The following is a 57102-nucleotide window of genomic DNA, read 5'->3' on the forward strand; positions in this document are numbered from 1 at the left end:
GCTCACGGGAGAATGCATTCAAATCAGCTTCGGTCTTGATGTCTTTCGCCAGCTCTTTGGCCAGCGCCTGCAGTTTGCTTCTTTCCATTGCGTTTGTCGTCATTTTGGCAATTCCTCATTATAGGAGCTTCATCTGCCAGAATTACTTACACACTTTTATTTACAGGCTCTCTCTGCATCCATTTAAAACGCGAATACTTAGCGCCACCTGTTAAAAAATAAGAATCTGAAAAACTAGCAAAGCCACGTCCTGCCTGGCTTGCAAGGCAGTTTCGCGCTGCTAAAATTACGCGACTATTCGACCAGAGTGAAGACTTTTATCATATCCAGCATCAATCACACGATTATGTCTGGAGTTTTTTATGTCTTTATCTTCTCAATCTTCACCACCTTTGTCTGCAGCACCAGCAGCCGCTGGTGGCAGTGTTTTTCTGAAATTGCTGCCTCTGACACTGGCCGTTTTTATCGGCTTTCTGACCATGGGTATGCAGCTGCCCGTATTGCCCTTATACCTGCATAACAGTCTGGGAATGAGTACCCTGGTCGTAGGCCTGGTCATCGGTGCATAATTTACCGTTGCCCTGCTGTCACGCGCCTGGGCTGGCAATTTTGCCGATATGCGTGGTACCAAACGGGCATTACTCACGGGCGCCGTGATTATTGCCAGCTCAGGTCTGGTGTATCTGGCATCGCTGCCTTTTGTTACTACACCAGTGGTATCGGTATGGATATTGTTGGTTGGCCGTATCTTGCTGGCCATAGGTGAGAGCCTGATTGTTACCGGAGCCCTGGGCTGGGGCATAGGCCTGGTCGGGCCGCAAAATGCAGGTAAGGTTATGGCCTGGGTAGGTATCGCCATCTACGGAGCATTTGCCTTCGGTGCACCGGCTGGTGTGGCCATCCATGCGCAATGGGGATTTGCCGGCATAGGTATTGCGACTATCTGCATGCCGGTAGTGGCGTTGCTGGTAGCTTTATACATACCTGCCATCGCACCGACAGCTACTACCCGCATGCCTTTTTACAAGGTATTGAGTACCGTCATGATACCTGGCCTGGGCTTGGCTCTGGCCAGTATAGGTTTTGGTGTGATCACGGCTTTTTCTGCCTTGTTGTTTGCAGCAAAAAACTGGGGTAATTCTTCGCTCGCATTTACCTTCTTTGGCGTAGCTTTCATTGGGGCCAGGATATTATTTGGTCATTTGCCAGACAAGGTCGGTGGAGCCCGGGTAGCACTCGTCAATGTGGTAATAGAAGCTGCAGGCCTACTGTTGATCTGGTGGGCTGATACTGCCAGCTTGGCTTATATAGGTGTTGCCCTGACGGGCTTTGGCTATTCACTGGCCTTCCCCGGTTTCGGTGTAGAAGCTGCGCGCCGTGCACCACCGCAAAGCCGCAGCGTCGCCATGGGTGCCTATGTCGCTTTTCTCGATATGTCGCTGGGCATAGTCAGTCCACTGGCAGGTTTTATCGCCGGGCATTGGGGAGTTGATGCTGTTTTTCTGGCAGCCAGCGTGGCAGTTGCTTTGTCTTTACTGGTGGCTGTGCGTTTGCTGGGAAAAGCAACTGCAAGTGTATAAGGTATTTAAATTTTGTAGGGTGCACCATTTGCACCCCACAAAATAGGTACTACATCAATTGATCAGGTTTTCATGAAGCCTGATCAATTTCCTTTTTGCTTTTGACGCTACTCAGGTAAACACAAAACATATCTGCCATGGCATGCGCATAGTCATCTATCCTGTCAGTTGGATAGTCATTTGCCGACACATGTTCACCGGCACTGCTGAGCGTAATGGAAATCAGTTCTTCAACGATGGAACGTGTTGCTGCTGTTGCCGTGGGCAGCAATTCCTCAATAAATACCTGCACGGTCTGATCCCAGTATTGCCATGCTTCCTGCGCTTCAGGATCATCGTTATACTGCGGGGCGATATCGGTCAGGGCACTGCGCATCTGGGCTTCTTCACATTCTGAACGAATGAAAGCATGGACAAGGCTACGTAAGCGCTCCAGCGGTGCCTGCTGGGTATCCTGCAATATCTCGCGCAACATGCCGCCAGTCAGCCGCCATTCATCACTTTGCAGACGGAACAGGATGGCCGCCTTGTTGGGAAAATACTGATACACAGAACCCACGCTAACGCCCGCTCTTTCGGCCACCCGCGCCGTAGTAAATTTTTGTGCGCCTTCACGCTGCAAAACCTGGAGAGCAGCTTCCAATATGGTGGCAACCAGGTCAGCAGAGCGGCTTTACTTAGGCCGCTTTCTTGAAGAAATAAAAGGGGTTTGAGGTTTACTCATGAGTATAAGAAAGGAGATCCAAATCAATACTTGAGATGATACGCGCTATATCTTTCCGCCATGAAAAAAGCTCCTGAGATCAGGAGCTTTTTCTTTACAGCGACAGGACAGAAAACGATCAGGTCGCCAGTGTCATCAAACTTGCATTACCACCGGCAGCCGTGGTATTCACACACAGTGCCCGTTCAGCCAGTAAACGCCACAAAGGTATTTCTGCATGGTCCTGAGTTTCGACAACGGAGACAATAGCGTCATCCAGATCCGCAAACAAGAGCTTGTAATGCGACAGCAAGCCACCTTCCACCAGGGCGAGCTGTGCACCACATTGTTCTGCCTCGGCAGTAATGATGAGTTTGCTGACTTCGGCTGGCAAACCGGCAGGCAGGATAGCCATGGTTTGTGCAGGCAGTACCGGCAGGTTGCCAGTGGCCAGCGTTGCCGCCAGTTGGTTGATGATGCAGTTGACTGTCGTTGCTGCGCAAAATATACGGCCACGCGGCGCAAACGACAGGGTATTGCGTTCGCCCGTCGGGCCAGGCAAGACCTGGGTCACTTTGTATGGGCTGTTGTGGGCATAATGTTCACCCAGTTCGGCAATTTTTTGATGCCCCTGTTTTTGTGCCCAGACCAGTAAGGCTTCCAGTGCTGGTGGTGACTGGCGTTCATATACGGTATGTCCGCCCAGGCCAGTGACAGGCGTGCGTTGCAGGCGTTTCAGATAAAGCGGGCCGCCAGCTTTGGGGCCGGTACCGGATTTGCCTTCGCCACCAAAGGGTTGTACACCCACTACCGCACCAACGATATTGCGGTTCACATAGATATTACCGACATGGGCGCGGGAGATGATGAAATCGATGGTTTCATCAATGCGGGTATGGATGCCCAGGGTCAGGCCAAAACCGGTGCCATTGATCTGGTCTATCAATGCTGGCAAGTCATTGCGCTTGTAACGCAAGACATGCAGTACAGGGCCAAATACTTCTTTTTTCAGGTCGTCCAGGTTAGCGATTTCTATGACTGTAGGCGCAACAAAGGTACCGGCGCGGCAGTTGGCTGCCAGATCCAGCGTATAGAAGGACCTGGCCTTGCCACGCATGCCATTGATATGGCTCATCAGATTGTTTTGCGCTTCGGCATCAATGACAGGGCCGATGTCGATAGCCAGGCGGTCTGGTTGGCCTATGCGTAATTCCTGCATGGCACCGTGCAGCATTTCTATGGTCTTGTCGGCGATATCTTCTTGCAGGCATAGCACGCGCAGGGCTGAACAGCGCTGGCCCGCACTGTCAAAAGCAGAGGACAAGACATCATTGACGACTTGCTCAGGCAATGCACTGCTATCGACGATCATGGCATTCTGGCCACCGGTTTCTGCAATCAGCGGTATATCGATGCCCTCTGCTACCGCACGTTTTGCCAGCGTGCGGTTGATGATTTGCGCAACTTCAGTCGAGCCAGTAAAAATCACACCCTTGACGCGGTGATCTGCCACCAACTGCGCACCAACGACTTCACCCGTGCCTGGCAAGAATTGCAGGGCACCACGGGGCACACCAGCTTCATGCATCAGTTGTATGGCGCGATAAGCGATCAGTGGCGTTTGTTCTGCCGGTTTGGCCAGCACGACGTTACCAGCAGCCAGCGCGGCACTGACTTCACCAATGAAGATGGCCAGCGGGAAATTCCATGGGCTGATACAGACCACCGGCCCTAAAGCCTGGGTATTTGCCTGGCTCTCTACCTGAGCGGCGTAATAGCGCAAAAAGTCTACTGCTTCGCGAACTTCTGCCAGTGCATTTGGCAGTGATTTGCCAGCTTCACGTATTGCCAACGCCATGAAATCCAGGGTTTGCGCTTCCAGTAAATCAGCGGCTTTCTTCAGAACAGCAGCGCGTTCTACCGGCGCTGTGGTTTGCCAGTCCATCGCATATTGTTCTGCCGCGTGCAGGGCAGTTTGCACATCCTGGGCATCGGCTTCGATGACTTCACCAACGACATCCAACTGGTTTGCCGGGTTATTCACAGGGCGCGCCTGAGTAGCAGATACCTGGCCATGCAGGATGGGTGCGGCTATGAGAGACTGCTGGCTGCTTTCGGCAAAGTGAGCACTGATTTTTTGCAATTCCAGTTCATTCGAAAAATCCAGGCCAGCAGAATTTTTTCTTTCCTTGCCAAACAAATCCTTGGGCAAGGCAATGGCTGCATGCGGTGCACCACCGAGCTCACGCGAGACGGCTATCGGGTCGGCCAGCATGGATTCTATCGATACGCTCTCATCAACGATCTGGTTGACGAAGGAGGAGTTCGCGCCATTTTCCAGCAGGCGGCGTACCAGGTAAGCCAGCAAGGTCTGGTGTGAGCCTACCGGGGCATAGATACGGCAAGGTTTGTCCAGCTTGTCTTTACCTACCACCTGGTCATACAGGGTCTCGCCCATGCCATGCAGGCACTGGAATTCATAATCAGTAATACCGGCTTTTTGTGCCCAGGTATAAATGGTCGATAAGGTCAGAGCATTGTGGGTGGCAAACTGTGGATAAATCACATCAGTCGCAGCCAGCAGTTTTTGCGCACAGGTCAGGTAAGACAAATCGGTATACACCTTGCGGGTATATACCGGGAAACCACTCATGCCATCGACTTGCGAGCGCTTGATTTCTGCATCCCAGTAAGCACCCTTGACCAGGCGTATCATGAACTTGCTGCCGCTACGGCGCGCCAGATCGACTAGGTAGTCAATCACAAACGGGCAGCGTTTTTGATAGCCTTGCACGACGAAACCTATGCCTTCAAAACCTTTGAGGTCGACATCAAAGGCCAGCGCTTCCATCAGGTCTAGCGACAATTCCAGCCTGTCGGTTTCTTCCGCATCAATGTTCAGGCCGATATTGTATTGCTTGGCCAGCAACAGCAATTTTTTCAGCAATGGCAGCAATTCATTCATCGTGCGTTCGCGCTGGGCACGGGAATAACGCGGGTGCAGGGCAGACAGTTTGACGGAAATGCCAGGGCCATTCTTGATGCCACGGCCATTCGAGGCCTTGCCTATCGCATGAATAGCCGTTTCATAGGCCTTGTAATAGAAGGCCGCATCCTTGGCAGTCAGCGCAGCTTCACCCAGCATGTCATAAGAATAGCGGTAGCCGCGTTTTTCATTGTCCTGGCTGTTTTTCAGGGCTTCTTCTATGGTCTGGCCAGTGACAAACTGGTTGCCCAGCATGCGCATGGCCATATCGACGCCTTTGCGTATCAAAGGCTCACCACCCTTGGCGATCAGGCGAGTCAGGGCAGACCCCAGGCTTTGCTCGCTATTCGTGCTGACCAGCTTGCCAGTTACCAGCAAGCCCCAGGTCGCGGCATTCACAAACAGTGAGGGTGATTCACCCAGGTGCTTGCGCCAGTCACCTTTACTGATCTTGTCGGCAATCAGGCGGTCGGCAGTTTGATGATCGGGGATGCGTAATAGCGCCTCGGCCAGACACATCAGGGCCACACCTTCTTCTGACGACAGTGAAAATTCATGCATCAGGGCATCAACACCAGAAGCACGGGTGCGTTGCTGGCGCACATTGCTGACCAGGCGGTGTGCCAGTTCTGCAACACTCTTTTGCTGGTCCTCATGGGCATTTACATTGTCGAGCAGCCATTGCACCGCATCTGGCTCGGATCGGCGGTATGCTTCGGTAATGGCAGTTCTGAGAGGACTGGCAGGGGGAAGTAGCTCTGCTTGCAGGGCAGAAAAAGGCTGGTTATTGGCTGGCACGGTTATCGCAATCATATAAAAATAATCAAAACAAATATGATTTCATTGTATAGATGCTCTTCGATGATTAATTCTGGAAATCAGAACATATATCGAAATTTTCTTTTTTGTGAGAAAATTATGCCGAATATTATTAATCACCACACTGACGATTTTTGACTTCTTATGCTCGACAAAATCAGTAAAAGAATTCTGGCCGAATTGCAAAACGATGGCCGTATCAGTAATGTAGAATTGGCAACAAGGGTAAACCTCTCTCCTGCTGCCTGTCTGGAACGCGTGCGCAAGCTGCAAGAGTCCGGCTACATACTGGGATACACAGCCCAGCTCAATCCACATCTGCTCGATGTGGCCCTGCTGGTGTTTATAGAAGTTGTGCTCGACCGCACGACCCCAGACGTGTTCGACGCTTTCCGGCGTGGCGTACAAGCCATCCCTGAAGTGCTGGAATGCCATATGGTAGCCGGTGGTTTTGACTACCTCGTCAAGGCACGTGTCAAAGACATGAATGCCTACCGCGACTTTTTGGGTAAATCCCTGCTGCAATTAAACGGTGTGCGTGAAACGCATACCTATGCAGTGATGGAAGAAGTTAAAAATACCAGTTGCCTGCCGATTAAATAGGCATTTGATTACTGGCGTTTTTCAGGCACTTTGGGATTTATCCAGAGCCTGGCATTCATGCCGCATTTCTCAAGGATGCGGCATGTTTTCATTTGCGCGCCTGATTCATTATCAATGCTTGCCCGACAGCGCCAGTTTGATACCAAAAGAAACAAACATCAAACCAATGAAGCGGTTCAGCCACAGCGTGACAGCCTGATTGACACGCATGCGCTGTCTGGCAAATGCAGTCGAGATAGCGAGGAAATGGCACCACAGCATGCCATTGAAATTAAAGATGCAACCCAGCACGATCAAGGCTAGTGGCTTGTTGCTGGCATCAGTAGCGATAAATTGCGGCACGAAAGCCAGAAAGAAAATCGCCACTTTCGGGTTCAGGATATTCGTCAAAAAACCTTGCATGAAAATCTTGCGGTGGCTGAGTACTGGCAGGCTGGCTTTGGCCTCGGTATCCGCGTCGGCAGATTTTGCCTTGCTAAACAGCATGGATGCACCTATATACAATAGATAAGCCGCACCAGCCAGTTTAACGATAGTGAAGGCTGTGGCAGAAGTCGCCAGCAAAGCCGACAAACCCAGTGCCGCCGCCATGATATGTACCAGCGTACCCGCACCTATGCCCAGCGCTGCCGCCGAACCCGCACGCCAGCCCTGCGTCGCGCTGCGTGTCATGATGAGGATGGAATCGGGGCCGGGGGCGATATTGAGCAAGATACCGGCAATGATGAACTGGACGAGGTCTTGTGTGCCTAACATGGATACTCCTGAGTGGGATGGGGCGGACAAGGGCTTTATTATAATCTGCGCAGAAGTGGGCCGTGTTTTACTGGTAAAACCATTGCCAGGACTGTTGCTTGTTTTCGGTGGGTGCCCCGTGCGCACCCAACTGGTGGAACTGGAATTGATCATATTTTTAAAAGACAGCAATGATGAAAAAACAACTTGATTACGACTGGGTTTGCCATGCATGTACCGCAGAAAACGGCAAATCTTTAACGCGGTGCCAGGCTTGTGGCTGTGCTGCTTTTGCCAGTGTGAGCGAGATGGAAGTGCATGCAAAAGGCCAGCGTAAAATTGATTTGCAGATATCGCGTGAACTGGCGATGACCGTGTTGTTTTGGTCTTTTATAGGCGGCATAGTGTTTTTCTTCAAATTGGCGGCATAAATTTGAAATGGGTGTTTTGAGCTCCGGCAATAAGCTTTCATCCAAAATGTTGCATAATGACGCTTTTGGTGTGCATTTTCGTTCAAATAACGAAAAATAAGCGTTTTCACCGGGGCCGGTGAAGCCTGACCGCCAATTTGTTCAATTTCTCAGCATTTCATGTCTAACTCTGCGCAAACAGCAACAACTCCCGACTTATCCACAGTGCAAACCCTGGCAGAATTATTTGCCTGGCGGGTAGCACAAACTCCTGATGCCGAAGCCTATCGGCAATTCGATGATGCACAGGGCCTGTGGATATCTTATTCATGGCAACAAACGAAAGAGCGGGTACAGGGTTTTATCAAGGCCTTATCACCGCTGGCGCTTGAGCACGGTTCCCGCATTGCCATCCTGTTGCCAAATGGCTTGTATGCAGTTTGCATGGACCAGGCCGTGCAGGCTTGTGGCTTTGTACCTGTGCCCATGCATGCACTGGATAACCCGGCCAGTATTGCCTATATCCTTAGTGATAGCGATGCTGCATTTTTAATCGCGGCAAGCGACAGGCAATGGAAAGATATTGCCAGTGCAGGTCTGGACTTGCCAGCCCTGCGCCAGGTGGTTGTGCTGGAAAAAGAGCTGGATGCTGCAGCCTTGCCAGCCAATGTCCCGGTCGTACAAATCGACGAATGGCTGGCCACCGCAGCACATCTGCAAGCCGCGGCAAAAGGCCCGGTAGCCGATGACCTGGCAGCCCTGGTCTATACCTCGGGCACAACAGGCAAACCCAAGGGCGTCATGCTGACGCACACGAATGTGGTGTCCAACGTCAAGGCAGTTGTCCACAGGGTCTCGCCAGTTATTAGCGATGTGTTTCTATCCTTCCTGCCCTTGTCGCATACCTTTGAACGTACAGCCGGTTATTACCTGCCGATTGCGGCAGGTGCCTGCGTTGCCTTCTCGCGCTCGGTCAAGCAATTGCCACAAGATTTGCTGGAAGTACGGCCGACGATCCTGATTTCCGTCCCGCGTATTTATGAGCGTGTATATGGCGTGATCCAGACCAAACTGTCGGCCTCCAAACTGCAGGCAAATTTGTTCAATCTGGCGATTTCCACTGGCTGGCGCCGCTTCAGCCGTGAGCAGGGTTTGCTCAAGGGTGATGGCATGACAGCCTTGTTCGACAGCCTGCGCTGGCTGGTGCTGGAACCTTTGATTGCCAGCAAACTCAAGAACCAGTTTGGTGGCCGCTTGCGGGTGGCGGTCAGTGGTGGTGCGGCACTGTCGCAGGCAATTTCACAATGCTTCCTGGGCCTTGGTATCCCTATCGTGCAGGGTTATGGCATGACCGAGACTGCGCCCGTAGTCGCCTTCAATGCACCCGATGATAATGACCCTGCTACCGTAGGCCGGGCTGTGGAAAAAGTAGAAGTGCGCATAGGTGAAAATGCAGAATTGCAGGTGCGTGGCCCGAATGTCATGCGCGGCTACTGGAAGCGCGAAGAAGATACTGCCAAGACCTTTATCGATGGCTGGCTGCGTACTGGTGACCAGGCTTCGATTGTTGATGGCCGTGTGCGCATTCTTGGTCGCGTCAAGGAAATCATCGTCACCTCTACTGGTGAAAAAATCGCCCCGGTTGATCTGGAACTGGCGATCATGAATGATGCCGTGTTTGAGCAAGCCTATGCATTTGGCGAAAATGCCCCCTTCATCGCCTGCGCCGTCGTGCTGAGCCGTGCTTACTGGCTGGAGTTGTCCACTTCGTTGGGCCTTAATCCTGAGGATGCTGCCAGCCTGAAATCACCACAGGCACAAAAAGCAGTGGTGCAACGTATCAAGGCGCTGACCAAAGGTTTTCCCTACTATGCACAACCACGCGCCGCGATTTTGACGCTGGAACCATGGACTGTGGAAAACACCCTGATCACACCTACCCTGAAGCTCAAGCGCAATAATTTGCTCGCGCATTTTGCTGCGGATATCGAGGCTGTGTATAAGCGTTGATTTATGCACAGGACTGATGCTGCACTTCTGCAGCATCAGTTGAAAAGAACTTAGCCAAACGGAATGAAATCTATACCATTCTGTATCTTGGCAACCACCTGTACCTGGTTCTCGGTACTCTCGCTAAAACTGGCGAGTATGTCGGCTCTTGTCATGCCCTTGCTGACCTGCCCATTCCAGTAATCAAAGCCTGCCTGGTCTGGCGTCCGGTGCAGAACATTACTGTACAGGGCCGTCAGGAAGGCATTGTCAGAGATATTCGCCCCATACAATTGCTTGAACTCGGCGGAAATGACGAAGCTTGCAGCAACCTGGTTCAGTGTTGATCCCTTGTCCATCTGCCCTATCCAGTAACCCAGGCCTGGCAGATCCGGTGTGCGGTTGAAGGCTGCCTGGTAAATGCGGTAAGCCACTCCAGCGGTGTTATTGATATCCAGCGCGACCGACATATCGGCAAACTGCAGGCGCTCTACCTGGTTCACCGTATCGGTACCCTCAGCCCCGGTTTTATCCTGCACAGTAAAATTGGCACCCGCTGCAGTGATGTTAAAGTCAGCCCGCTTGCCCGCATAAATCGCAGTATCCATGCCTGCGCCACCATTGATGATGTCATTTCCGGCCAGGCCGTTGAAACTGTCGTTACCAGCCGTTCCATTCAAAGTGTCATTGCCCGCTGTGCCAACAATACCACCGGCGATCACCTTTGCTACCGTGGTGAACGAATAGCTGCTGGTACCAATGAAATTATTACCCGCCATGTCCTTGATTGCGCCAGAAGGTATCGACAGCTTGTAAGTGCTGCCATTGCTCAGGTCATTGGTTGGGTTGATGGTAACCGTATTGCCGCTGATCGTGACATTGCTGCTTTGTGCGATGTTGTAGTTGGCTACCACACTGCCATCGGCATTCATGAGGCTGATGGTACCACTGCCAGCGGTGACAGTCTCACTGAAGGTCAGCACGATATCGCTATTGGTGGCGACGCTGGTCGCCAGCGTGGCCGGGCTGAAGCTGATGACCGAAGGCGGTGTGGTATCGCCAAAGAAACTCAGCAGGTCCAGCACGTCCTTGCCATTGTTGAAGACCAAACGCTCCATGTTCAGCAGCGTCGCATGCAATTCGCCACTCGCACCAGAGAGAGTATCGACATGCACAGAACCATCTGCCGCCAGCGTGATCTTGTATTCTGAACGCAGCGAAGTACCCAGATTGAGTGTGTCTATGCCACCCTTGCCATCGAGCGTAAACGTCGATGGATTAATGACGGTCCAGGTATTATTGCCGTCGTCGCCTACTATGGTTGCCATGATGCACTCCTCAAATTCTTGGTTCAGGCCGCAGCCTGCGTATGTACTATGCCTTGCTGGTCTATTGCCAGAAAACGCAATCCGGTTTGCTGCAGATACGCCAGCGCATCAGCTTCCTTGAGCATGCCTATCGTCGTGCAACTGCCAGCCAGTGCAGTCAAAGGGGCCAGCACGCTGATGCTACGCCAGTGACTGACCGGCATGCCCGTGCGCGGGTTCAGGATATGGCAATAACGCTGTCCGCCTGCTTCAAAATATCTTTCATAATCCCCACTGGTGGCCAGCGCCCCTGAGGTCAGCGGTATGCTGGCCGCGATCTTGTCTTGCTGGCGCGGGTCTTGTATCCCCATGACCCATGCCTGGCCATCTGGCTTGGGGCCCAGCACCCGTATATCACCACCAAGGTTCACATAGCCATGTGTGACGCCTGCGGCCTCGAGCACTGCCGCTGCCCGGTCTGCCGCATACTCTTTACCAAAGCCACCAAAATCGATTTCCATGCCTGCCTGTGGCAGTCTGAGCTTGTTACTGGTTCTTTCCACCTTTGCCCAGCCTATGCGCTGGCACAAGGCCTGTAATTCATCTGCTGCCGGCACCCGCTGGCTCTTGAAATCCCAGGCCTGGCGCAAGATGCCTGCCGTGATATCGAACAAACCGTCACTGGCCTGGTACAGGGCCTGGGCATAATCAAACAGGGCCACAGTTTCTTCATCGCAGACCACGGCATCACTACCCGCCTGGGCATTAATGCGCGAGACGATGCTGTCTGGTCTGTAACGCGAATACTTGACTTCTATCCTGCGCACTTCGGCAATCGCTTCCTGTGCTTTGGCAAACATAGTCTGTTCATCGGTATCCGCGATAACGACTTCACAGGTGCTGGCCATGGCCTTGAAAGGGATACGGTAAATCTGCATAAAACCAAATTCATTCACTAAAACTGGCGCGACAAACCAAGCTGTATGGTCTTGGCATCAAACGGCAATAGCCCCGGGCTGCCACTGCCAAACAAACGGTAAGAAGCACGTTGCTGGTATTGCTCAAATTTCACATCGACCTGCCAGTCTTCATCGATCTGCTTGGCCAACTTGATACCGACAGTGCGTGCGCCATAAGCTGAGACCCTCTGGTCCTCAGAATAATTCTGTGCGCCATCTGGCGGGTTAGGGGCAAATGGATAAATGTCAGGCTGCGCATCAACATAAAAACTGGCTGCGCTCTGGCTGTAAAAACGCACGAGCGGCGTCACGCTCCAGCCCTTGCCAAAAGGCTGGGTATATTCCAGATTGAAGGTATGCGACCTGATCTTCCAGCTATCGCCAAAATAACGGTAGCTGACACGTGCACTACCGCCCGTGCCATCGAAATGATGGTTCCAGCGGGTGAGCAGTGTATAGCTGTTGCGCTCATCCGGGCGCTTGTCAAAAGCCTTGTAAGGGTCAGACAGATAGCCCTTGGCATGCGCCATGCTGAAATTGACCTGCACAATATCATTCATGCTCATGACCTGGGTCAGGCCCAGCAGGGCATCAGTCACCTGCTTGTTTTGAGCTTTGACCCTGCCGGTGGAGGCGCTGACGGTGTCATTGGCAAAACCCAGGCCCGCAGTCCAGGTGGTATTTTTATCTTCACTGAACTGGCTGCCCTGCAGTGACATGCCACGCGAAATATAATCGGATTCGCTTGATGCACTGGCACCCAGGGTCAGGGTATGGTGCGCGAAATAGCGGGTGACTTCAGCATCCAGTGCACGGCGAAAGTCCCTGAGCTTGACCAGGCCATAGCTATGGAAGGCTGGCGAGGCACCGGAGATACTGTCAGTCACATAAGTCGCGCCGACCGACCATTCATCCGACAAGGGCGCCATGATCTTCAGCGCACTGGCCTGTACCTTGACGCGGTCTTCACCGGGCTGGCTGTCTTTGTAATCAAGTAATTTCAGGCTGATGAGACCCTTGTCCGGTGCCGATTCTGCATGCGCTGCCTGCATCATGGGCAAGGCAAGTGCAGCGGCCAGCAAAGTGCTGGCGAGATTGTCAGGGGTTATGGGCTTGACTGGTTTCATGCTTTTTTCCTGGTCTTAATCATGCTCATATTTATTCATTGATAGGGCTTACGCAAAATTGTCCCAGCAAGGCGTAGCGACGAAGACAGTACTTTAGTACGGCTAGGAGCTACAACGCAGCTGGGGCGGTTTTGCGTAAGCCCTAATTAGTTACAACCACAGCCGCCACCACCAACACCTGCACCGCCAAAGGCAGATTCCTTGCTCGAGTAAGTATGCTCGGCGAACTTGATTTCCAGCAGGTCGTGGTCAAACGTCATTTCCTTTTTCGCCAGCTTGCCTTTTTCCCAGGGTTGCACAGCCTGTACCAGTTGCATATTGCCGCAGGCGCTGCAGGACAGGACCAGGCCCAGCAAGGCCAGTTTTCCCAGTAATTTCGTGGTTATGAATTGTTTCATCATTTACTCCCCAGGCTGCTGATGATCGCCTGTTCAATTTTTGCCTTGCTGGCTTCGTTAAATCCTGCGTGCTGCGAAATGATCTTGCCATCCCTGTCTATCAATACACTGCTGGGCATGCCCTTGATTTCATACTGACGCGGCATGATGCCCTTGGGGTCATAGGCTATCTGAAAATTGCCGGGTGTGGATTTCAGGAATTCCTGTGCTTCCTCGGGATTGCTGTCGAGGTTGATCGCCACTACCTGCAAACCCTGTGCGCCGTATTTGCTTTGCATGGCATTCATCCACGGGAAGGATTGCTTGCACGGCCCGCACCAGGATGCCCAAAAATCAAGATAGACCACTTTGCCGCGATAATCAGCCAGTTGCACATTGCCCTTGCCAGCCTGGGCGCTGAATGCCGGCGCGGGTTTGCCGGTTTCCAGCGCAGTTGCAGGCATGCACCAGCTGGCCGTAGCCAGAAAGGCGGTCGTCAGGCATGTTGCCAAAGTCAGATTCGGAGATGTCATGATGATCTTGTCTGTCTTGCGTAGGGTCTAAGCAGCTCTTAGTGGACTGTAACAGTCTTACAGGCATGCTCTTTACATCCATCATAAGCCTTGTCCAGGGCAAATAATTCCCGCTTTGAGTAAAGATAGCGGGTTTTCTGTAAAGAACTGTAACCAGTAAAGCGCAGATATAGTCTGCACTCAAACAAATTGCTTGATAAACACTTAAATGATAAAGATATTGAATTCGTCCATAAAAACAACAAATCTCTAGCCGGTTTTGACCCCTTGTCTTCATAAGGCTAGCATGTCTTTATAAATAAACCACAAAGAAAGTGTATGGCAATGAACCAGCAAACAGATCAGCAATTTGACGATGGCCTGCAAATACGCAAGCAAGTCATGGGCGAGGCCTTTGTCGAAAAGGCATTCAGCAATACCGATGCCTTTACTGCACCGCTACAGGAATTTGTCACCCGCAATGCCTGGGGCACGGTCTGGTGCCGCGATGGCCTGGAATTAAAAACCCGCAGCCTGATCACACTGTCGATGCTGACCGCCCTGGGACGTGCGCACGAGATAAAGGGCCATGTACGTGGTGCTGTCAATAACGGCGCAAGCATGAAAGAAATACAAGAAGTACTATTACATGCCAGTGTGTATTGCGGCATGCCGCTGGCCATCGACGCCTACCGTTCTGCCCATGAAGTCTTGCTGGAGATGGGAAAAGTAGACGCACACCAGCCGGATCACGTATAGCCACCTGATATTCCTGAGGAAGCAGATATGACAGAAAAAAGAAAAGCCATCGCACTCACTGAGGACGGGGTGACGCGTCCGTTTGCGGTAGACGATGTACCCTGGGATGAATATTCCCACGGCCACAGTTTTGGTTCGCGTTACCGCCAGCTAGGCCAATATGGCGGCTGCCAGCATGTAGGCGTCAGCCTGGAAGAACTGTCACCCGGCAAACTTGCCTGCCCCAACCATTATCATTATCTGGAAGAAGAACAAATGATGATGCTCGACGGCAGCCTGACCCTGCGCATGGGTGAACAGACCTACATCATGAAAGCTGGTGACTACATGGTATTCCCGGCCGGGCAAAAGGTCGGTCACAGCCTGTTCAATCATACCGATGCGGTATGCCGCTACCTGGTCATAGGCGAACGCAATCCGCATGATGTGATTGTTTATCCCGACAGCAACCGCATCAGTGTAGTGCTGGCTGGCGAAGGCTATGACAAGGCAGCCACGCTGGAATACTGGGAACGCGAGAAGGATTAATCGCAGGCAGGCATGCACTTAAACGCCTTAAGCACCCTTAAGTACACTTAAGCTCCTTAATTCCTCATTTGGTGTCATGGCAGTGGCAGTCTGGCAAGAATTGCCGGATACTCCTGTCATTGCATCAGCTTGATGGAAAGGATGACGATGCGCCGCATGTGGCTTTTTTATACCCTGGCATGGATAGCGTATTCCGTACTGATTGCGCTCGCGATACAGATTGACGGCTTGTCCAAAGGCCAGTTTGATTTGCAACTGGCGATGTATTCAGAGATCAATACCTTGCCTGCAGCCCTGACCCTGGCGTTGATCTGGCCCATGACTGGCCTGATGGAGCGCAAGGGTTTGCGGCCTCTGAGTATCGTGTTTACCCATATCCTGTTGTCACTGGTATTCGGGTTTTTCTGGCACTACGCAGTCAGTGGTTTCATGCAAATGATTGTGCACGTCAAAGAAATCGAAGCAGTCCGGCCCTTGAGTGCCTATATCTGGCCCTTCCTGTACAGCCTCATGATGTATGGCGTGGTCGCAGCGATTTTTCATACCGTGCGTTCCAGCGAGGCGCGCCGCGTACAGGTGCTGGCTGCGACCCAGGCCCAGGGTTTGCTGGTGGTGGCCGAACTGGCCAGCCTGCGCAATAAACTCAATCCACATTTCCTGTTCAATACCCTGCATTCCATCATCGCGCTCATGCGCAAGGATGGCAAGGCGGCTGAGGCCGCATTGTTCCGCTTCTCTGACATGCTGCGCTATGTGCTTGATACCGAGAAAAACGGCACTACCCATGTCGCTCTCGAAGATGAACTCAATTTCGTCCGTGATTACCTGAATCTGGAAGCCCTCCGCCTTGGCCACAGGCTCAATGTCGATTGGCAGCTTGATGAAATGGCGGGTGGCTTTGGTATCCCGCCGCTGACCGTACAGCCACTGGTAGAAAACAGTATCAAGCATGCCTTCAACCCGCGCAGCCAGCCGGGTAATCTGCTCATCAAGACCAGGCTCAAGGCCTTGCATGGCGAGCTGGAAATCACCATCAGGGATGATGGCCCAGGTGCGGAGCTGGCCGATGTCCATGCCTCCAGCGGCATAGGTGTCAAAACCGTAGAGCGCCGCTTGCAGCTTGAATATGGCAAGCGCGCCAGTTTCAGCATAAATACCGCACCCGGACAAGGTTTTGAAATATGCTTGACCATTCCTATCTCCTCGATGTGACGCTTGAGCGTATCAAATCATGAGTAAAATTAAAACCGCCTTCATTGCAGAAGATGAACCCCTGGCCCGCGAAGTCTTACGCGATGCCGTCAGCGACAGGCCAGAACTCAGCCTCATCGGTGAAGCTGCCGATGGCGTCACGGCCCTTGCGCAAATTAATTTGCTGAAACCCGACGTTGTCTTCATGGACATACAAATGCCCGAAATGACGGGTCTTGAAGTCTTGCGCCGTCTCAGCCATTTGCCAGAAATCGTCTTCACGACCGCCTATGATCAGTATGCCGTGACCGCCTTTGAACTGCATGCCGTGGATTACCTGCTCAAGCCCTTTACCCGTGAGCGCTTTGATGCGGCCGTAGATCGCCTGCTGGATGCCCCGCCATCGATGCAAGCCATGGAACATGCCTTGAATCTCGCCGCAGGCCGCGAAACCAGCAGGCTTGAGCGCATACTGGTGCGCGACCGTGGCCATATCTTCCCGGTCAATGTGAATGACATCGCTTACCTGAAGGCCGATGCCAAATACACCGCCATCATTGTCGGTGACCGTACCCACCTGGTCAGGCTGGGCATCACTGAACTCGAAACCCGCCTTGATCCTGCACGCTTCATACGCATACACCGCTCGCTGCTGGTGAACCTGGATTTTGTCGAATCCATGAAAGCCGACGAGCAATCACAATTACGCCTGCATATGCGCGATGGCAGTGTCTTGCTGGCGAATCGCGAGGCTTCCAGGATGTTGCGGGATATGTCGATTTGAGTTTTGTCGCTTTTTCTCCTTCCCCTTCAAGGGGGAAGGCTGGGATGGGGATGGGTTTCTGTTGATTAACAGTATTCATATTTCCTTTATTACGTAGGAGCGGCTTCAGCCGCGAACAATTCGCCGTACCGCATATTCTCTCCTGTATCGACCATTCGCTGCTAAAGCCGCTCCTACAGGCATGGTTCCTCCTAGTCCTGCAGCAGTTCGCGAACCAGGTAAGCAATTCGCGCCATCTGAGCCTGCCTTCGTCGCATACCCCGGCAAGCCTGCCGCAGGGGCGGCAAGATACGGGTATCGCAAGTGGCGATGCAAACTACAGGAGACAAACTGTGAAACACTATTTTCCATCCATTATTTTCGCGGCACTGGCAATGGTCGCAGTGACTGGCATGGCGCAGGCAGCAGAGCTGACGGTAGAAGTGACAGGCCTGAAGAGCGCCAAAGGCAAGGTCATGGTCGCTGTGTATGACAAGTCAGAAAATTTCATGAAGCAGCCTTACAAGGTAGCGGCTGTCGATGCCCAGGCTGACAAGGTCAAACTGTTGATTGCCGGTTTACCGGCTGGCGATTATGCCCTCAGCGTATTCCAGGATGAAAACAGCAATGGCAAGCTTGACAGCAATCCCTTAGGCATGCCGGTCGAGCCTTATGGCTTCAGCAATGATGCGGCAGGCAATTACGGCCCTCCCAGCTTTGCCCAGGCGCTGGTGCAAGTGCCGGATGTCGGCAAGCTCATCAGCATCAAACTGCGCTAAAGGAGGACTTGCCATGGACAGACGTCATTTCTTGCGTGGTGCATTGGCGGCGCTGCCAGCCATCGCATTGCCAGCAGGAGCATATGCAGATGAAACCAGGGATGCCTTTCTGGCGAACCTGCCAGCCCACCAGCGCCTGGCCGCGCTCAAAAACCGGGAATCCGACCTGTCAGGCGGCGCGGCAGTCGTCGAAGGTCGCTGGCCTGCCGGGCTCAACGGCACTTTCTACCGCAATGGCCCGGCGCGCTTTGAGCTCGGTGATGAGCGCTATCGCCACTGGTTTGATGGCGACGGCATGGTACATGCGTGGCAAATGGAGAATGGCCGGGTGCGGCATCAGGCGCATTTCGTGCGTACCAAGAAATTTGTCGAAGAGTCGGCTGCCGGGCAGTTTCTGTATCCTGCCTTTGGTACCGGCTTCAGCCGCAGGCCAGTAGGTAATAATGATACGGTCAACACCGCCAATACCAATGCCGTGCCACATGCAGGCAAGCTGTATGCCTTGTGGGAAGGCGGCTCGGCCACAGAGCTCAATCCGGTCAGCCTGGCGACCGAGGGTATCAAGACCTGGCGCGATGATCTGGCTGCCATGCCATTTTCTGCCCATCCGAGGATTTCACCAGATGGTGTGCTGTGGAATTTTGGCGTCGCACCTGGTGCCAACAAACTGCTGTTATGGCGCATAGATGCCGATGGCAGCCTGGGCAAGTTCGGCATGGTCAATGTGCCGCAATTGCCCATGGTGCATGATTTCGTGTTAACGGCAAAATACATGGTCTTCCTGGTGCCACCGTTTGATTTGCGTAATTCACCGGACCAGAGCTACCTGGGCTCACATGTCTGGAATGGCCAGCGTCCCATGCGTGCGGTGGTCGTGGATCGTGCAGATTTCAGCCTGCGCCGCATTATAGAAATGCCAGCAGGCATGGTCTTTCACTCCGGTAATGGCTGGGACGAAGGTAATACCATACGCCTGGATGCCAGCATGGCAGCAGACGACAGCAGCCTCAGGGGTCTCGGTAGCATCATGCGTGGCGATGCCGGGAAGCTGCAAAATGCTGATACTGTGCTCATCACCCTCGAACTGAACATGGGCACGGCAAGCAGCGAAAAACTGATGAGCGTGACAGAATTTCCCCGTGTATCACCAGTCGATATGGGTTTGCGCAACCGCCAGCTCTTCGTGACCACCGGTGACAAATCGCCAGAATTTGGCATGACAGGCATCGCCAGCATAGATATGGAAACTGGCCGTCATGACAGATACAACTATGGCCAGGACTGGGTAGTTGAAGAACACATACCCGTACCCAAGCAGGGTGGCAAGGGTGTGTGGTTGCTCGGTGTGGCTTACGATGTGAAAAAGTCGCAGACGGCGCTGAGCGTGTTTGACGGTGCGCATTTATCGCAAGGCCCGGTGGCCAGGGCACGCCTGCCCTATGCGGCACCGCTGTGCTTTCATGGTAATTTTCTGGCGGCCTGAGTCTGCCCTTAAGCGGGGGAGGGCAGACTTGCCAGCCCCCGCCCACCTGTTTAGACTGTCATGATGAAACCTATGCCCGCCGACCCGGCCACCCCGGCCAAGCCAGTCAGCACTTCGCCTGGCAAGCAAGGTGCCGATGACCATCCCCTCGCCTTGATAGCCTTTTTCCGTCGCTGGCAGCCGGGTATTTTGCGCGACCTCGTCTATACCTTCATACTGGGTCTGGGTTTTGCCCTGTTCTTCTTTGCCCTGTATGCGTATAACCTGTCGCGTGAACGGTTTTTTGCGCAGCTATGGAATAATCTTGTCATCGCGATGTCGATTTCTTATTCCATCCATATCCTGTTTGCGCTCAGTTCTTTTTTGCTGCGGCCATGGATAGAGAATATACGTGGCTGGAAGTGGGCGGCCTATTACCTCATCGTGCCCAGCTGTGGTGTCTTTGTGGGCTATTTCCTGGCTGTGCTACTCATCAATCCGGCAGCATTGCGCCTGGATTACTTCAAGACCAGCGTTATCCTGAACTTTGGCATTGTGTCTGTGCTGGTTTCCTGCGTACTCGTGTTCGCCTATCTGGTCAGGGAGCGTGAGTTGCGGGACAAGGAAAAAATCGCGACAGAACAGCGTCGCGCGCTGGAGTCAGAGCGCCGTGCGCTCGAGGCGCAGTTACGCATGTTGCAGGCACAGATGGAGCCGCATTTTTTGTATAACACCCTGGCCAATGCGGTAGGCCTGATTCAACCTGATCCGGCGCGTGCCCGTCTCTTGCTGGAACGCCTCATCGATTACCTGCGCGCCACCTTGTCGGCCAGCCGTGACAGCGACACCCTGCTGCAAGGCGAGATTGATACGATCAGCGCTTATCTGGAATTGATGAAGTTGCGCATGGGTGAACGCTTGCGCTATCGCATAGAAATGTCAGACCAAGCTGCCAGCCTGTCCATCCCGCCCATGCTCTTGCAGCCTGTCGTCGAAAATGCCATCAGCCATGGCCTGGAACCCAAGATAGAAGGCGGCGAAATCCTGTTGAAAGCGTACGTAGAGAAAGATCATCTGCATGTCACGATCAGTGATACCGGCGTGGGTTTCCAGACAGTTGCCAGCAGCAAGCCAGGTGGCGGGGTAGGCTTGGCTAACTTGCGTGAACGCATAGCAGCACTGTATGGCAAGCAAGGCAGTCTGAGTATTACGGAAAATGCCGCAGGCGGCGTCAGTGTGAGCCTGCATCTGCCCTTGCCAGCCCCAACGCACACCTGAATTGACGCGAATACAAAACATGCCTACCGCACTCATAGCAGACGACGAAATCACCCTCGTCAATTTTTTGAAAGCAGAGCTGGCAGTGCTCTGGCCTGAGCTGAAGATTATCGCCGAGGCCTACAACGGTGCAGATGCCTTGCGCCTGATCAACGAACTCTCGCCTTCCATCGCCTTTCTGGATATCCGCATGCCAGGCATGAACGGGCTGGAACTGGCAAGCCAATTGCAAGCTGCAAAGGTGGCACCGCTGGTGGTTTTTGTGACCGCTTACCACCAGTATGCGGTAGATGCCTTCGAGCGCGAGGCTGTCGATTATCTGCTCAAGCCACCAACCAGGGAGAGGCTGGGCCGTTGTGTAGAAAAACTCAAGCGCCAGCTAGCTGCGGCAGACGCAGACGGTGCAGTACCTGCCGCAGATGTACTTGCCAGGCTGATGTCCGCCATGACATCCATGACAGTGACAAAACCGGCCGCCACACCGGGCCGCCTGGACTGGATACGCGCCGCACATGGCAATGACATCCGGTTGATTTCTATCGATGAAGTGATTTATATTGAGGCGAATGACAAATACGTATCGGTCTTCACCGCCACACATGAGTCACTGATACGCATGCCGCTCAGAGAATTGCTGGATGGCCTCGATGCCAGCCGCTTTTGGCAAATACATCGCGGCACGATAGTCGCAGTCAAACACATAGCAGGCACCACGCGTGACTTTCGAGGCCGCACCCTGCTCAAACTCAAAGAGCGGCCAGACGAACTATTGGTCAGCCGTGCTTATCTGCACTTGTTCAAGCAAATGTAGGCAGCTTCCTGATCTCAAACAGCGCTCCCAAACCTGTCCCTGAAAAACCCCGGTGTTGTCCCCAGATGCTTCATGAAACTGCGGTGCAGGGTATCCAGACTGTTATAACCTGAATGCTCGGCTACCGCTCGCCAGCGGCCAGCTGGTCGTGATGAGCAAATTCTTGGCAAACTCCAGCCGGGCAGCATCCACAAAACGGGCCGGCGTGCTGCCGGTTTCCTGCTGGAAGATACGCGAGAAATTGCGTTCACTCATGTGTACCCTGGCCGCCAGCGCCGGAGTTCGCAAGTCACCAGCAGGCTGGGCCATGATCTCATTGAGTAATTGCTGCAGGCGCGGGTTGCTCTGGCTTTGTGAGGAGACCTGGCTTTGCAGGGTATGGCTGTACTGCGATTGTCCACCGGCACGGCGCATGTACAGCACCAGCTCACGTGCGACTGCCAGGCTCAGTGCCGGGCCACCGTCAGCTTCCAGCAGCGACAGGCACAGGTCTATGCCAGCGGTGACACCTGCCGAGGTATAGATAGGGCCGTCGGCGGTGAAGATCGCATCTGCATCAAGCCTGACCTCAGGGAAAAGCTTTTGCAGCAGCGCGCAGCTATTCCAGTGGGTGGTGGCGCGGCGGCCATTCAGCAGACCGGCAGCAGCCAGCACCAGTGCACCTATGCAGACGCTCGCAATACGACGTGTATTTTTACTGCGCCCTTGCAGCCAGGGCAGCAGTATATTCTCCGCAGCAGCTTCGCGCATGGCGGCCTCACTACCACCGGTGATGATGATGGTATCTATCTCTGCTGGCAAATCCCTGAGTGCGCATACCCCATGTATTTCCAGCCCGGCATGGGTGGTGATGACACCACCATGCGGGCTGGCGACTATCAGGCGATAGGCTGGCAAGGCTGATGGTTTGTGCTGGTTGGCCACTGCAAACACTTCCATGGGGCCGGAGAGGTCCAGGCTTTGTACGCCATTCAGGGTAATGAAGACGATAGTGCGGGTAGTATTATTCATGGCAGAATTTGCGACAAGATTGGCACTGCGGCCAAGATATTGATGATTATAGTGTGCCTGTGGATAAATCCTCGGTGTACTGATGAAAACAAAAATCCTGCTCTTCCTGTTCCTGACCTTGAGCCTTGCCCTGGCCAGTGCTGATACCTTGCCCACGCCTTTACCTGACTATCAGCCACGTTTTGGCCGCACGCAGCCTGTCGTCGCCGTGGTCGCCGACAATGAAATGACCGAGCTCACCGATTTTGTCGTGCCCTACGGCCGTGCTCAAGGCCTCAGGTGCGGCGCAAGTCTTGTCCGTGGCAACCGGCAGCGGCGTGGTCAATCTCTACCCTGCACTCAAGATGCAGGCAGAAACGACGATGGCAGAATTTGACCAGACTTATCCACAAGGGGCGGACTATGTCATCGTACCGGCCCTGCACAATGTGCAGGCCGCAGTGTTGCAAAACTGGGTCAGGGCCCAGGCTGCCAAAGGTGCCACCATCGTCGGTATCTGTGATGGCGTCTGGGTTTTGGCGCATGCGGGTTTGCTGGAACAGCGCCGTGCAGTGGGTTTCTGGTATTCCATGGATAGTTTGCAAAAACAATTCCCAAATACGATCTGGGTGCGCAACCAGCGTTACCTCGCCGACGGCAAGATCATCACCACGACAGGAGTGACCGCATCCCTGCCTGCGTCACTGGCCCTGGTCGCTTCTATTGCAGGTCACGAGCGCGCCACTGCACTGGCCAATGAGCTGGGGATAAAAGATTACTTATCCACACATGACAGCCAGCAATTCAAAATGAGTCTCGCCCATGTCACGACGATTGCAGCCAACTGGCTGCGTTTCTGGTCGCATGAAGAAATCTCCCTGCCCCTGAGCGCCGGTATCAATGACATCGCCCTGGCCCTGTATGCCGATGCATGGTCGCGCACCTACCGCTCGCAAGTCAAAACCTATGCCAGCAGCATGCAGGTTGTGAAGTCGCGTTATGGTCTGCAACTGCTGCCGGATGCCGTGGCAGATGCAGCTGTTTTGGACAAGATGAAAACAGAGCAAAACTGGCTCACTGACATCGCCCCGGCACTGGCGATAGATAAAGCCTTGCAGGAAATAGGCAAGACTTATGGGCTCGCGACCAGGGCATTGGTCAGTACGTTTATGGAATATCCGCAATAGAAAAACCGGGGAACCAAGTCATTTTATTCAGGTCAGGTAGACTATGTTGATGCGAAAGGCTATCCATGGCTACTTACAAAATCAAATTACTTGCTACGATGCTGATGACGGTTGCGCTGACAGGCAATGCCGCCACAGTTTTTCCAGGAGCTGAATGGGACAGCGTAGCCGCGACAAGTGCGCAATGCAAACAGGGCCAGGCCGAGCTTGATGGCTATGTACAAAAACAGGCCACTACAGCCCTGTTCGCCATCAAGGATGGCCACATCCTGTACAGCCATGGCCCTGTGGAAGTACCGGGCATCATAGAGTCACAACGCAAAAGCATCCTGTCTATGCTGTATGGCAAATACGTCGCCAATGGCACTATCAATCTCGACCAGACCCTGGAGGCCGCAAATATCAATGATGTCGGTGGCCTCTTGCCCACAGAAAAACAAGCCAGGCTGCGCGACCTGCTGACGGCGCGCTCTGGCGTTTTCCATGTCGCAGCCAACAGCGGCGATGATCTCGCCAATGCACCCGTGCGTGGCACGCAAACACCCGGCAGCTATTTTCTGTACAACAACTGGGACTTCAATGCAGCCGGCACTGCACTGGAAAACGCCACCCACAAAAGTGTTTATCAACTGTTTGACGAAGACATCGCACAGACTTTGCAATTCCAGGACTTTAAGCTAAGCGCTCAAAAGAAGTGGGGCGACCGCAGCAAATCCATGCACCTGCCTTATCATTTCCTTTTATCCACCAGGGACATGGCCCGCATAGGCCTGCTCGCCCTGCATGAAGGTAACTGGAATGGCAAGCAGTTGATACCGGCAGACTGGATGCGACTGACCACCAGTGTTTATACACCTTCGTCCGACATGCACCCGGCCAGCACAGCAGCACGCCATGTCGCTTATGGCTATATGTGGTGGGTACTCGAAGAACCCTTAGATTCGCCACTGCAAGGCGCCTACATGGCCTGGGGTTTGCATGGGCAATACTTGCTGGTTATCCCCAGGCTAGATATGGTCATCGCCCACCAGCGTCGCGTACCTGTGGATGGCAAATGGGATGTACCTAAAGTGGGTAAGAATGCGTTTATCCACATGGCGAAATTGTTGACACAAAATTGTTCGTGATATGAATTTAAAACTTGAAGCTTGCACGCTGAATGATGCCGCACAGTTAGCTGAACTGCGCGTCCTCGCCATGCGCCCCAGTCTTGAACGCATAGGCCGTTTTGATGCAGAAAAAGCACGGCAGCGCCTGCTGCAAAATTTTTCAGCCGAATACACCAGGCTCATCAAATTGGATGGAATGCTGGCAGGCTTTTTAGTACTGCGTCCGCAGGACAATGATTTCTTGCTTGACCACCTTTACCTGCATCCGGATTTTCAGCAACGTAGCCTCGGCAGTGTAGTTATCAAACTGGTGCAGGCAGAAGCCGACGAACTCGGAAAGATCATCCATGTTGGTGCCTTGCGTGATAGTGATGCTAACCGCTTTTATCTTCAGCATGGATTTGTTTTACGTGAAGTTGCTGAGTTTGATAATTACTATCTGCGTTATCCACAGGCTGATACAAGCAGGTGCGAATAGCTAGCGTATTCGGACGAATGGTTTTCAAAGGATGAGTAATAATATTTTACAGCGTGACATACGTGCGATTACGTTGCACTAATTGCACCAACGCGGGATTCAACATCGGGGAAAATATGAATGACGTAATGCGCTCGGTCTGTAAGGCAAACATCTTTTATGCCCTGGACAGATTACAAAAACATTCAGACCAGTATGTAATCGATCAAGCGGAAATGATCAAGGCACTTCTCACTGATTTGGAGTTATCAACAGCCTCACCCAATGTGGAAGAAGAGGCTCCTTCTAGAAAAATCTGGGACATTGATCCAACAAATTACGACACATATAAACTGCTACACCAATTTGGATTATCTCCCACGCAATTGATTGATGTCACCAAGTGCGAAGGGCTTCATGAATTGCGTACAATTAGAATGCTTAGACTTACATTCGACTTGTCCTATATGGAAGCCAAGGCAATATTTGATGGTCATGTGGGTTCTTAAGATGAAATCGACGATCAGGGCCGCTTGGCACCATGCGTGCGATTACTTTGCTCTAATCGCACCTAAACGCTATAAGCATTCAAAAGGCCCGGTCTCATTAGAAGATGGTGGAACTGTTTGCCCAGCCTAGTTCGTTAAGTGAATTATGGCTTTCACAGGTAGCGACTAACTCCCAGATACCTGTCCAGTTTTTCCTGTTCCAAAGCATCGAGCGTTGCCCTGTGCGCGCGTATGGTGTAGCCGCCGTGTAGCTTGCCATCGTGGTTGATCATCCAGTCAACAACGGCGTCGTTGGTGATCTGGAAGCTGTCGCCTATTTCATAGTTAGCCAGGGCTGGTGGTAACTCAAATAATTCTGCCAGAAAGCCTTCTATATTACTTTCGACCACCAATAGCCATACAAAGATATTGCCATCGGCCAATGTAAATTTGGTCTTGACCAGGGGGTGATATTCTCTTGCAGTGTTGCTGTAGATCAGTTGACGGAATTGCGGCAAGGATAGTTGTGCCTGGGCAAAGGCTTGATGCATGTCTTCGTCATCGGTATTGCTCATGCTGATTCTGACACCGGGGTCAAGCTCAGGCTGGCGGTTCATTTTTCTTCTGCACATCTGCCAGTCATACCAGCAGTTTTCCGGATCTATGTCGTCGTAACCGCGAGATTCGTCGAGTGCATCTGCGTGGGGCTTTTCCATCATCATGACATTCGCGTAATCGCGTATGTTCAGCACTTCTGCATGCGTCAGGGGCTCACCTTTGCTATCTTCTGCATGCACCAGCAGGGCAATCAGGGCGGGAATAAAAACGGGAATTAATTGCTCTTCACTCATGGTTTTCTTTCAGCATGGCTGCAGATTTGCCAATGTAGAAATTCTACTCTGGCAAACCTGCACTGACGGGGTCAGACATGTAAAGAAAGAAGACTTGTTGTGACAAATTATTTCTTTGCTTGCGGATTATTTTCTTTGCCTTCTGGAGGACGTGGTGGCCTTTCTGGTTTGGCAAACAGGCCCTTGGGTGAATTGGTGCAAGTCGCAGAAATCTTGCCTTCGCGTGGTGTGGTGATTTGTACTACCGCACCTTCTTTCTTGCCTTTGCAATCTTCATAGGCTTGCGGTGGTGGTTCGTGCCTGGGCCTGTCATCCTTGCCTGCTTCAGGCGGCTTCTTCTGGTCACCGCCAGGTGGCTGAGCATGTGTGAACAGGCTGGCACCTAATGCCGCCATAAAGATACTGGCACGGGCCAGGTTTAATAAGTTTTTCATCCTGTTTCCTTTCAAGGGTGTTGGTGACAGGATAGATCTTAAGCAAAAACTATGAAGGAAAAGTGAAGATAGCCGCTTCTTTACATAGCTTTACTTTGTTACGCTCACGCTTATTCTGTCATAGCGCCCATACGCATCAAAGGCAGTAATATCGTAGCGCCCCGCTTCAGGAAATTCTATGATCTGCGACTGGTTCGCCAGCTTGCTCGAGACGAGATGGCCATTCACCATCCAGCTGACTTCTGCTTGTGAGCCACGGATTTCCAGCCTGGCTTTGGGTACTTCCTTACCACTGGCCCTGTGCAGGATTTCGCCATCGCTGAGGCCGACTATCTTGATGCTTTCATCGGCATTGTAGATAGTTGCACATTCTGCCGCCCAGGCTGGTGGCAGGGCGGCCTTGCGCAGGCCTGCATCGAGCCAGGGTTCTAGGGCGGAGGGCCAGCGTGCAGCCTGCAATTTATCCATGGGGCGCTTGCTGCATTCAGGGGCTACCCGCAAGCCGCTCTGGCTATCGACAAAGTAAGTGAATATAGGCGAGGCGGTTTTCAACCGGTCGGCAAAACTTGGTGGCGCTGCGCCGTTCAAGACCCAGGCAGTGCGTTGTAGCGGGCAGAGTTTTTCTGGTTGTTCGCTGGCGCGTGTGCCGAGCGGCCAGCAGATTTTTTCCTGGCTTACCGTGGCTGGTGGCACATCCGGGCTGGTGTTGCGGCCATCGGGTATGGCGGTGAAAATATCCACCAGCAGGGGCGCTGCCACGTTCGCGCCAAAGAAGCCGGGATTGGGTGTGCCATCTGGCCGCCCTACCCAGACGCCTATGGTGTAGCGCTTGCTGACGCCGACTGCCCAGGCATCGCGGAAACCGAAGCTGGTGCCGGTCTTCCAGGCGATGCCACGGTAGCTGCCGTTGCCTTCGACGGCACGCGCCACGGGCCCGCCGGTTTCCAGTATGTCGCGCACGATGAAGGCGGCACCTTCACTCATCATCCTTTGTTCCTTACGCGGCGCTGTTGGCGTCATACGCGGTACGGCGGCCATGCCCTTGCGGGCGAGGGAAGAATAGGCACCGACCATGTCCTCGAGTTTGGCCCCTGCACCACCCAGAATGACGCTGAGGTTGGGGGTGGCACCGCGTGGGAATTCCAGCTTCAAACCACCGCGCCTGAGCATGGATACAAAATTCGATGAGCCCAGTTGTTCCAGCACTTCGACAGCGGGTACATTCAGGGATTTCACCAGTGCTTCAGACACACTCACCGGGCCACTGAAATTTTGCTGGAAATTGCCAGGCTGGTAGCCAGAAAAAGATTGCGGTGTATCGGACAATAAAGATTCTGAATGGATCAAACCTTCATCAAGCGCAAATGCATACAGGAAGGGTTTCAGGGCAGAACCCGGCGAGCGTGCAGCCCTTACCATATCAACATCGCTGAAACGCTCACGGTCACTGAAGTCTGCCGAACCGGCATAACCGAGCACTTCAAAGCTGGCATTGTCCATCACCATCGCGGCCATCGATACATGTGGTGGCAGTTGCCGTATGCGGTCGGCCAGCAGGGTTTCCACGGTTTGCTGGATTGCCGTATCCACTGTGGTCTGGATCACGGTTTGCTGACTCTTGGTGCGCTTTGCTTGCTGCTTCATGCGCAGCGCCAGCAAGGGCGCGAGTAAAGGTTCACGCACGACCTGCGCGGTCACGGGCTCGGTCAGGGCATCGGCAATGATGTCCTTGCTCCAGTTGCCATCCATGCGGCGTATGACCTTGTCACGCGCTACTTGCGCACGCTGTGGATAACGGTCTGGCCGCAAGACCGAGGGCAATTGCGGTAGCACCGTCAGCAGTGCTGCCTCGGCATGTGTCAAACGGCTGGCAGGTTTGCCGAGATAGGCGCGACTGGCGGCTTCCACACCTTCAAGCACACCACCCATGGGGGCATAGTTGAGGTACAGGGTTAGTATTTCTTTCTTTGAATAATGCGCTTCGAGTTGCAGCGCTCGGGCAATCTGTTTGAGCTTGCCACGCACGGTATGCGGTGTGGGGTCAATGATGCGGGCCACCTGCATGGTGATGGTGGAACCGCCAGAGACGATCTTGCCATTGTGCAGCCACTGCCATGCTGCCCGCGTCAATGCCAGCGGGTTGACCCCAGGATGCCACCAGAATGCGCGGTCTTCATACTGCGTCAATGCGTCGACATAATAAGGTGAGACTTCTTGCAGGCTGATGGCGTGACGCCAGATGTGGTCTTTGTCAGGAAAGGCGCGTAAAGGCGTGCTGTCGCGGGCCAGGACTACCATGGCGTAGGGGGAATCGCGGCCTGGTTTGGGCAGGGGGAAACAGAGGTCGGCGATGATGAAAGTCACGGCGATGGTGATGATTGCTGCCCAGGTTTTTTTGTGGGTGAGCAAGTCTTGTATACGTCGTTTAAAAATTTGCAGGTATTTGTTCATGCACTTACTTTTTCAACGCTTAAATTCCCTCCCTTTCAAGGGGAGGGTTAGGGTGGGGATGGGGTGCGGTTGATCGGTCAAATGTTTCAATTGCGGCGGTAGTGCATCGTCTATTCAAGTTAATCTACTGCACGACTTGCGACGAACGCCGCTGGGCTCCTGCCTTCGCAGGAGCGACGTTTTTTTTATTGCCGTTGTTTTACTGAAACCCATCCCCATCCCAACCTTCCCCTTGAAGGGGAAGGAGTCAAAACAATCTCTGTTTTTCCTCTGTGACTCTGTGGTGTAGCAGGGAATTCGTGTGGCATGCCACACGCCTGCGTAACGAAGACTTCTTGCAAGAAGTCTTTCCTTCCTCTGTGGTGAGAGGTCTTGAATCGGACATTGATTAACGAACACCTTATCCAGAGGCCCAGTGTTGGGCTGATGAAACGTAGCCCAACCTACACCCCCCGACCAGCACCATAACTACTTCCCACTCTCCACCACAGTCAACACATCCGTCCCACCGGTTTGCCCATACAAATCCGGCCTGTACATATCTTCCGCATACAGCGGCGGTATGACGAATTTACCTGGTGTCACTACCCGCACGCGATAGAACAGGTTCAGTACATTCCAGTCCATGCGCACAGCTGCTACAAACCTGTCATCGCGGAACTCGACATGCTTGATATGCGGGTCTTGCATGGCTTCGGCAGGGTTGAGTTTATCTATCGTGACCACACCCATCTGTTCACCCTGGACGATATTGGTGTTTTCGATTTCCAGGCCAGCCGGGATGCGATCAACGATCATGCCTGTGCCCATGGCGTTGCGGCTGCGGGCAGTGATGCGCATGATGATGGTTTCACCTACTTTCAAAGGACGGTTACCGATTTCGGAACCATCTGGTGCATACATCTTGCGGCTCAGTTCTATGACGTCGCTTTTCGCTGGTGGCAGTTTGATCGGGTTGCCGTTCATGGACAATTCCACATACAGATTGTCTTTGCTGTTATTGCTCAATTTGACACCGGATGACAATTCACTGGCCTGTAATTCACGGAACAGCGTGGCCTTGGCTGACAATTCATCGGTCTTGCCAGCAATCGCCAAAGTGCCTGTCCATGGTGTTGTTTCACCCGTGCTGTAAGTACGGCCTACCAGGAACAGGGCGAGTTTTTCCTGTGTGCTGTAGTAGCGATGTTTTTCCATTTCATTGGCGATGACACCGATCAGGTTATCGCGACCATCGAGCTTGATCTGATGGCGATCCAGCAAGGCATAGGACAGCGCAGCATCGCGCAGGTTGCTGCCGTAGTCATACCACCAGTAACCATTGTCGCGGCCTTTCTTGACACCCTCGGCCAGAGCGACATCGCTGCGTGCCTTGTCACCCATTTGCTTCAAGGCGATGCCCAGTTGTATCAGGGCCAGGCCAGACTGTGCATTACCACGCGCATCATGCATCTGGCGCAAGGTCGCCAGCGGCGCCTTGTTCTGGCGTGACAGCACGTATGCACCTGCTGCCAGTACACCGAAGTGGCTATTGTCACGCACACGGTTTTCTTCCCACAGGTTACTTGTGCCAGTCGTGGAGGCTGCTACCGGTTTGGGGCTCGCTGGCATACGTGCTACCCCGTCCTGCAAACCGCGCAGGAGGAAATCCAGTGCCTTGTTATACATCGCATCCGGCACACCAAAGCCCTGCTCACGTGCATCCACCAAAAAGCCGGTGACATAGGCAGACAACCAGTACTCATACTCAGACACATTACCCCACAGGCTGAAGCCACCATTCGGTGCCTGCATGGTTGCCAGGCGGGCGATGGCCTTGTCCAGCATTTCGACTCTTTGCTCACGTGTATAAGGCTTGAGCCCAAAGCGTTTGGCGGCTTCTTCATCAATGAATACATGCGGGTAAGCAGTACTGGTGGTTTGCTCGGCACAGCCGTAGGGGTAAGTCAGCAAACCCTGGATGGCAGCGCGGATATCGATCGGTGCCTTGTTCGATACCACCATGTGCGCCAGCAGCGATGCCTTGTGTAAGCCTGCCAGATCAGCTTCCTTGATATCCAGCGATTCACCGGCTTTTACGGTAAAGCGTTTGGTGATCTGGGTCTGTGGCGTTGGTGCCTGCACGGTCAGGGCAAAGCTGCGCTCCATCTTGATACCAGAGCCGCTGATGTTGACGGTGATGGTATGCAAACCCGGCACCGGTTTGGCTTCTATAGGGAAGCGCAGGGTTTGTTTTTGCTGGTCTTTCAGGCTCAGGCTGCGTTCTGCTTCAGTCAGTTTCAGGGCCTCGCCGCCATTGATACTGACTTTCAGGTTTTGTCCTGCACCCGAGAGATTATGCAAATCCAGCGCGACGATGGCGGTGTCACCAAAAGACAGGAAGCGTGGCGTTGCCAACTCCGCTATCAGCGGCGCTGCAACAGTCATCTCGGCATCCTTGGCACCAAATCGCTCACTACCAGCCACCACAGCCATCAGTCGTAAAGTGCCGTTAAAGTCGGGGATGGCCAATGGTATCTCGGCCTCACCCTGCTCATTGAGTTGCACAGGGCCGCTGAAGATGTCGATGAGTTTGACCTTCTTCGGCAAGCTCTTTGTGGCTTTGGGTGTGTTATCACCACCAAATTTCAGCTTGCCTTTCTGACCCTGCATTTTTTCTATGAGACGGCCATAGATATCATGCTGGTCCGGGCCATAACGCAATTTGGCAAAGAAGAATGCATGTGGATCAGGAGAGACAAACTTGGTGATATTCAAAATGCCCACATCTACTGCTGACAAGGTCACCATGGTTTTTTGGCCCTTGGCTTCTGGCACCTTGATTTTTACCTTGACGGTGCTGTCAGGCAGCACTTTGACTGGTGCTTCCATGGTCACGGCAAATTTGCGGTCTGCCCTGTCCAGCGGGATATGCGCGACACCCAGTGCTCGCGCCGGTGTCACCTTGTCACCTTCATTGCCAGGGCGCAGAACCACGGCAGAGACATACAGGTCGTGGCGTTTCCAGTCCTTGTTGAGCGGGATATCGATAGTCGTAGCATCGGCACCTACAGCCATGCGTTTTATCCACAGGGTCTTGTCGCCTTCTACCGTGATCAGGGCTTCGCCTTTGTGTGGCGGGGTGAACGTCAGACGGGCGGTGTCACCATCTTTATAGACAGGCTTATCCAGCTTCATGGCGACCTTGTCAGGACGCACGCCCTGGCTTTCATCACTGCGGGCACTCCAGCCCACATAGAAGCGGTACACGGCCTGCATCTTGGTATCCGGGTCCAGCACTTCGAGGCGATAACGTCCATAGCGCACCGGCAGGCGCAATTTGCCACGACCATTGGCGGGCACGGCAACAGCACTGGTTTCTACCAGTTCATCGGTTTCAGTAAAGCCAGACTGCCAGCCGCGCTGGTCTTCAAAGCGCCAGTAGTAATTGCGGTCTTCACGGAACAGACGTACTGGCAAAGTCGGTGATGCCTGCAATTTGCCATCCCTGTCCGAGCGTATAACTTCAAACTCTACTGGGCTGCCTTCAGGCGCATATTCACCTGTGAACATCGGGCGCAGGCCTACCAATACGGGTGCAGGCCAGACTACGCGTTCCATACTGCGCACGACTGGGCGGCCACCACTTTCCAGCAGGCTCAGGGTAGTGCGTACTGTGAAGGGGGAGCGACGTTTGGCGATGGGTGAGAGATCAACATCAACGGATGCCTTGCCTTCATCATCAAGCTTGCTTTCTTCGAGCTCAGTGCGGGTCTTGGCTTCGTTTTCAGTGACATCGCCAAATTCAAAACCGGGGTATTGCTTGGCCAGCGGATTCTTATTGCGTTCAAACTGGGCCACGCCCAGCAGGCGGTTACCGGCTGCCGGTGCACCGTACAGGTAGCTACCGACTACATCGACGCTATAGTCACTGTCAGCCGCCAAATTCGCCAGTTTGCTGGACAGATCGAGCTTCATGCGTTCTGGCAGGAATTCTTCTACGCCGAAGCGGAATACCGTGCCCGGCACCTTGTCAGCCGGGTCGGCACGCAATTCCAGTGTCCAGAAACCGGTAGGTGCATCGGCTGGTAATTCCAGGCGCTTGACGAGGTAACCGCCAAAGCGCTGGTCTGGCCGCCAGGTCGCGGTGAACTGGTCTTTGCCATCCGGGCGTTTCAGTCTGGCCTGTATGGCCTTGGCAGGCACGGCGCGGCCATCGGCATCACGTGCCAGCACAGACACATCGAATTGCTCGCCGGGGCGGTACAGATTGCGGCCGGAATAGGCAAACAGGCGCGTTGCCTTGTAAGGCGAGCCAGTGATATCGTACTCTGACAAATCGAGCGCAGGTTCCTTCAGTGCCAGCACAGAAATCTGCTCACCCTTGCGTGCCATTAAGACCTTGGCAGTTTTTGGTTGTTCGGCAAAAACCACATGACCATCACCATCGGTATCTGCCTTGGCCAGCACTTTGCCTGCTTCATCCATCCAGGATACTTCAACACCGGCAACGGCTTTGCCATCAGTCAGAGAACTGACAAAGGCATCAGCTGACTTGTCATACAAACGTGTATGCAGGCCCAGGTCGGACACATAGAAATACGTGGTCTGGTATTCATAGCGGAAGCGGCCAGGCTGGCTCATGACGGCGACATACACGCCTGGCTCCTTGAGTTCTTTGATATCTTCTACCGAGATATAAGTGACACTGCGCTTGTTGGCTTTTTGCTCGGTCATGAAGCGGCCCAAATACACGCTTTCAGACATATTGCGCAAATCATCGAGCTGGTAAACCTGGACCGCACCTTTCAGGCTGCTGCGCTTCCAGTCATAGTTGTAGTCCTCGCCAGCTTCGCCTTCCTCACTATCGGTTTTTGCGGCATCGGCTTTTTTCGGTTTGCCATTGATGACGCGGTCCAGGAAGCGCGGTAATTGGTCATTTTTGACACGCAGGAATTGCACATCCACTTCCGGCACGTTCACAGTAACAACAGGCAAGCCGCCATTCTGTTTGGCAGGCAAGACCATGCCATTGCTGGCGAAGTAATACGAAGGGGAAACCGGTGCAGAGACGATCGAATAGCGTGCTTCACTGCCCAGGGTCTTGCCATTGCGAGCAGGCAGGCCGGTCTGCACCTGGACGACATAGCGGGTCTGTGGCTTGATATGCGGGAAGTACAAAAGGCGCGGGTTTTCACCAACCACCCAGGCACCGGTTACCGGCTTGCCGCCCTTGCTATCAGTGTCTTCTGCTTTGGTACTGACTGTGCTGACCTTGCCTTTTTTGGGCTGGCCATCATCGTAATAGCCATTATCTTCATCGTTGTTATTGGTTTCGGCTTTTTTCAGATCAGCAGCCGAGGGCGGCATCTCGAATACCTGCAAATACTTTTCATAAGTCTTGCTGCTGTCGAGAGGAATACTGAAGGTCAGCGCCAGTGCTGGCGCACCATCAAGACCACGGTCTGCCGCATCGACCAGGGTCAGCGGCGCATTCGGATCATCCTTGATTTCCAGTGCACCAACAGCATCAGGTGAGCTCGTGCTTTTGTTCTTGTACCAGTATGCGCCGCCTATGATGGCAATGAATAAGGCGAACAACATCGCCATTTTGAACGATTTGCTTTGCATGGTGCTTCCCTGATTATCTGGATGGATTGCTTAAATTTTGCCCAATGATTATGACATGGGCATTGTCAATAATTTCACTTGTTACGATATCTTCCGGTGTTACGATTTCTTCCGTGGGGGTAAATGCAACAAAGTTTCTTAGGGGCGTTAAGTAAGAATTGCTAGGAAGGATGATAATAAGAGGCTGTTGCAAAATTAACCTGGCGTTGTTGCGCCTAGCCATCTTAATTTTGCAACAGCCTCTAAGAAAAGCAATGAGACCGAACACTTTGGCATATACAAATGCAGAGTTAGAGAATGCTGTATTGCCGGTATTGCTGTCATATCTACCCTGTCCGGCAAAACCAGCGAGTACGACGATACCGACCATGACAACGGTCAAGACGATCAGCAAGAGCATGAAAACCGATATGGAAATAAGCAAGGCGCGTGCAGGCTGACTCCAACTGACCACACGATCTCTTTTTTGCTATATTGCTGTTGTCCATGTCTACAATGCTGTACCTGTATAAGAAAAGAGCCCTGCGCCTGAAGCACAAACTATGCGCAAACTACGCAGCAAAACGCATACTACTGTCTTGACGTATGAGAACATAGCCAACTAAAGTATGTGGCTGGCAAACACATTCTTGATTTACCGATTGTTTGAGCTCACCGGTCCATATAAAAACCTGCACGAAGAAATTAAAATCCAATAAAGCGATACTAATGAACAAGATATGCAAACTTGTCGTGACCAGTCTGTTTCTGTTGAATACCTCCGCATACGCAGAACAAGCCGCCGTAAGTGTCAAACAAATAGGTGCCAGTTTTCTTGAGGCACCACCGGGACGTGAAAAAAACCTGGTTCCTATGGGGAGCATGAATGCACAGGAAAAGGTGGAGACCCATCTCATTGCAACGTTCAAGAACCGGCTGATTACAGACATGCCTTTTTTTAGCAATGATTCAAAAGTCAGTGCTATAGCTATCTTGTCAGATAAATCTACCGTTGAACTTGGACCTGCCGAGGTGTCCAGCTTTCGCAAAGTGAGTGAAGATAGGAAGAGAACCCTGATCTCCGTCAGTGTTTCCCGTTTGCCTGATAAACCTGTCGCTGGTATCCGCTTCAGTGGCAGTGTCAAGGTTCAGGTCGCGATTTCAGAAGTCCGAAAAACCGCGAAATTTGAAGCGAAAGTGGGCAGCAGACCTGAATTGGGCATAGGTCAGATCAGCGTTGCCGTACTTGATGCCAATTCTTTCACGTTGAGCGGCGGCGAGGCTTTAGAGCGTATTTCGGCAATCAAGATCACCAAGGCTGATGGCAGCACACTCACCGGACAGCGTGGCGCACTCTCAAGACAAGGAGAAACCGGTGGCGTGCGGGTGCAGACCCAATGGACCTTCCCAGGCCCTGTCAGCTCTGGCAAGTTGGACATCACGATGTATGACGCACTGGAAACTGTCGATGTACCAGTCAGCGTGGTCGTGGCAAAGCCTTATTAACCAGTGTTTAATGTGTGAAAGCAGGGTATGCCCTGCTTTCAATACGGCTCAAAACTGATCTTGTGCTTTTGCAGAACATCAAGCATCAGTTGCTTCCATGGCCCGCTCGGTGTCCAGACCTTGCTGACTGATTCATAGGCAATGGACGGGTCTTCCTTGCCGACCACTACTCGGTACAGAAAGACCATGGTGGATGCACGCATGTTCACCTGGCAGTGCACCAGCACCTTTTTATTTCCCAGGCCCTGCAGTATGGCGGCAAAGGTTTCGTAGTCGCTGACGGCTGGCTTGTTGAAAACTATCGGGATATTCACAAACAACATGTTCTGGCGACCGACGATGATGTTCTCTTCACGCACGGCATCAGAGACATGCGGCGGGGCCAGGTAGATGACGGCTTCATAGCCCTGCGCAGACAAGCTTTCCAGCGCTTTGGCAGTGGGCTGGCCTGAGCTGGTCAGTTGTGCGCTGATGGGGACAACATTCGGGGCATCTATGTTTTGAGCGTTTTGTGTGTTTTGTGCATGGGCACCTGTGGATAAGCCTGTACATAAGACTGTGGACAAGCCCAGAAAAGCGGTGCATAAGTATGTAGATAAGCTTGTGGACATGCCTGTGAATATCCTGTGGAGCAATGAGTTAAAAGGCTTGCTCATACTCACGCTTAAGACTCATTCCGGGTTTCCAGCGTCAGCAAATTCGCATCACGGCTGATCCGCCACTTGCCATCTGTCTGCAAGCGCCAGATACTCAGCACGTTTCCGGCACGCTTCATGTGCTGGCCCGCCTGCTTGGGAATGATTTCGACTTGCAGGTAAGACCAGGTATAGGCAAGATCAGCCTGCACGACAATTTCCTGTATCTGGGAGCTGGAAGCGATGTGATGTGTCTGCAAGATATTGCGCAGGTTCTGGGCAAATTGCTCGCGGCCCTTCATCGGCGGATGGCCTGCCACCAGGAAGACCACTTCTTCATCCATCAAATCGAGCAATTTATCCACATCCCCGGCAGCGGTGGCATCCTGCCATAGCCGGATATTGTTCAGTATGCTCGTGGCTGCTGCGCTGGCTTGCTCGGTTCCTTCGTCGTGCATGGCTGTCCTTTTTGATGTTTGGGGCTGAAGCAAGCGCAGATCAGGCTTATTTGGGTTGTGGCACCTGGCTTTGCAGGATTTGTCCCAGGTCCTTGCCTTGTTGCGCCAGCAGGCTTTCCAGCGCTGGCATCAGTGGCCCCAGGGTTTCTGCCAGCATATTGCGTACTGTATCGACCACGACTTGGGTGGTTCGTTCAATTTCTATGTTCAGGCTGGCACCGGTCTTTTTCTCGGCAAAGACGGTCATGCGCAGGGTTTCCGGGATCAGCCATACTTCGAACCAGCCTTCCTGGCGGTTGACTTCGGCTATCGTCAGGCTGGCACCATTGATGGCGATATAGCCTTTGGCGAAGATATAGCGCAGCCATTCTGGTGGCACGGCGATGCGTATCACGTAATTGTTTTCCAGCTCGCGTATCTGTGCGATATGGGCCTTGAAGTCGATATGACCAGACAAGGGGTGACCACCGATCTCGGCGCCATCTTTGGCGGCGCGCTCTACATTGACGCGGCCATCCAGGGCATATTCACCCAGCGTGGTAATCGCCAGGCTTTGCTGCATGACATCAAATTCTGCGGCATTGTCGCCATGCAGGGCGGTCACGGTCAGGCAAACGCCATCGACGGCGACGCTGGCACCGATTTCCAGGTCTTTGCAAAAACCGCCAGGGAATTCCAGCTGATAAGTGCGCAAACCGGTCTTGTCATTGAGTGCTGCGATGCGGGCTATGCCCTGTACTATGCCTGTGAACATGTTTTATCTTGTTGGGTACTTGGAATGTCTGTGATTGTAAGCCATTCATGCGCTGGCGATATGTTTATGCCGCCAGCGGCAATTCCACCAGGAAGTTGCAACCCTGCCCAGCCACGCTTTCGCAATCGACCTTACCGCCGCAGGCTTCACTAAGCTTTTTGACGATGGACAAGCCCAGGCCGCTGGAATGTTCTCCTGCCGTTGGCAGGCTCGACAATTTGGTGAATTTTTCAAACAGGTGTTGCTGGTCTGCTGCAGACAGGCCCGGCCCTTCATCCCTGACCTGGAACACACCAAATTCTGCTGTACTGCTGACATTGAGCCAGATACGCTTGCCCAGCGGTGAATATTTGACTGCATTTGACAACAGGTTATCAATGATTTGTACACAGGCATCAAAGTCTGCCTTGACCATGACGCCTTCCTGTATATCCAGTATGACCTGCAAGTCCTTGGCCTTGAGCATCTCGGTATATTGCTGAGCCACGTCCTGCAATATCCTCGACAAGTCCAGGCTTTGCAGCTTCAGATGCAGGTGGCCAGAATCAAGGGCATTCACATCCAGCAAATTGCTGATGATGCGCATCATGCGCTGGCCGCTGTTGCTGATGCGCTCCAGATAATGCTGGCGCTGCTCTTCTGGCATGTTTTGCTGCAGTTTGCGCAGCAAGTCGCTCATGCCTATGATGCTGGTCAGGGGGTTTTTTAAATCATGGGCGGCAATGCCCAGGAAATCATTCTTGTCCTTGTCGAGTTTTTGCAGGCTGGCAACCGCCTCGTCGAGTTCGGCAGTGCGCTGCCTGACCATGGCATCAAGCTCTTGTTCAGTACGTTGAGATATCTCCAGCAGCTTTGCCTGGGTCTGGGCGTGTTCTTTCTTCATCAGGCTGATGTGATATGCCTGGGCCAGGGCCAGCAAAATGGCTTCTATGGCTGAACCTAGCTGGAAACCATATTCGGTCGCCCAGTTAGGCTCCAGCAAGCCCATATTGCGCAAGGCCACCAGCGACAGGCCGGTGATCCAGGTGGCAGATGCCAGCAGAACGATGTAACCAGGGCGATAACCACGCAAACCCACCAGCAGACACACAGGCAGGATCACCATCATCAGGGCAAAGCCGGTTATCTGCATCAAGGGTGCAACCAGCTGGTAATAACCTGCCAGCACCGCCAGCGAGACAAATATGCAGACAACCTGGGCGAAGATGAACAGGCTATTAATGCGCGGCATTTTTTCATGCAGGCGCAAAAAGCTGGCGATGAACATGGTAGAGCTCATGACCACCAGTGGCGACAGGAAGCTGGGTAATATATCCGCCAGTTCTGGCCAGTCAGGCAGGATATACATGGCAACATGGCCGTTCAGGCTCATCCCTGCCAGCAAGGACATGCAAGATAAAAACAGGTAATAGCGCAGCGCTACATCACGGTAAGAAATGGCCAGCAGCAGGTTATATACGATCATGGCCAGCAGCACCCCATAATAAATGCCCATGAACATAGCAACCTGGCTGGAGTGCTCAACAAAGGCATGTGATTCCCACAGGCTGGCGCGCAGGAACACTGCGCTGCTGCTTTGCAGGCGCAGATACAGATGTTGTATTCGGGTATCCGGCAATTGCAGCTGGAACAGCGGGTAATGGTGTTTGAGTTCAAGGCTGGAAAAAGGCAGGCGATCACCGGCACGGTGCACCGTTGTGCTGCCATCCGGGTGGACCTGGTAGAGACGGATATCATCAAGGATGACTGGTGACAATTCCATCAGCCATTGCCGCGCCAAAGCGGCCTGGCTGCCTTGCACATCCAGCTTCAGCCAGAATGCGGATTTGGAAAACGATACATTCAAATTGCCGCGCAGTGGCCGGAACTCTGCATTACTGGATGGTTTGAGCAGGTCGGCAATTTCCATCCTGGCACTTTTATCTTCAAATACCTGGAAGTCAGAGCGCAAGGGAATTTCATTTTTACCATCATCAAGCCTGAGAACTGCTGCATGTGCAAACGTCGCGCAACAGCCCAGGCAAACTGCGAGCAGTAACAGGAAGCGTAAGCAAGTGTTGCGGACGGTGCTCATATCGATAGCTTAAATCTCATGCATGTCATATTGCACTGTACCGTAACAGCCGGTTTCAGGCATAGAATTGGTCGCCAGTTAAGCTCACTGCCACGCTGGCTGCCACAATAGTAAGCAAATTCCCGCTGTTCTTCCATCCTTGCTTGTTGATAATACTGTTTTGCCTGAATTATCTTGATCTGATTTTGCTTCCCGTTTTCAGGTATCGAGTGTTATTTCATGTTCGAGTTCGGTAATCAGGTTCGAGTGCGTCATATCAACCAGATTGCCACGTATCCACTGGTGGGCCGGGTTACGGCTGTCACGTTCATGCCACAGCATATCGACGTGCACGTCCGGCATGGCGAAAGGCAGTTCTTTCCAGACCAAGCCACCTGTCATGCCGGTTGCGGCAACCAGATGGCGTGGTAATACCGTCAGGAGATCCGAGTTGGACACCACGCGGCCACTGGTAAAAAATTGATTAACTGTTAATACGATGCGTCTTTCCCGCCCCATCTGGGCCAGGGCTTCATCGACCAGACCATGGGCGCGGCCAGAAAAACTCACCAGCAAATGCCTGGCATTGCAATAATCATCGAGCGTCAGTTTTTTATTCGCCAGTGGATGACCACGCCGCATGACCACTACATAATGGCCGGAATACAGCCTCTCATGCCGTATCGCGCTATTCGCCGCCCCCTGCCCGCCTGTGAGCTGGGCCACGACGCCAGGGAAGAAGCCGATGGCGATATCAATATCACCGCGCATCAGCATGGGGCGCGGCTCCCGCGTGGTCAGCGGCACCATGCGCACATTGACGCGCGGTGCTTCTTTTTCCAGCACATTGACGAGGGTAGGCATCCACAGCGCGGCAGTCGCATCTGACATCGCCATCCTGAAGGTGGTTTGTGCCTGTGATACATCAAAGCTGGTCGGGGCAATTGCACTTTCGAGCGCGGACAGGGCCTGGCGTATCGCTGGCCACAATATCTCTGCACGCGGGGTAGGCTTGACGCCATAGGCGGTACGTATCAATAACTCATCACCGAGCGAATGACGCAGGCGTTTCAGTGCATTGGAGACGGCGGGCTGGGTCATGGCCAGCTTGTCTGCTGCACGGGTCAGGTTCTGCTCGATCATGACTGCATCAAACACACGCAGGAGATTCAAATCCAATGTCAGAAAATTCACGTTATTTGCTCCAATTGGTAAATTGCCAATGAGTTACCGACAATTATTCATAAACAGCATAATTGATATGGTAAATCAAAATTAGAATTATATGATGCACTGCAATATTATGTCGTCATTACAAAGAGTTTAAAGAGTGGAGTAAATCATGACTTTCCTGAATATCGCCTTCCCAGTTGCCAGCGCACTGCCAGTTTCCCAAATCGCTATCAGCGCCGTTGTTGCTTCCGCCCGTCCATTGCTGGGCCTGGGCATCCTCGCCACCATGCTGATCGTGTTCAAACCTATGCTGATGGGCATGTTGCGCGCAGCCTTGCTGGTGGTCAGCCCAAAACAGTCCCGTGAAGAAAAAACAGCTTCACGTAACTTGCGCAATATGCTGACTATCCGCCGTATCGCCAATGACCTGGACCGCAGCTCGCCTAACATGGCTGCTGAATTGCGTGCCCTGGCAGCACGTGGCTGAGCGCCCCTGGCTAAACATAGCACGATTAAATAAGTAATTGGTATTATGCAACATTCATCTGCTTATTCTTTAGCTGGCGCATCAGCCCAGAGCACTGTAGTGGCACAAGGTCAGGTGCGCCAGACGCGCCAGCCACGTGCGGTGGCTGGTTCCCGCAGTCTGGCTTCGATGTTGCCGACCATACTAACAACAGGTCTGGTGAGTCTGGTAGCAACCGCAGTCTTGCGCCTGATGTGGATGGGTTACGGACATGATTTCATGGCTGCCTGGATGGAAGCCTGGCTGACAGTATGGCCTATCGCTTTTCCGGCGGCTTATATCAGCAAGCCCCTGGTCAACAAGCTGGCGCGCATGTTGAGCAAACCAGTCAGCAGCGAAGCTGCACTGAGTGCCAGAGGCATCATGCAGGCTTCTGAAGAAGCCACGGCAAAAAGTGGCTTGAAACGTAAGCCTGCATTATTGCCGGTGCATCGTTGATAGTACTGCTTACCCTTAAGTAAGGCCTTGCACGAGATTGAAGAGCCGCAGATTAATCAACCTGCGGCTTTTTTGCTTCTGGCATCAGTAAGGCCGGTGCATTGCTCCATATACTCTTGCATGACTTCTTCCTGTATCTTCCTGATGCTGCCGTCTTTTTCCATATTGCGTAAAACAGCTTCTACCGCAGGAACCAGTGGCTGGTGCCTGACATGCAGGAAATGGTAGCCCAGGCGTTTTTCCAGCGATGGCTCTAGTATGCGTATCTCATGCAAACCCAGTTTGCGCACCAGACAAAAGCTGAAACGGGAATCAACAGCGACATCGGTGCGGCCGGCTTCAAGTTTCCTGAACAGGGATTCCAGACCCGGAGCAGTTTCTCTCTGCGGTATATTCTTTAGCCTGTCATCCAGATAGGTAATGCCGCTGACATAGCCCACGACATAGGGTTTCAAGCTGTCGAAACCGTCCACAGTAAAGTTTTTTTTAGTGGCAAATACGACGACTTCTTCAAAAGCAATTGGTACATTGATTTTGATGGAATCTGGCAAACCGCTGTCTATGATCTTGGCTGCAATAGCATCAAGTTTTCCTGCGTTCCACATGTTCAGGGCCCGCGCACCCGGTACTGCAACAAAATTGACCTTGATCCCCAATTGTCCATAAGCCTTTTCCAGGACTCTCTGGGCGGTGGAGGTACTGGGGCGATTGGTATCTGGCAAGGAAATATCCAGGCTGCGCTCAGCGCGACTTTGTGCCTGACCGGGCAAAACCAGCATGCAGCCTGTGAACACTAACAGCATCAGGCGTGGATTGAATGGGCCCATGAGATATCCGAGATGTTGGCTGCCATGGCGTGGCAGGCTCAGTTGGTATTTATACACCTGTTCATCACGTATTTCCAGCATGTGCAAGAAAACAAAAAACGCGACCTTGGTCGCGTTTTTTGTTATTACTTGCTGCTTGACACTCAGGCTGCCAGGCGTTTTTCCAGGGCAACGCGGGTCGCTTCCAGCTCAACTGGCAAATGGTAAGCCAATTTTTCAAACAACTCGGTGTGCAATTTCAACTCTGCTTCCCAGGCGGCCTTGTCTATGGAAGTGATGGTGTCGAACTGTGCTTGCGTGAAGTTCAGGCCTTCCCAGTTCAGGTCTGCAAAGGTAGGCGTGACACCAAAGATGTTTTCCACACCATTGGCCTGGCCTTCAATGCGTTCCAGCATCCATTTCAGTACGCGCATATTGTCGCCAAAACCTGGCCAGACAAATTTGCCGTTTTCATCCGTACGGAACCAGTTGACACAGAAAATAGCTGGCTGTGTTGCGCCCGCTGCTTCTATCTTCTTGCCCATGTCCAGCCAGTGCTGGAAATAGTCGCTCATGTTGTAGCCCATGAAAGGCAACATGGCGAAAGGATCACGGCGTACCACGCCTTGCTGGCCCACGGCAGCAGCCGTGGTCTCAGAACCCATGGTCGCGGCCATATAGACGCCTTCTACCCAGTTACGGGCTTCTGTCACCAGAGGCACGGTCGTTGAGCGACGGCCACCAAAGATAAAGGCCGAGATAGGCACGCCAGCAGGATCATCCCAGGCTGCATCGATCACCGGGTTCTGGGTTGCTGCAACCGTGAAGCGCGCATTTGGATGGGCAGCTTTACGGCCTGTCTCTTTGGCGATTTCTGGTGTCCAGTCTTTGCCTTGCCAGTCGATCAGGTGCGCTGGGGCTTCCTTGCTCATGCCTTCCCACCAGACATCGCCATCATCGGTCAGGCCGACATTGGTGAAGATGGTGTTGGCGGTCAGGGAAGCCATGCAGTTGGAATTGGTCGCGGTATTGGTGCCAGGTGCCACGCCAAAATAACCGGCTTCAGGGTTGATGGCATACAAACGGCCATCCGCACCAGGTTTGATCCAGGCGATATCGTCACCAATGGTGGTGACTTTCCAGCCTTTGATGGCAGGAATCAGCATAGCGAAATTGGTCTTGCCGCAGGCAGACGGGAAAGCCGCTGCCACATAATGCTTCTTGCCTTCTGGTGATTCAACGCCCAGGATCAGCATGTGTTCTGCCAGCCAGCCCTGGTCGCGTCCCATGGTGGAGGCGATACGCAGTGCAAAGCATTTCTTGCCCAGCAGCGCATTGCCACCGTAACCGGAACCAAAAGACCAGATCTCGCGGGTCTCTGGATAATGCACGATGTATTTGGTGCTGTTGCAAGGCCATGCAACGTCGGCCTGACCTTCGGTCAATGGTGCGCCTACTGTATGTACGCAAGGCACGAAATCACCATCCGTGCCCAAAACGTCATAGACGGCCTTACCCATGCGCGTCATGATGCGCATGTTGACGGCAACGTAAGGGGAATCAGACAATTCCACGCCTATGTGGGCGATAGGTGAGCCCAATGGGCCCATGGAGAAAGGCACGACATACATGGTGCGGCCACGCATGCAACCATCAAACAGCGGGTTCAGGGTGGCGCGCATTTCTGCGGGTGCCATCCAGTTATTGGTCGGGCCCGCATCTTCCTTATTGGTCGAACAGATATAGGTGCGGTCTTCGACACGGGCCACGTCCGACGGGTCGGAACAGGCCAGGTAACTGTTCGGGCGTTTGGCTTCATTGAGCTTTTTCATGGTGCCAGCGGCAACCATTTGTGCGCACAGACGGTCATACTCTTCTTGCGAGCCGTCACACCAATAGATATTGTCAGGTTTGGTCAAAGCCGCCATTTCGGCGATCCAGTTGATCAATTTCTGATGTTTCACGTAAGCGGGTGCGTTTAATGCAGCCACACCTTTCATGATGGGTTGATTCACGATACTACCTCCAATGCCATTTCAATAAAAAAACCGGTGTAGCGGCACGGCAGGATCGTCGTTAGATTGTGGCGATGCGATCGCAGGAGCGCTCAAGCAAGGCGAACACCATAGCGGCGGTTCTGTCGGATAATACGAAGACAAGAGGGTGTCTTGGCTCCTGGCTTGCGCCCGGCAGGATGGCGCGGGGCGGAAGAATCTAAAAGCTACGTAGGCGAACATTGTACACGCGAGTCTGGCCGGAAGCGAATTTTGCCTCAGTTTCATTATCATTGTTTTACGTTTTATGAAAGTGAAGATTTTTCAACGCAAACCAGAATAGAAGCAGGAATAAAGATTTTCCCGGATTTTAAAGAATGTATAAGGACGAATGAGGACAAACCATGAAAATAGCCATACTTGATGATTACCAGGACGTCGTCCGGCAACTGCCTTGCTTTGAATTATTGAAGGACCATGAAGTCAAGGTCTTCAATAATACGGCTGTTGGTACAGGACAGCTGGCGATACGCCTGCAGCCGTTTGATGCCGTCGTGCTGATACGTGAACGCACCCGCCTGAACCGCGCCCTCATGCAAAAGCTGCCAAATCTGAAACTCATTTCCCAGACCGGCAAAGTCGCAGGCAATATCGAAATTGCCGCTGCTCATGAACTGGGTATCGCCATCGCCGAGGGCATAGGTGATCCGACAGCACCGGCTGAGCTTACCTGGACCCTGATCATGGCAGCATCACGCAAGCTGACCAGTTATGCACAACTCTTGCAGGATGGCGTCTGGCAAACCTCGTCGCTACACCCTGCCCACAACCAGCTGGGCCACGTGTTGAAAAAACGTACCCTGGGTATCTGGGGCTACGGCAAGATAGGCAAGATGATCGCAGGCTACGCCAAGGCCTTTGGCATGCAGGTCATGGTCTGGGGACGTGAACCCAGCCGTGCACAGGCTACCGCAGATGGTTTGCTGGTGGCAGCATCGAAGGGAGCTTTTTTTGCTGAATGCGACATCATCAGCATGCATCTACGCCTGAACGATGCGACCCGCGGCATCGTCAGCCAGGCTGACCTGGCGCTGATGAAGCCGGATGCCCTGTTCGTCAATACCAGCCGCGCCGAACTGGTGCAGCAAGGCGCACTGGAAGCAGCGCTGGATGCTGGCTGCCCTGGCTTTGCTGCGATTGATGTTTTCGAGAGTGAACCTGTTGCCCCTGATCACCCACTCTTGCACAGGGAAAATGTCCTGGCTACCCCGCATCTGGGGTATGTAGAGCAAAGCAGCTACGAACTGTATTTCCGTATTGCTTTCCAGAATATCGTCGATTTTGCCAATGGCAATCCACAGAATATTTTGCAGGCCGGGTAATTTGAAGGAATGGGTACATGCCGGGTTGAACAAAATCTTGCCCGGCATGATTTGCCTATTTTACAACATGCGGGAAAATATTTCAAAAATAACATTGTGAATACTTTAATTTTGTAAAAAATGCACTAAACTCTAGCATCAAAGTCAGGTCAGAGAATAAAGAGCAGGTGCATATACGCGGTATTCAATTTCAGTCATCTTGAATGTTTTGATGATTGCTGCCGACCAATCATTCCAGAACTGCACATTGCCTCTACAACCCCGCGCTTCGTCCATATCCACTGATGTTGGGAGAGCCTTGCGATGAGACTATTGATGCCACATACAGGAATAGTAAAGGGCGTGCTGGGCATGCTTGCCCGGCATGAGCTAAGTGTCCATCAACGCAAACCCCATGTCAGGCAGCTTGTTTATGTGGCCTTGCCAGGTGTGCTGTTACTGGCTTTGGCCAATTATCTGCAGTCCGGCTATCCCCTGCCTGGCATCATCGTTGCCATTACCGCCGTGCTCATGATGGGTGCTGCATTTTTTATGTCCAGCCATGAGAAATTGCTCGCTACGGCCGAATCCCTGCTCTTGCTGTTTGCCCTGCTGGCCAGTGTTGCCCTGGGTTTGCTGGGCGGTATTGCTGGCAGCGGCATCTTGTGGATCTATGCTTTTCCCTTCCTGGCCTTATGGCTCAAGGGCCAGCGCCAGGGCGCACAATGGAGCCTGGTATGGCTGCTTGCCATGGCGTTCAGCATGTTGGCGGGCAGCAGCATTTTCCCTTTTGCTTATGCCTATGATGAAAAATTCGTATTGCAGGCCAGTGCTGCGCTGTTGTTTTATTCCGCGATTGCGCTTGCCTATAATTTCAGCCGCAGCCAGCTAGAAGAAAAACTGTATGTCAGTGAACAGGGCATGCAGGCCAAGACCCGTGATTATGTCAGCAGGCTGGAGCTGGCAGCCTACCAGGACGGGGTCACCGGCCTGCCGAACCGCCTGCGCCTGCTGGATATCCTGAGCAGGGAAATCGCCAACGCCCAGGAGCGTGGCCACACCCTGCTGGTGGCGCATATACGCTTGAAAAAAATGTTCGAGACAGCAATTCTCATAGGGCCAGATGCCAGCGACAAACTGACACGCAATATCGCCGCCACCATGACGGCTACGGTAGGTTCCCGCGGTATTTTTGCCCGCGTCAGACGTGATGAATTTGTCTGTATCTACCGCAAGCATACCGAAGACGTCAATGCCAGCGAGATTATCCGGGACGTGCTGGCCTTTCGCCTTGAATACAAGATCAATGACTATGCCGTCCACATCGATCACACCATAGGTGTTGCCAGTTTCCCCAGCCACGCAAGTGATGCAGAAACCCTGCTACGAAAGGCGGCCCAGGCCATGTTGCAGGCGCAATTCGCCAACCAGGGTCTGGCTTTTTATGAGGAAAGAATGGAGCTTCAATTCAACCGGCAGCAACTGCTCTTTGTACAATTGCATGAAGCCCTGCACAAAAACGCACTCAGCCTGCATTACCAGGGCCTGATAGATTTGCAAACCGGTGCCGTCATTGGTGCCGAAGCCCTGGCCAGATGGATAGACCCGGTATCCGGGCCCATCGCTCCCGCAGAATTCATTCCCATCGCAGAAAAATCAGGCCTCATCAAAGCCTTTACTTTGTGGACCATGCGCGAAGCTTTTGGCCAGCTTGCCAGGTGGCGTGCCGAAGGCCTGGACTTGTTTGTTTCGATCAACCTGTCAGCGCGCTGCATACTCGACCATCAACTGATTGATGATGTGCGTGGCCTGCTCAAAGAATTCAATATACCTGCTGAGGCCATCGTCCTCGAACTGCGCGAAGCCAGCTTTGCCGATACCCCCGAGACCGCATTGCAAAATATGATGAGCCTGCACAAGCTGGGCTTTCGCCTGTCCATAGACGATTTCGGCACCGCGCATACTTCCCTGGCCAGTCTCAAGGACTTGAAGATAGATGAACTCAAGATAGACCAGAGCTTCATGCGCAGCATGGCAACCGATGCCAACAGCCGTGCCATTGTGCTATCGACGATACAACTTGCACATAACCTCAATCTCAGGGTGGTTGCCGAGGGCGTAGAAAGTGCCAGGGCAGAACAGCAACTGAAGGACATGGGTTGTGACATTGCCCAGGGCTATCATTATTGCAAGCCCATGCCTGCTGATGTCTTCAACCAATGGGCGCGCTCATGGCAAATTAACCGCAGGGCAGTGTTGTCTGCCTGAATGCATCTTTTTGCAATCCCCTGTGAAAAGGCTTAGCATGCGGGTTCGTCTTTATTAATCCCTAGCTTCCATGCCTTATTCACTGCAAAAGAAAATCAAACAATTCAGCCTGGGTTTGCTGATCTGCCTCCTGTTCATGGCTGCAGCCATTTCTACCCTGGGTTTGCGTGATCAGATCGTGATGGCGGATGTGGTCGTCGTACCAGGCAATACCGTTAATCCTGATGGCAAGCCATCCGAGCGCTTGCGTGGCCGTCTTGATGTTGCGATGCATTTATTTGCGGCACAAAAATGCAAAGCCATCCTGGTCAGTGGCGGCGTGGGCGAAGAAGGCCATGATGAAGCTGCCGTCATGAAAAAATACCTGGTTGATCATGGTGTGCCAGATGCGGCTGTGTTTACCGACAATCAGGGCGTCACCACCTTTGCCACGGCAAAAAATACCGCTGCCCTGATGCGGGAGAAAAACTGGAAAACCACGATGCTGGCCAGCCAGTTTTTTCATATCGCACGCTTCCAGCTGGCGATGAAAAAATACGGTGTTGAGACTGTAGGACATGTACATTCCACGCACTACGAAGTGCGCGATGCCTATTCGCTGGCACGCGAGGTGGTGGCATATTTTGAGTACACGTTCAGTAATCCGCAGACGCAGTGAGCCTGTTTTTTGCGTATGAGCAGAGCAGGCACGGAGCCACATCAGTGATGAAATTATCACATTAGTAGTATTGAAATAATTTTCTGTAAGCAGATGGATCAAGGCGACGACTAATATATATCTGTCGTATTATTCACGTATAAGCATATACATTTATAGAAAGTCCCTATCGTGAACAAAACAAAATTACTCAGCGTTCTTACTGCAGCCACGCTGGCCGTGGCCAGTTTCTCTGCCTCCGCCCAGGCGGGCAAAGATAGCCAGCAGATGAGTTTTCAAGGGGCTGAACTAAATGGTAAAAAACTGGCCATCAGCGATTACGCAGGCAAGACCCTGCTGGTCAGTTTTTTTACGGCGGGTTGCAATCTGTGTGCGCGTGATTTGAAACTTATGCGTGAGTTTTATGTTGGTAATATGAAACGCAATTTTGTGTTGCTGGCGATTAATATTGATGCAGACAAGAAAGATTTTGATTCTTATGTACAACTGATCAATCTGGCTGTCCCTGCGGAACAACGCTTCCCCATTATCTGGCGCAATACACCGGGGTATAAGGATAATTTTGGCACTATCGTCAGCCAGCCTACGCATTTTGTGATCAATCCAAAAGGCCAGCTGGTCTTAAAGCGCGAAGGCAGTTTCCAGCCGAATGACTGGGATAACCTGTGGGAATCACTGGGCTCATGATTCTTGGCTAAAGGGGGAAACGGCATGGACATGAAATACGAAGTCAGCATAGTTGATACCAGCCATGTAGAAAATATACGTCAGTGCTTCGCCGTATTCAGCTACTTGCGGCCCCACCTGGATGAAGAGGAATTCATCAGCCGGGTACAAACCCAGGTGTCTGAAGGCTATACAATTGCCTGCATCTACATGGATGACGACGTAGTTGCCGCTGCCGGTTATCGCGTGCAGCATTATCTGGCCTGGGGCAAGATACTCTACCTTGATGATTTGATCACCCACCCGCAAAAGAAAAACGCAGGTTTGGGATCAGCCCTGATGGAATGGGTAAAGCTGCAGGCAAAGATCTTGAATTGCAGTGAATTGCACCTCGATACTGGTTACCAAAGGCATGATGCACACAGGCTGTATCTGAATAATGGCTTCGACCTGAGTTGTCACCATCTTTCCAGAAAAATAAGCTGAACTCATTGCCTGAATTTAAACTCAAATTCAAACTCAAAATTCCAGCGGCAAACTCCAACTGGCAGGTATGACATCATGCCTGACCACGGCGCGCTGTTGCTGGCGGCGTTGCAGGCTGTCGGGGCTCCAGGTTTTTTCCCATCCAGGTGGATAGGCCAGGCCCTCACCTTGCCAGTCTGGCAGGCGCTGGCGCACGGCGATCACGGGCAGGTATAGCGGCAAGGGCTGCTCCGGGATATCTGCTCCAAGGCTATAGGCGTAATTCGGCAACAAGGCATCACACACTGCGGCAAACCAGGCCGTGTGGTCTTCATCCTGGCCCAGTGCATTTGCCAGGCCAGCCGGATCAAAGCGCGCCAGGGCTTCTATCAATTCAGCCGTGCTGGCACCGGGTGCATCACCCCAGCCCATGACGGGGTTGAAATTGTAATCGGCACCTGATCCATACCAGCCTTCGCGCCAGGGTCTTTGCATCCAGTTGCGCGTGCCTGTGAATAACTGCCAGCGCCAGTGCAGGCCAGACGCCTTGGGCCAGCTATACAGATAGAGTTTTTGATAACCGGCAGCATGCAAGTCCCTGACCATGGCCATCAAACGTGCATGCGGCATGCGTTCTGGCGGGGTGCGGCGGAAAAGTATGGGTTCACCATCGGCATGCTGAACTTCGTCTGTTGATAAGTTCAAGTCCAGGGTGCGTTTTTCATCACCAAAACGCGCCGCCACCCAGCCACTGAGCAGGTTCACGGCAGTCAACACGCCATAGCCACGATGGCGGTGAAAAATAACGGTTCCGGGGGCTATCGGTTTCATATATCTCTGGTGTATCCGGGATGTATCAACAAGCTGCATGCGATGAAATGCAACAGCTTAGTGTAGCAGTTTTCACTGGCCCCCTATGCGCGTTACAATGTGTCTAATCTAAAATTTTACACATCCTTTATCTACAGAGACAAGACCATGACTTTGCGCATCATCGCCACGGGCGGCACTTTTGACAAACATTATGACGAACTGGCAGGCAAGCTCAGCTTTGCAGACAGCCACCTGCCTGAAGTGCTCAAGCGTGCGCGCCTGACGATACCCGTAGAGCTGGAAGTCTGCATGCTGGTAGATTCACTGGACATGAACGACAGCCACCGCAATACCGTCTTGCAGGCTTGCCAGCAGTCCGCAGAAAAAGCGATTGTCATCATCCATGGTACCGACACCATGCGTGAAACGGCAGAAGTCCTGGGTGCGGCCAATCTGGGCAAGACTATCGTGTTTACCGGCGCCATGATCCCTTACGAAATCGCCAATTCTGATGCTTTCTTCAATCTGGGTTTTGCCTGTAGCGCAGCGCAACTCTTGCCAGCCGGTGTGCACGTTGCCATGAATGGCAAGGTCTTTCCCTGGAATGACGTACAAAAGAACCGTGAAGCTGGCGTATTCGTAAATAAGTAAATCCAGGTAAAACCGAGTGAGACTAATTGGGACGAATTGAGACCACCATGAAACTGCTGCTGGCGACATTATTGCTGTGTTTTTCCACCCTGACGCAGGCAGCAGAAACGCGTTTTGATTCTGTCTATTTTTTCCAGTCGCAAACTGAGTTGGAAAAAAAAGGCATCAATGTCGATACCTTTGGCCGTTATACACGTGTCTTGCAAACACAGATTTACAAGGCACTCAAAAAAGCCAAGATGCCTGCGAGCGCAGGTTACCTGGTCGTGGCTGTACGCTCGGATGGTGAAGTCACCTGCTGGCTCGACATGACCCCTGCGGTGGATGCATACTACGATAACCAGATTTATGAAACCATCAAAAAAATCCCGCCTTTAAACGTAGAAAGCGGCATTCTGGTGTTCGGTATCAAGATGGCGATAGACACAGCTGTGCATACCAAAAAAGCAGTGCCCGCCCCTGCCGAATGGGCAGAGGCTAAAAAGAAACTGAATGACCCGAATAATATAGAGGAACTGGCATTGTCCCTGTGGCCTGAGTAAGCACTTTTACAGCTTTATTTTTTAAGTAGCTTTAGTGCCGCAAGCAGCGCAGTACTTTCATCATCTGTACCTATGGAAATGCGCAAAAATTCACTGATGCGTGGCAGCTTGAAATGGCGCACGATGATGCCGCACTGGCGCAAACCCAGGGCAATTTCTTCTGCCGCAAAACGAGGGTGACGGGCGAAGATGAAATTCGTCGCCGATGGCAAGACTTCAAAACCCAAATCCCGCATAGTTGCAGCCAGCCTTTCGCGCGTTGCCATCACAGCCTGGCAAGTCTGCAAAAAATAATCCTGGTCTTCAAATGCGGCAATCGCGCCCGCTATTGCCAGCCTGTCCAGCGGGTAAGCATTGAAACTGTTTTTGACACGGTTCAAACCTGCAATCAAATCTGCATGCCCTGCCGCAAAACCTACCCGCAAACCAGCCAGTGAGCGCGATTTTGACAGGGTATGTACGACCAGCAAATTGGGGTAACGGTCTATCAGCGCAATCGCTGTCTCGCCACCAAAATCCACGTAAGCTTCGTCGATGACAACGACCGTATCGCGATTGTGTTGCAGCAGGAATTCGATTTTTTCCAGCGGCACGGCACAGCCAGTTGGCGCATTGGGATTGGCGAAAATAATCCCGCCATTTTCTTGCAGATAATCTTCTACATTGAGTTGAAACTGGGCATCCAGTGGCACGCTGCGATGGGCGATTTCATACAGGCCGCAATACACGGGATAAAAGCTGTAACTGATGTCAGGGAAGAGCAAGGGCCGTTGATGTTTGAGCAAAGCCTGGAACACATGGGCCAGCACTTCATCCGAGCTGTTACCAACAAAAACCTGGTCTGCCTGCAAGCCATGATAATTGGCGATGACGCTACGCAAATGATCCGAGCCGGGATCAGGATAGAGGCGCAGGTCAGCACTGGTGGCTTGCTGTATCGCCGCAAGCACACGGGGTGAAGGCGGGTAAGGGTTTTCATTGGTATTGAGCTTGATGAGCCTGGCCATCTTTGGCTGCTCACCAGGGGTATAAGGGCTCAGCTTGTGGACAACTTCACTCCAGTATTTACTCATGATCTGACAATTCTGCTTTAAGGAAAAAAATTTTTAAGATCCGGTGTTCAGATTAACTTGAACTCTTCGCAAGAGTTGCAATAACTCTTGCTGCTCATTACTGGCCATATCTTTCAATGCCAGGGTGTTCAGACGTTTGGCTTGCTGGCGCAAGGTTGTCAATACGCTTTGTCCATCGGCAGTCAAAGTTAGCCTGACATTGCGCTTGTCGCTTTCATCGGCAACCGCATCAAGCAAGCCCTGGTCACGCAAGCCCTTGATCAGTCTTGCCAGTTGCGCCTTGTCGCGGCCACTGTGCTTGGCCAGGTCACTCTGGGTAGCGCCAGGATAATGGCCAAAAAAACTCAACACCTTGCCTTCCATATGGGTAATGTCATGCGGGCCATCGCGCAGGGCCTGGTATTGCATGGACCGGTATTGATGCATGACCGTATGGATAAGGTCCAGCACCCCATCCTCATTATTTTCTTGAGAATGGTTGACATTGTCATTTGTTTTGCGCATTATAGTAGATATTGTCAACTAATTTGATGGGTCAATAAATGAGTATAGCCTCTGAAACCAGCCGCGTACAACGCATACGCCATGAAATCAAACGCCGTAATCTGCAAGTTGTCCGTGTTGAAAGCCCGACTCCACACTTCCGCCGCATCACTCTCAGTGGTGCTGATCTCCCGGGTTTTATCAGTGCATCTTTTGATGATCACCTTAAACTGATACTGGGTGCCGACAGTGAAAACGCCGTCATGCGTGATTACACGCCCAGACATTACGATGCCACCAAAGGCGAACTGGTGCTGGAATTTTCCATACACGGTGATGGCCCTGCTGCCGCCTGGGCCAACCAGGCTGATGTTGGCCATGGCGTCACTGTCGCGGGGCCGCGTGGCTCTTTAGTCATCCCCACCGACTATGAATGGCATTTACTGGCGGGTGATGAAACTGCCTTGCCAGCGATATCCCGACGCCTGGAAGAATTGCCTGCCGGGGCGCGCGCGATTGTCATCCTGCAAGTGCCACCAGCAGAACGTCGCGAATTAAACAGCGCTGCAGATATCAGCATCGTCTGGGTAGATAGCGCGCAAGAGTTTCTGGATACCCTGCGCGCCCTGCCTTTGCCAGTGGGTGATGGCTACGCCTGGTGCGCCGGTGAAGCTGCGACCATGGCTGCAACACGCCGCATACTGGCTGAAGAAAAAGACCATGCTGGTACTGCCATGCGGGTAGCGGCTTACTGGAAGCGTGGTTTGATCGCGCATCATGAAAACCTGGAAAGCTGATCATTGATCACTGCTGTCCGGAATAATGTCCTTGACAAACAATAACGAGTAAATTCCCTCCCTTTCAAGGGGAGGGTTAGGGTGGGGATGGGTTTCGGTCGATTGGCTGCACATGATTTTGCTACAGAAACCCATCCCCATCCCAACCTTCCCCTTGAAGGGGAAGGAGCTTCAAGCATGATCGCTGGCAAAAATTATTCAATTGCAGAATTAAGTCTTCGACGTAGAAGAATCGCCGCGACGCTGTTCGTACTTGACTCTCCAAATGAGTCAAGATAATTATTCCGGACAGCAGTGTGATTATTGATGAAATCCGGCTACAGCCGGATTCTCATTTGAACTCTTCCACCAAAAAATCAATAAATGCTCTGACCCTGGCAGGTTGCTGGCGGCGGCTCAGGTAATACACATACAGGTCAGCCGATGGCAAGGTATAGGCAGGCAAGACGATTTGCAGCCTGCCGCTTTCCAGGTATTTATTCAAATCCCATTCCGAGCGCACCAGGATGCCGTGGCCATCCAGCGCCCAGTTCAGCACCACGTCGCCGTCATTGCTGGACACCGCGCCGCGTACTTTGACCAGTTCCACCTTGCGGCCTTTTTCCAGTCGCCAGGTGCCATATACATCATCATTTTTCCTGTGTAGGATACAGCGGTGATGATGCAGCTCAGCAGGCGTTTGCGGATGCCCGGCCTGTTTCAGATAAGCGGGTGAAGCGCATAAAAAGCGCCGGTTGCTCATGAGTTTGCGGGCACCCAGGCGTGAATCCGGCAACTCGCCAAAGCGTATCGCCAGGTCATACGCTTCTTCCACCAGGCCTATGGGGCGGTCAGTCAGTTGCAATTGCACTTCCACCTCTTCATGCAAATGGGCAAAGCGTGACACCAGCGGTGCAATGTGGGTGCGGCCAAAGCCGGGTGTGGCGTTCACCCGCAGCAAACCTTTGGGGACGCCTCGGCTGCTCGATACCGATTCTTCCATATCGCGGATACTGCCCAGTATCTGCGTTGCCTGCATAAGATAGGATTCGCCTTCGCTGGTCAGGCTAAGGCGGCGTGTGGTGCGATTGACCAGACGTACACCCAGGCGTTGTTCCATCAACATCAATCGCTTGGTCACTGCAGGCGGGGTGATACCCAGTTCGCGTGCTGTCGCCGACAAACTGCCCAGCTTGGCCAGCAGCACGAAAAAAGTCAGCTCAGGGGCGATATCGATATTCACTTGAAGTAAATAATGGTTTAAATATGAGTGAATTATATGGCTATAAATGAAGAGTAAGCTTTGCGCATACAAAGTTTGCCCCCATTACCTATCAGGATAAAGCCAAATGAAAATCGTAGAAATACACGAACAAACCGTTCCCATCAGTTCACCCATACGCAATGCCTATATTGATTTCAGCAAGATGACGCTGAGTCTGGTCGCTGTTGTAACGGACGTGGTCAGAGATGGCAAGTGCGTCATCGGTTACGGTTTCAATTCCAATGGCCGCTATGGGCAAGGCAAACTCATGCGCGAACGCTTCATCCCGCGCGTGCTGGAAGCTGCACCAGAAAGCCTGATCAATGATGCCGGTGACAATCTTGACCCGCACAAGATCTGGAACTGCATGTTCACCAACGAAAAACCCGGCGGCCACGGTGAGCGATCGGTAGCCATCGGTACCATCGACACGGCAGTCTGGGATGCAGTAGCCAAGATAGAAGGCAAGCCCTTATTCCAGTTGCTGGCAGAACGTTATGGCAAT

54 protein-coding genes and 1 pseudogene (1 of these 55 only partly in view) are annotated in these 57102 nt (G+C 52.7%); 31 read left to right on the forward strand and 24 right to left on the reverse strand.

The window, feature by feature from the left end; genetic code table 11:
* The first annotated feature begins 362 nt into the window (after positions 1-362).
* Positions 363-1580, forward strand: a pseudogene (locus tag ACO0LN_RS04200) (arabinose transporter).
* A 70-nt stretch (positions 1581-1650) separates the two neighbouring features.
* Here the strand turns inward: ACO0LN_RS04200 and ACO0LN_RS04205 are convergent.
* Positions 1651-2223, reverse strand: coding sequence for a TetR family transcriptional regulator (locus ACO0LN_RS04205; RefSeq protein WP_422971276.1), 573 nt, complete (start codon positions 2221-2223; stop codon positions 1651-1653).
* Positions 2224-2422: 199 nt separating this feature from the next.
* Positions 2423-6082, reverse strand: coding sequence for a trifunctional transcriptional regulator/proline dehydrogenase/L-glutamate gamma-semialdehyde dehydrogenase (gene putA, locus ACO0LN_RS04210; RefSeq protein WP_422971278.1), 3660 nt, complete (start codon positions 6080-6082; stop codon positions 2423-2425).
* Between the two features lie 150 nt (positions 6083-6232).
* On the opposite strand from putA, the gene ACO0LN_RS04215 reads away from it, so the two are divergent.
* Entirely contained in the window at positions 6233-6691 is a 459-nt protein-coding gene (locus tag ACO0LN_RS04215) for an Lrp/AsnC ligand binding domain-containing protein (protein ID WP_110254407.1), read from the forward strand.
* A gap of 111 nt (positions 6692-6802) precedes the next feature.
* On the opposite strand, the gene ACO0LN_RS04220 is transcribed toward ACO0LN_RS04215, so the two are convergent.
* The gene (locus ACO0LN_RS04220; protein WP_422971280.1) at positions 6803-7447 is read right to left on the reverse strand and encodes a LysE family translocator; all 645 of its coding nucleotides are present in this window, start codon (positions 7445-7447) and stop codon (positions 6803-6805) included.
* Here ACO0LN_RS04220 and ACO0LN_RS04225 point away from each other — a divergent pair.
* The 3 genes from ACO0LN_RS04225 to ACO0LN_RS04235 all read left to right on the forward strand — a co-directional run bounded on the left by ACO0LN_RS04225 (position 7446) and on the right by ACO0LN_RS04235 (position 9846).
* Positions 7446-7637, forward strand: a complete 192-nt coding sequence (locus ACO0LN_RS04225; RefSeq protein ID WP_422971282.1) for a hypothetical protein — start codon at positions 7446-7448, stop codon at positions 7635-7637. The two genes, ACO0LN_RS04220 and ACO0LN_RS04225, sit on opposite strands and share 2 nt — an antisense overlap.
* A complete protein-coding gene (locus tag ACO0LN_RS04230; RefSeq protein ID WP_422971284.1) occupies positions 7621-7857 on the forward strand; it encodes a zinc finger Ran-binding domain-containing protein in 237 nt (78 codons plus the stop codon). The genes ACO0LN_RS04225 and ACO0LN_RS04230 overlap by 17 nt, the downstream gene beginning before the upstream one ends.
* 159 nt (positions 7858-8016) lie before the next feature.
* A complete protein-coding gene (locus ACO0LN_RS04235; protein WP_422971286.1) occupies positions 8017-9846 on the forward strand; it encodes an AMP-dependent synthetase/ligase in 1830 nt (609 codons plus the stop codon).
* A 50-nt stretch (positions 9847-9896) separates the two neighbouring features.
* On the opposite strand, the gene ACO0LN_RS04240 is transcribed toward ACO0LN_RS04235, so the two are convergent.
* The 5 genes from ACO0LN_RS04240 to ACO0LN_RS04260 form a co-directional block, all read right to left on the reverse strand.
* Positions 9897-11153: a DUF4214 domain-containing protein gene (locus ACO0LN_RS04240; RefSeq protein ID WP_422971288.1), complete on the reverse strand. Its 1257-nt coding sequence runs from the start codon at positions 11151-11153 to the stop codon at positions 9897-9899.
* A 23-nt stretch (positions 11154-11176) separates the two neighbouring features.
* The gene (locus tag ACO0LN_RS04245; protein WP_422971290.1) at positions 11177-12070 is read right to left on the reverse strand and encodes an FAD:protein FMN transferase; all 894 of its coding nucleotides are present in this window, start codon (positions 12068-12070) and stop codon (positions 11177-11179) included.
* Between the two features lie 17 nt (positions 12071-12087).
* Positions 12088-13218 (reverse strand): DUF3570 domain-containing protein, encoded by a 1131-nt coding sequence (locus ACO0LN_RS04250; RefSeq protein WP_422971292.1) that lies wholly within the window; start codon positions 13216-13218, stop codon positions 12088-12090.
* 146 nt (positions 13219-13364) lie between these two features.
* Entirely contained in the window at positions 13365-13616 is a 252-nt protein-coding gene (locus ACO0LN_RS04255; protein WP_232063621.1) for a DUF4266 domain-containing protein, read from the reverse strand.
* Positions 13616-14128, reverse strand: coding sequence for a TlpA family protein disulfide reductase (locus tag ACO0LN_RS04260; protein ID WP_422971294.1), 513 nt, complete (start codon positions 14126-14128; stop codon positions 13616-13618). Before ACO0LN_RS04260 ends, ACO0LN_RS04255 begins: the two co-directional genes overlap by 1 nt.
* Before the next feature lie 324 nt (positions 14129-14452).
* Between ACO0LN_RS04260 and ACO0LN_RS04265 the strand changes: the two genes are divergently transcribed.
* The 8 genes from ACO0LN_RS04265 (at position 14453) to ACO0LN_RS04300 (ending at position 21678) form a co-directional block, all read left to right on the forward strand.
* Complete coding sequence (locus ACO0LN_RS04265) at positions 14453-14866, forward strand: carboxymuconolactone decarboxylase family protein (protein ID WP_422971296.1); 414 nt, start codon at positions 14453-14455, stop codon at positions 14864-14866.
* A gap of 27 nt (positions 14867-14893) precedes the next feature.
* Positions 14894-15394 carry a cupin domain-containing protein gene (locus ACO0LN_RS04270; RefSeq protein WP_422971297.1) on the forward strand — a complete coding sequence of 167 codons (501 nt, stop codon included), beginning with the start codon at positions 14894-14896 and terminating at the stop codon, positions 15392-15394.
* A 141-nt stretch (positions 15395-15535) separates the two neighbouring features.
* Complete coding sequence (locus tag ACO0LN_RS04275) at positions 15536-16606, forward strand: sensor histidine kinase (protein WP_422971299.1); 1071 nt, start codon at positions 15536-15538, stop codon at positions 16604-16606.
* A 19-nt stretch (positions 16607-16625) separates the two neighbouring features.
* Positions 16626-17369: a LytR/AlgR family response regulator transcription factor gene (locus ACO0LN_RS04280; RefSeq protein WP_162044066.1), complete on the forward strand. Its 744-nt coding sequence runs from the start codon at positions 16626-16628 to the stop codon at positions 17367-17369.
* 332 nt (positions 17370-17701) lie between these two features.
* A complete protein-coding gene (locus ACO0LN_RS04285; RefSeq protein WP_422971301.1) occupies positions 17702-18127 on the forward strand; it encodes a DUF2141 domain-containing protein in 426 nt (141 codons plus the stop codon).
* A gap of 13 nt (positions 18128-18140) precedes the next feature.
* Positions 18141-19610, forward strand: coding sequence for a carotenoid oxygenase family protein (locus ACO0LN_RS04290; protein ID WP_422971303.1), 1470 nt, complete (start codon positions 18141-18143; stop codon positions 19608-19610).
* Between the two features lie 63 nt (positions 19611-19673).
* Positions 19674-20867, forward strand: coding sequence for a sensor histidine kinase (locus ACO0LN_RS04295; RefSeq protein ID WP_422971305.1), 1194 nt, complete (start codon positions 19674-19676; stop codon positions 20865-20867).
* Between the two features lie 19 nt (positions 20868-20886).
* Positions 20887-21678, forward strand: coding sequence for a LytR/AlgR family response regulator transcription factor (locus ACO0LN_RS04300; RefSeq protein WP_422971307.1), 792 nt, complete (start codon positions 20887-20889; stop codon positions 21676-21678).
* 102 nt (positions 21679-21780) lie between these two features.
* Here the strand turns inward: ACO0LN_RS04300 and ACO0LN_RS04305 are convergent, their stop codons facing one another.
* Positions 21781-22689 (reverse strand): GlxA family transcriptional regulator, encoded by a 909-nt coding sequence (locus ACO0LN_RS04305; protein ID WP_422971309.1) that lies wholly within the window; start codon positions 22687-22689, stop codon positions 21781-21783.
* 82 nt (positions 22690-22771) lie between these two features.
* On the opposite strand from ACO0LN_RS04305, the gene ACO0LN_RS04310 reads away from it, so the two are divergent.
* The 5 genes from ACO0LN_RS04310 (at position 22772) to ACO0LN_RS04330 (ending at position 25930) form a co-directional block, all read left to right on the forward strand.
* Entirely contained in the window at positions 22772-23065 is a 294-nt protein-coding gene (locus ACO0LN_RS04310) for a hypothetical protein (protein WP_422971311.1), read from the forward strand.
* Positions 22989-23855, forward strand: a complete 867-nt coding sequence (locus tag ACO0LN_RS04315) for a DJ-1/PfpI family protein (protein ID WP_422971873.1) — start codon at positions 22989-22991, stop codon at positions 23853-23855. The genes ACO0LN_RS04310 and ACO0LN_RS04315 overlap by 77 nt, the downstream gene beginning before the upstream one ends.
* Positions 23856-23920: 65 nt before the next feature.
* Positions 23921-24982 carry a serine hydrolase domain-containing protein gene (locus tag ACO0LN_RS04320; protein WP_422971313.1) on the forward strand — a complete coding sequence of 354 codons (1062 nt, stop codon included), beginning with the start codon at positions 23921-23923 and terminating at the stop codon, positions 24980-24982.
* Position 24983: 1 nt separating this feature from the next.
* Positions 24984-25442 carry a GNAT family N-acetyltransferase gene (locus ACO0LN_RS04325; RefSeq protein WP_422971315.1) on the forward strand — a complete coding sequence of 153 codons (459 nt, stop codon included), beginning with the start codon at positions 24984-24986 and terminating at the stop codon, positions 25440-25442.
* Positions 25443-25558: 116 nt separating this feature from the next.
* Positions 25559-25930: a hypothetical protein gene (locus tag ACO0LN_RS04330; protein ID WP_422971317.1), complete on the forward strand. Its 372-nt coding sequence runs from the start codon at positions 25559-25561 to the stop codon at positions 25928-25930.
* A 152-nt stretch (positions 25931-26082) separates the two neighbouring features.
* Here ACO0LN_RS04330 and ACO0LN_RS04335 read toward each other — a convergent pair whose 3' ends face one another.
* The 4 genes from ACO0LN_RS04335 to ACO0LN_RS04350 form a co-directional block, all read right to left on the reverse strand.
* The gene (locus ACO0LN_RS04335) at positions 26083-26760 is read right to left on the reverse strand and encodes a DUF2314 domain-containing protein (protein WP_422971319.1); all 678 of its coding nucleotides are present in this window, start codon (positions 26758-26760) and stop codon (positions 26083-26085) included.
* A gap of 107 nt (positions 26761-26867) precedes the next feature.
* Entirely contained in the window at positions 26868-27194 is a 327-nt protein-coding gene (locus ACO0LN_RS04340; protein ID WP_422971321.1) for a hypothetical protein, read from the reverse strand.
* 90 nt (positions 27195-27284) lie between these two features.
* Positions 27285-29645: a penicillin-binding protein 1C gene (gene pbpC, locus ACO0LN_RS04345; RefSeq protein WP_422971323.1), complete on the reverse strand. Its 2361-nt coding sequence runs from the start codon at positions 29643-29645 to the stop codon at positions 27285-27287.
* Between the two features lie 468 nt (positions 29646-30113).
* Positions 30114-35255 carry an MG2 domain-containing protein gene (locus ACO0LN_RS04350; protein WP_422971325.1) on the reverse strand — a complete coding sequence of 1714 codons (5142 nt, stop codon included), beginning with the start codon at positions 35253-35255 and terminating at the stop codon, positions 30114-30116.
* Between the two features lie 254 nt (positions 35256-35509).
* Here ACO0LN_RS04350 and ACO0LN_RS04355 point away from each other — a divergent pair, with 254 nt between their 5' ends.
* Both ACO0LN_RS04355 and ACO0LN_RS04360 read left to right on the forward strand, forming a co-directional pair.
* Positions 35510-35695: a hypothetical protein gene (locus ACO0LN_RS04355; RefSeq protein ID WP_422971327.1), complete on the forward strand. Its 186-nt coding sequence runs from the start codon at positions 35510-35512 to the stop codon at positions 35693-35695.
* 268 nt (positions 35696-35963) lie between these two features.
* Positions 35964-36740, forward strand: coding sequence for a hypothetical protein (locus tag ACO0LN_RS04360; RefSeq protein ID WP_422971329.1), 777 nt, complete (start codon positions 35964-35966; stop codon positions 36738-36740).
* A 38-nt stretch (positions 36741-36778) separates the two neighbouring features.
* On the opposite strand, the gene ACO0LN_RS04365 is transcribed toward ACO0LN_RS04360, so the two are convergent.
* The 5 genes from ACO0LN_RS04365 to ACO0LN_RS04385 form a co-directional block, all read right to left on the reverse strand.
* The gene (locus tag ACO0LN_RS04365; protein WP_422971331.1) at positions 36779-37351 is read right to left on the reverse strand and encodes a protein tyrosine phosphatase family protein; all 573 of its coding nucleotides are present in this window, start codon (positions 37349-37351) and stop codon (positions 36779-36781) included.
* 53 nt (positions 37352-37404) lie between these two features.
* Positions 37405-37833, reverse strand: a complete 429-nt coding sequence (locus ACO0LN_RS04370; protein WP_422971333.1) for a YybH family protein — start codon at positions 37831-37833, stop codon at positions 37405-37407.
* 46 nt (positions 37834-37879) lie between these two features.
* Positions 37880-38587, reverse strand: coding sequence for a riboflavin synthase subunit alpha (locus tag ACO0LN_RS04375; RefSeq protein ID WP_422971335.1), 708 nt, complete (start codon positions 38585-38587; stop codon positions 37880-37882).
* A gap of 64 nt (positions 38588-38651) precedes the next feature.
* Positions 38652-40661, reverse strand: coding sequence for a sensor histidine kinase (locus tag ACO0LN_RS04380; protein ID WP_422971337.1), 2010 nt, complete (start codon positions 40659-40661; stop codon positions 38652-38654).
* Between the two features lie 198 nt (positions 40662-40859).
* Entirely contained in the window at positions 40860-41834 is a 975-nt protein-coding gene (locus tag ACO0LN_RS04385) for a LysR family transcriptional regulator (protein WP_422951747.1), read from the reverse strand.
* A 148-nt stretch (positions 41835-41982) separates the two neighbouring features.
* Here ACO0LN_RS04385 and ACO0LN_RS04390 point away from each other — a divergent pair, with 148 nt between their 5' ends.
* Both ACO0LN_RS04390 and ACO0LN_RS04395 read left to right on the forward strand, forming a co-directional pair.
* On the forward strand, positions 41983-42300 hold the full coding sequence (locus ACO0LN_RS04390) for a hypothetical protein (protein WP_422971339.1): 318 nt from the start codon (positions 41983-41985) through the stop codon (positions 42298-42300).
* 45 nt (positions 42301-42345) lie between these two features.
* Entirely contained in the window at positions 42346-42777 is a 432-nt protein-coding gene (locus tag ACO0LN_RS04395; RefSeq protein ID WP_422971341.1) for a DUF2798 domain-containing protein, read from the forward strand.
* 56 nt (positions 42778-42833) lie between these two features.
* Here the strand turns inward: ACO0LN_RS04395 and ACO0LN_RS04400 are convergent, their stop codons facing one another.
* The gene (locus tag ACO0LN_RS04400; protein WP_422971343.1) at positions 42834-43685 is read right to left on the reverse strand and encodes a substrate-binding periplasmic protein; all 852 of its coding nucleotides are present in this window, start codon (positions 43683-43685) and stop codon (positions 42834-42836) included.
* A gap of 62 nt (positions 43686-43747) precedes the next feature.
* Positions 43748-45598, reverse strand: a complete 1851-nt coding sequence (locus tag ACO0LN_RS04405; protein ID WP_422971345.1) for a phosphoenolpyruvate carboxykinase (GTP) — start codon at positions 45596-45598, stop codon at positions 43748-43750.
* Positions 45599-45981: 383 nt separating this feature from the next.
* Between ACO0LN_RS04405 and ACO0LN_RS04410 the strand changes: the two genes are divergently transcribed.
* From ACO0LN_RS04410 to ACO0LN_RS04430, 5 genes are all read left to right on the forward strand, one after another.
* On the forward strand, positions 45982-46959 hold the full coding sequence (locus ACO0LN_RS04410) for a D-2-hydroxyacid dehydrogenase family protein (RefSeq protein ID WP_422971347.1): 978 nt from the start codon (positions 45982-45984) through the stop codon (positions 46957-46959).
* Between the two features lie 315 nt (positions 46960-47274).
* Complete coding sequence (locus tag ACO0LN_RS04415; protein ID WP_422971349.1) at positions 47275-49206, forward strand: putative bifunctional diguanylate cyclase/phosphodiesterase; 1932 nt, start codon at positions 47275-47277, stop codon at positions 49204-49206.
* Positions 49207-49276: 70 nt separating this feature from the next.
* Positions 49277-49864 carry a YdcF family protein gene (locus tag ACO0LN_RS04420; protein ID WP_422971350.1) on the forward strand — a complete coding sequence of 196 codons (588 nt, stop codon included), beginning with the start codon at positions 49277-49279 and terminating at the stop codon, positions 49862-49864.
* 171 nt (positions 49865-50035) lie between these two features.
* A complete protein-coding gene (locus ACO0LN_RS04425) occupies positions 50036-50551 on the forward strand; it encodes a TlpA family protein disulfide reductase (protein WP_422971352.1) in 516 nt (171 codons plus the stop codon).
* 24 nt (positions 50552-50575) lie between these two features.
* Complete coding sequence (locus ACO0LN_RS04430; protein ID WP_422971354.1) at positions 50576-51016, forward strand: GNAT family N-acetyltransferase; 441 nt, start codon at positions 50576-50578, stop codon at positions 51014-51016.
* A gap of 33 nt (positions 51017-51049) precedes the next feature.
* On the opposite strand, the gene ACO0LN_RS04435 is transcribed toward ACO0LN_RS04430, so the two are convergent.
* Entirely contained in the window at positions 51050-51826 is a 777-nt protein-coding gene (locus ACO0LN_RS04435; RefSeq protein ID WP_422971356.1) for an L-asparaginase, read from the reverse strand.
* Positions 51827-51973: 147 nt separating this feature from the next.
* Here ACO0LN_RS04435 and ACO0LN_RS04440 point away from each other — a divergent pair, with 147 nt between their 5' ends.
* Both ACO0LN_RS04440 and ACO0LN_RS04445 read left to right on the forward strand, forming a co-directional pair.
* Positions 51974-52459: an asparaginase domain-containing protein gene (locus ACO0LN_RS04440; protein ID WP_110254445.1), complete on the forward strand. Its 486-nt coding sequence runs from the start codon at positions 51974-51976 to the stop codon at positions 52457-52459.
* A 47-nt stretch (positions 52460-52506) separates the two neighbouring features.
* Positions 52507-53001: a hypothetical protein gene (locus ACO0LN_RS04445; RefSeq protein ID WP_422971358.1), complete on the forward strand. Its 495-nt coding sequence runs from the start codon at positions 52507-52509 to the stop codon at positions 52999-53001.
* A gap of 14 nt (positions 53002-53015) precedes the next feature.
* On the opposite strand, the gene hisC is transcribed toward ACO0LN_RS04445, so the two are convergent.
* On the reverse strand, positions 53016-54074 hold the full coding sequence (gene hisC / locus ACO0LN_RS04450; protein ID WP_422971360.1) for a histidinol-phosphate transaminase: 1059 nt from the start codon (positions 54072-54074) through the stop codon (positions 53016-53018).
* 33 nt (positions 54075-54107) lie between these two features.
* Complete coding sequence (locus tag ACO0LN_RS04455; RefSeq protein WP_422971362.1) at positions 54108-54578, reverse strand: MarR family winged helix-turn-helix transcriptional regulator; 471 nt, start codon at positions 54576-54578, stop codon at positions 54108-54110.
* A gap of 38 nt (positions 54579-54616) precedes the next feature.
* Between ACO0LN_RS04455 and ACO0LN_RS04460 the strand changes: the two genes are divergently transcribed.
* Entirely contained in the window at positions 54617-55354 is a 738-nt protein-coding gene (locus tag ACO0LN_RS04460) for a siderophore-interacting protein (RefSeq protein WP_422971364.1), read from the forward strand.
* Between the two features lie 331 nt (positions 55355-55685).
* On the opposite strand, the gene ACO0LN_RS04465 is transcribed toward ACO0LN_RS04460, so the two are convergent.
* On the reverse strand, positions 55686-56576 hold the full coding sequence (locus ACO0LN_RS04465; protein WP_422971366.1) for a LysR family transcriptional regulator: 891 nt from the start codon (positions 56574-56576) through the stop codon (positions 55686-55688).
* 106 nt (positions 56577-56682) lie between these two features.
* Here ACO0LN_RS04465 and ACO0LN_RS04470 point away from each other — a divergent pair, with 106 nt between their 5' ends.
* Positions 56683-57102, forward strand: partial view of a mandelate racemase/muconate lactonizing enzyme family protein gene (locus ACO0LN_RS04470; RefSeq protein ID WP_422971368.1) — the 5' portion only. The gene runs 747 nt beyond the window's last position; 420 of the gene's 1167 nt are visible here — the first part of the coding sequence; it begins with the start codon at positions 56683-56685; its stop codon lies beyond the right edge, outside the window.

This window comes from Undibacterium sp. TC9W (genome assembly GCF_049339865.1).
GTDB lineage: Bacteria > Pseudomonadota > Gammaproteobacteria > Burkholderiales > Burkholderiaceae_D > Undibacterium.

What these genes read in the sequence shown, in the direction of transcription:
- putA (WP_422971278.1), bottom strand. Translation starts at nt 6,082, where the DNA reads ATGATTGCGATAACCGTGCCAGCCAATAACCAGCCTTTTTCTGCCCTG.
- ACO0LN_RS04215 (WP_110254407.1), top strand. Translation starts at nt 6,233, where the DNA reads ATGCTCGACAAAATCAGTAAAAGAATTCTGGCCGAATTGCAAAACGAT.
- ACO0LN_RS04225 (WP_422971282.1), top strand. Translation starts at nt 7,446, where the DNA reads ATGGATACTCCTGAGTGGGATGGGGCGGACAAGGGCTTTATTATAATC.
- ACO0LN_RS04220 (WP_422971280.1), bottom strand. Translation starts at nt 7,447, where the DNA reads ATGTTAGGCACACAAGACCTCGTCCAGTTCATCATTGCCGGTATCTTG.
- ACO0LN_RS04230 (WP_422971284.1), top strand. Translation starts at nt 7,621, where the DNA reads ATGAAAAAACAACTTGATTACGACTGGGTTTGCCATGCATGTACCGCA.
- ACO0LN_RS04235 (WP_422971286.1), top strand. Translation starts at nt 8,017, where the DNA reads ATGTCTAACTCTGCGCAAACAGCAACAACTCCCGACTTATCCACAGTG.
- ACO0LN_RS04240 (WP_422971288.1), bottom strand. Translation starts at nt 11,153, where the DNA reads ATGGCAACCATAGTAGGCGACGACGGCAATAATACCTGGACCGTCATT.
- ACO0LN_RS04245 (WP_422971290.1), bottom strand. Translation starts at nt 12,070, where the DNA reads ATGCAGATTTACCGTATCCCTTTCAAGGCCATGGCCAGCACCTGTGAA.
- ACO0LN_RS04250 (WP_422971292.1), bottom strand. Translation starts at nt 13,218, where the DNA reads ATGAAACCAGTCAAGCCCATAACCCCTGACAATCTCGCCAGCACTTTG.
- ACO0LN_RS04255 (WP_232063621.1), bottom strand. Translation starts at nt 13,616, where the DNA reads ATGAAACAATTCATAACCACGAAATTACTGGGAAAACTGGCCTTGCTG.
- ACO0LN_RS04260 (WP_422971294.1), bottom strand. Translation starts at nt 14,128, where the DNA reads ATGACATCTCCGAATCTGACTTTGGCAACATGCCTGACGACCGCCTTT.
- ACO0LN_RS04265 (WP_422971296.1), top strand. Translation starts at nt 14,453, where the DNA reads ATGAACCAGCAAACAGATCAGCAATTTGACGATGGCCTGCAAATACGC.
- ACO0LN_RS04270 (WP_422971297.1), top strand. Translation starts at nt 14,894, where the DNA reads ATGACAGAAAAAAGAAAAGCCATCGCACTCACTGAGGACGGGGTGACG.
- ACO0LN_RS04275 (WP_422971299.1), top strand. Translation starts at nt 15,536, where the DNA reads ATGACGATGCGCCGCATGTGGCTTTTTTATACCCTGGCATGGATAGCG.
- ACO0LN_RS04280 (WP_162044066.1), top strand. Translation starts at nt 16,626, where the DNA reads ATGAGTAAAATTAAAACCGCCTTCATTGCAGAAGATGAACCCCTGGCC.
- ACO0LN_RS04290 (WP_422971303.1), top strand. Translation starts at nt 18,141, where the DNA reads ATGGACAGACGTCATTTCTTGCGTGGTGCATTGGCGGCGCTGCCAGCC.
- ACO0LN_RS04295 (WP_422971305.1), top strand. Translation starts at nt 19,674, where the DNA reads ATGAAACCTATGCCCGCCGACCCGGCCACCCCGGCCAAGCCAGTCAGC.
- ACO0LN_RS04300 (WP_422971307.1), top strand. Translation starts at nt 20,887, where the DNA reads ATGCCTACCGCACTCATAGCAGACGACGAAATCACCCTCGTCAATTTT.
- ACO0LN_RS04305 (WP_422971309.1), bottom strand. Translation starts at nt 22,689, where the DNA reads ATGAATAATACTACCCGCACTATCGTCTTCATTACCCTGAATGGCGTA.
- ACO0LN_RS04310 (WP_422971311.1), top strand. Translation starts at nt 22,772, where the DNA reads ATGAAAACAAAAATCCTGCTCTTCCTGTTCCTGACCTTGAGCCTTGCC.
- ACO0LN_RS04320 (WP_422971313.1), top strand. Translation starts at nt 23,921, where the DNA reads ATGGCTACTTACAAAATCAAATTACTTGCTACGATGCTGATGACGGTT.
- ACO0LN_RS04325 (WP_422971315.1), top strand. Translation starts at nt 24,984, where the DNA reads ATGAATTTAAAACTTGAAGCTTGCACGCTGAATGATGCCGCACAGTTA.
- ACO0LN_RS04330 (WP_422971317.1), top strand. Translation starts at nt 25,559, where the DNA reads ATGAATGACGTAATGCGCTCGGTCTGTAAGGCAAACATCTTTTATGCC.
- ACO0LN_RS04335 (WP_422971319.1), bottom strand. Translation starts at nt 26,760, where the DNA reads ATGAGTGAAGAGCAATTAATTCCCGTTTTTATTCCCGCCCTGATTGCC.
- ACO0LN_RS04340 (WP_422971321.1), bottom strand. Translation starts at nt 27,194, where the DNA reads ATGAAAAACTTATTAAACCTGGCCCGTGCCAGTATCTTTATGGCGGCA.
- pbpC (WP_422971323.1), bottom strand. Translation starts at nt 29,645, where the DNA reads ATGAACAAATACCTGCAAATTTTTAAACGACGTATACAAGACTTGCTC.
- ACO0LN_RS04350 (WP_422971325.1), bottom strand. Translation starts at nt 35,255, where the DNA reads ATGCAAAGCAAATCGTTCAAAATGGCGATGTTGTTCGCCTTATTCATT.
- ACO0LN_RS04355 (WP_422971327.1), top strand. Translation starts at nt 35,510, where the DNA reads ATGAGACCGAACACTTTGGCATATACAAATGCAGAGTTAGAGAATGCT.
- ACO0LN_RS04360 (WP_422971329.1), top strand. Translation starts at nt 35,964, where the DNA reads ATGAACAAGATATGCAAACTTGTCGTGACCAGTCTGTTTCTGTTGAAT.
- ACO0LN_RS04365 (WP_422971331.1), bottom strand. Translation starts at nt 37,351, where the DNA reads ATGTCCACAAGCTTATCTACATACTTATGCACCGCTTTTCTGGGCTTG.
- ACO0LN_RS04370 (WP_422971333.1), bottom strand. Translation starts at nt 37,833, where the DNA reads ATGCACGACGAAGGAACCGAGCAAGCCAGCGCAGCAGCCACGAGCATA.
- ACO0LN_RS04375 (WP_422971335.1), bottom strand. Translation starts at nt 38,587, where the DNA reads ATGTTCACAGGCATAGTACAGGGCATAGCCCGCATCGCAGCACTCAAT.
- ACO0LN_RS04380 (WP_422971337.1), bottom strand. Translation starts at nt 40,661, where the DNA reads ATGAGCACCGTCCGCAACACTTGCTTACGCTTCCTGTTACTGCTCGCA.
- ACO0LN_RS04390 (WP_422971339.1), top strand. Translation starts at nt 41,983, where the DNA reads ATGACTTTCCTGAATATCGCCTTCCCAGTTGCCAGCGCACTGCCAGTT.
- ACO0LN_RS04395 (WP_422971341.1), top strand. Translation starts at nt 42,346, where the DNA reads ATGCAACATTCATCTGCTTATTCTTTAGCTGGCGCATCAGCCCAGAGC.
- ACO0LN_RS04400 (WP_422971343.1), bottom strand. Translation starts at nt 43,685, where the DNA reads ATGCTGGAAATACGTGATGAACAGGTGTATAAATACCAACTGAGCCTG.
- ACO0LN_RS04410 (WP_422971347.1), top strand. Translation starts at nt 45,982, where the DNA reads ATGAAAATAGCCATACTTGATGATTACCAGGACGTCGTCCGGCAACTG.
- ACO0LN_RS04415 (WP_422971349.1), top strand. Translation starts at nt 47,275, where the DNA reads ATGCCACATACAGGAATAGTAAAGGGCGTGCTGGGCATGCTTGCCCGG.
- ACO0LN_RS04420 (WP_422971350.1), top strand. Translation starts at nt 49,277, where the DNA reads ATGCCTTATTCACTGCAAAAGAAAATCAAACAATTCAGCCTGGGTTTG.
- ACO0LN_RS04430 (WP_422971354.1), top strand. Translation starts at nt 50,576, where the DNA reads ATGGACATGAAATACGAAGTCAGCATAGTTGATACCAGCCATGTAGAA.
- ACO0LN_RS04435 (WP_422971356.1), bottom strand. Translation starts at nt 51,826, where the DNA reads ATGAAACCGATAGCCCCCGGAACCGTTATTTTTCACCGCCATCGTGGC.
- ACO0LN_RS04440 (WP_110254445.1), top strand. Translation starts at nt 51,974, where the DNA reads ATGACTTTGCGCATCATCGCCACGGGCGGCACTTTTGACAAACATTAT.
- ACO0LN_RS04445 (WP_422971358.1), top strand. Translation starts at nt 52,507, where the DNA reads ATGAAACTGCTGCTGGCGACATTATTGCTGTGTTTTTCCACCCTGACG.
- hisC (WP_422971360.1), bottom strand. Translation starts at nt 54,074, where the DNA reads ATGAGTAAATACTGGAGTGAAGTTGTCCACAAGCTGAGCCCTTATACC.
- ACO0LN_RS04455 (WP_422971362.1), bottom strand. Translation starts at nt 54,578, where the DNA reads ATGCGCAAAACAAATGACAATGTCAACCATTCTCAAGAAAATAATGAG.
- ACO0LN_RS04460 (WP_422971364.1), top strand. Translation starts at nt 54,617, where the DNA reads ATGAGTATAGCCTCTGAAACCAGCCGCGTACAACGCATACGCCATGAA.